49 protein-coding genes and 4 pseudogenes (2 of these 53 cut by a window edge) are annotated in these 57,671 nt (G+C 35.3%); 40 read left to right on the top strand and 13 right to left on the bottom strand.

The window, feature by feature from the left end:
• Together NST21_RS15780 and NST21_RS15775 are read left to right on the top strand one after the other, a co-directional pair.
• Nucleotides 1-53, top strand: partial view of an exodeoxyribonuclease III gene (locus NST21_RS15780; RefSeq protein ID WP_340890126.1) — the 3' portion only. The gene continues 703 nt to the left of window position 1, outside the view; 53 of the gene's 756 nt are visible here — the last part of the coding sequence; its start codon lies beyond the left edge, outside the window; its stop codon occupies nucleotides 51-53.
• A gap of 65 nt (nucleotides 54-118) precedes the next feature.
• Entirely contained in the window at nucleotides 119-520 is a 402-nt protein-coding gene (locus tag NST21_RS15775; RefSeq protein WP_252432866.1) for a cytosolic protein, read from the top strand.
• Between the two features lie 199 nt (nucleotides 521-719).
• Here NST21_RS15775 and NST21_RS15770 read toward each other — a convergent pair whose 3' ends face one another.
• Nucleotides 720-1,241 carry a DUF2179 domain-containing protein gene (locus tag NST21_RS15770; protein ID WP_056527290.1) on the bottom strand — a complete coding sequence of 174 codons (522 nt, stop codon included), beginning with the start codon at nucleotides 1,239-1,241 and terminating at the stop codon, nucleotides 720-722.
• 248 nt (nucleotides 1,242-1,489) lie between these two features.
• Between NST21_RS15770 and NST21_RS15765 the strand changes: the two genes are divergently transcribed.
• The 7 genes from NST21_RS15765 (at nucleotide 1,490) to NST21_RS15735 (ending at nucleotide 5,517) form a co-directional block, all read left to right on the top strand.
• Complete coding sequence (locus NST21_RS15765; RefSeq protein ID WP_340890125.1) at nucleotides 1,490-1,834, top strand: n-acetylglutamate synthase; 345 nt, start codon at nucleotides 1,490-1,492, stop codon at nucleotides 1,832-1,834.
• Between the two features lie 28 nt (nucleotides 1,835-1,862).
• Entirely contained in the window at nucleotides 1,863-2,432 is a 570-nt protein-coding gene (locus NST21_RS15760; protein ID WP_340892577.1) for a histidine phosphatase family protein, read from the top strand.
• Between the two features lie 92 nt (nucleotides 2,433-2,524).
• The gene (locus NST21_RS15755) at nucleotides 2,525-3,193 is read left to right on the top strand and encodes an NAD-dependent epimerase/dehydratase family protein (RefSeq protein ID WP_056527284.1); all 669 of its coding nucleotides are present in this window, start codon (nucleotides 2,525-2,527) and stop codon (nucleotides 3,191-3,193) included.
• 157 nt (nucleotides 3,194-3,350) lie between these two features.
• Nucleotides 3,351-3,545: a hypothetical protein gene (locus tag NST21_RS15750; protein WP_340890122.1), complete on the top strand. Its 195-nt coding sequence runs from the start codon at nucleotides 3,351-3,353 to the stop codon at nucleotides 3,543-3,545.
• Between the two features lie 202 nt (nucleotides 3,546-3,747).
• Nucleotides 3,748-4,164, top strand: a complete 417-nt coding sequence (locus tag NST21_RS15745; protein ID WP_340890121.1) for a BlaI/MecI/CopY family transcriptional regulator — start codon at nucleotides 3,748-3,750, stop codon at nucleotides 4,162-4,164.
• Entirely contained in the window at nucleotides 4,164-5,018 is an 855-nt protein-coding gene (locus NST21_RS15740) for a M56 family metallopeptidase (RefSeq protein WP_340890119.1), read from the top strand. The genes NST21_RS15745 and NST21_RS15740 overlap by 1 nt, the downstream gene beginning before the upstream one ends.
• A gap of 70 nt (nucleotides 5,019-5,088) precedes the next feature.
• Nucleotides 5,089-5,517: a DoxX family protein gene (locus NST21_RS15735; protein ID WP_340890117.1), complete on the top strand. Its 429-nt coding sequence runs from the start codon at nucleotides 5,089-5,091 to the stop codon at nucleotides 5,515-5,517.
• Nucleotides 5,518-5,640: 123 nt separating this feature from the next.
• On the opposite strand, the pseudogene NST21_RS15730 reads toward NST21_RS15735, so the two are convergent.
• Nucleotides 5,641-5,757: pseudogene (locus tag NST21_RS15730) on the bottom strand (IS3 family transposase); the annotation flags it as partial.
• Nucleotides 5,758-5,925: 168 nt separating this feature from the next.
• On the opposite strand from NST21_RS15730, the pseudogene NST21_RS15725 reads away from it, so the two are divergent.
• The 7 genes and pseudogenes from NST21_RS15725 (at nucleotide 5,926) to speD (ending at nucleotide 13,396) form a co-directional block, all read left to right on the top strand.
• Nucleotides 5,926-6,350, top strand: a pseudogene (locus tag NST21_RS15725) (VOC family protein).
• Between the two features lie 1,246 nt (nucleotides 6,351-7,596).
• Nucleotides 7,597-8,772 (top strand): acyl-CoA dehydrogenase family protein, encoded by a 1,176-nt coding sequence (locus NST21_RS15720; RefSeq protein ID WP_340890115.1) that lies wholly within the window; start codon nucleotides 7,597-7,599, stop codon nucleotides 8,770-8,772.
• A 208-nt stretch (nucleotides 8,773-8,980) separates the two neighbouring features.
• A complete protein-coding gene (locus NST21_RS15715) occupies nucleotides 8,981-10,135 on the top strand; it encodes a betaine/proline/choline family ABC transporter ATP-binding protein (RefSeq protein WP_340890114.1) in 1,155 nt (384 codons plus the stop codon).
• A gap of 12 nt (nucleotides 10,136-10,147) precedes the next feature.
• Nucleotides 10,148-10,801 (top strand): ABC transporter permease, encoded by a 654-nt coding sequence (locus tag NST21_RS15710; protein WP_340890112.1) that lies wholly within the window; start codon nucleotides 10,148-10,150, stop codon nucleotides 10,799-10,801.
• 11 nt (nucleotides 10,802-10,812) lie between these two features.
• Nucleotides 10,813-11,730 carry an osmoprotectant ABC transporter substrate-binding protein gene (locus NST21_RS15705; RefSeq protein WP_340890109.1) on the top strand — a complete coding sequence of 306 codons (918 nt, stop codon included), beginning with the start codon at nucleotides 10,813-10,815 and terminating at the stop codon, nucleotides 11,728-11,730.
• A 17-nt stretch (nucleotides 11,731-11,747) separates the two neighbouring features.
• Nucleotides 11,748-12,419 (top strand): ABC transporter permease, encoded by a 672-nt coding sequence (locus tag NST21_RS15700; protein WP_053346307.1) that lies wholly within the window; start codon nucleotides 11,748-11,750, stop codon nucleotides 12,417-12,419.
• A 140-nt stretch (nucleotides 12,420-12,559) separates the two neighbouring features.
• Nucleotides 12,560-13,396 (top strand): adenosylmethionine decarboxylase, encoded by an 837-nt coding sequence (gene speD, locus NST21_RS15695; protein WP_057218614.1) that lies wholly within the window; start codon nucleotides 12,560-12,562, stop codon nucleotides 13,394-13,396.
• A 22-nt stretch (nucleotides 13,397-13,418) separates the two neighbouring features.
• On the opposite strand, the gene NST21_RS15690 is transcribed toward speD, so the two are convergent.
• Nucleotides 13,419-14,444 (bottom strand): YeiH family protein, encoded by a 1,026-nt coding sequence (locus NST21_RS15690; protein WP_340890105.1) that lies wholly within the window; start codon nucleotides 14,442-14,444, stop codon nucleotides 13,419-13,421.
• Between the two features lie 126 nt (nucleotides 14,445-14,570).
• Here NST21_RS15690 and NST21_RS15685 point away from each other — a divergent pair, with 126 nt between their 5' ends.
• The 4 genes from NST21_RS15685 to NST21_RS15670 all read left to right on the top strand — a co-directional run bounded on the left by NST21_RS15685 (nucleotide 14,571) and on the right by NST21_RS15670 (nucleotide 19,873).
• Entirely contained in the window at nucleotides 14,571-15,464 is an 894-nt protein-coding gene (locus tag NST21_RS15685) for a selenium metabolism-associated LysR family transcriptional regulator (RefSeq protein WP_340890104.1), read from the top strand.
• Nucleotides 15,465-15,940: 476 nt separating this feature from the next.
• On the top strand, nucleotides 15,941-16,858 hold the full coding sequence (locus NST21_RS15680; RefSeq protein ID WP_053346303.1) for a hypothetical protein: 918 nt from the start codon (nucleotides 15,941-15,943) through the stop codon (nucleotides 16,856-16,858).
• 841 nt (nucleotides 16,859-17,699) lie between these two features.
• Nucleotides 17,700-18,326, top strand: a complete 627-nt coding sequence (locus NST21_RS15675; RefSeq protein WP_201185093.1) for a metal-dependent hydrolase — start codon at nucleotides 17,700-17,702, stop codon at nucleotides 18,324-18,326.
• A gap of 623 nt (nucleotides 18,327-18,949) precedes the next feature.
• Nucleotides 18,950-19,873 (top strand): Gfo/Idh/MocA family protein, encoded by a 924-nt coding sequence (locus tag NST21_RS15670; RefSeq protein ID WP_057216885.1) that lies wholly within the window; start codon nucleotides 18,950-18,952, stop codon nucleotides 19,871-19,873.
• A 563-nt stretch (nucleotides 19,874-20,436) separates the two neighbouring features.
• Here NST21_RS15670 and NST21_RS15665 read toward each other — a convergent pair.
• The 3 genes from NST21_RS15665 to NST21_RS15655 all read right to left on the bottom strand — a co-directional run bounded on the left by NST21_RS15665 (nucleotide 20,437) and on the right by NST21_RS15655 (nucleotide 23,465).
• A complete protein-coding gene (locus tag NST21_RS15665; RefSeq protein ID WP_057216887.1) occupies nucleotides 20,437-20,628 on the bottom strand; it encodes a DUF3934 family protein in 192 nt (63 codons plus the stop codon).
• A 543-nt stretch (nucleotides 20,629-21,171) separates the two neighbouring features.
• Nucleotides 21,172-22,503 carry an oligosaccharide flippase family protein gene (locus tag NST21_RS15660; protein ID WP_340890098.1) on the bottom strand — a complete coding sequence of 444 codons (1,332 nt, stop codon included), beginning with the start codon at nucleotides 22,501-22,503 and terminating at the stop codon, nucleotides 21,172-21,174.
• A gap of 497 nt (nucleotides 22,504-23,000) precedes the next feature.
• Nucleotides 23,001-23,465: a GNAT family N-acetyltransferase gene (locus tag NST21_RS15655; protein WP_056523612.1), complete on the bottom strand. Its 465-nt coding sequence runs from the start codon at nucleotides 23,463-23,465 to the stop codon at nucleotides 23,001-23,003.
• A 449-nt stretch (nucleotides 23,466-23,914) separates the two neighbouring features.
• Here NST21_RS15655 and NST21_RS15650 point away from each other — a divergent pair, with 449 nt between their 5' ends.
• Nucleotides 23,915-24,181: a hypothetical protein gene (locus NST21_RS15650; protein WP_057216891.1), complete on the top strand. Its 267-nt coding sequence runs from the start codon at nucleotides 23,915-23,917 to the stop codon at nucleotides 24,179-24,181.
• A 391-nt stretch (nucleotides 24,182-24,572) separates the two neighbouring features.
• Here NST21_RS15650 and NST21_RS15645 read toward each other — a convergent pair whose 3' ends face one another.
• From NST21_RS15645 to rocF, 3 genes are all read right to left on the bottom strand, one after another.
• Nucleotides 24,573-25,937 (bottom strand): C40 family peptidase, encoded by a 1,365-nt coding sequence (locus NST21_RS15645; RefSeq protein ID WP_340890092.1) that lies wholly within the window; start codon nucleotides 25,935-25,937, stop codon nucleotides 24,573-24,575.
• Between the two features lie 966 nt (nucleotides 25,938-26,903).
• Complete coding sequence (locus tag NST21_RS15640) at nucleotides 26,904-28,340, bottom strand: amino acid permease (RefSeq protein WP_057216893.1); 1,437 nt, start codon at nucleotides 28,338-28,340, stop codon at nucleotides 26,904-26,906.
• A gap of 396 nt (nucleotides 28,341-28,736) precedes the next feature.
• Entirely contained in the window at nucleotides 28,737-29,690 is a 954-nt protein-coding gene (gene rocF / locus NST21_RS15635) for an arginase (RefSeq protein ID WP_340454886.1), read from the bottom strand.
• A gap of 557 nt (nucleotides 29,691-30,247) precedes the next feature.
• Here rocF and NST21_RS15630 point away from each other — a divergent pair.
• From NST21_RS15630 to NST21_RS15585, 10 genes are all read left to right on the top strand, one after another.
• Nucleotides 30,248-32,326 carry a helix-turn-helix domain-containing protein gene (locus NST21_RS15630; protein WP_340890088.1) on the top strand — a complete coding sequence of 693 codons (2,079 nt, stop codon included), beginning with the start codon at nucleotides 30,248-30,250 and terminating at the stop codon, nucleotides 32,324-32,326.
• Between the two features lie 410 nt (nucleotides 32,327-32,736).
• Nucleotides 32,737-34,920, top strand: a complete 2,184-nt coding sequence (locus tag NST21_RS15625; protein WP_340890086.1) for an acetate--CoA ligase family protein — start codon at nucleotides 32,737-32,739, stop codon at nucleotides 34,918-34,920.
• A gap of 7 nt (nucleotides 34,921-34,927) precedes the next feature.
• On the top strand, nucleotides 34,928-35,386 hold the full coding sequence (locus NST21_RS15620; RefSeq protein ID WP_056523592.1) for a MaoC family dehydratase N-terminal domain-containing protein: 459 nt from the start codon (nucleotides 34,928-34,930) through the stop codon (nucleotides 35,384-35,386).
• Between the two features lie 95 nt (nucleotides 35,387-35,481).
• Complete coding sequence (locus NST21_RS15615) at nucleotides 35,482-35,898, top strand: MaoC/PaaZ C-terminal domain-containing protein (RefSeq protein WP_340890082.1); 417 nt, start codon at nucleotides 35,482-35,484, stop codon at nucleotides 35,896-35,898.
• A gap of 35 nt (nucleotides 35,899-35,933) precedes the next feature.
• Complete coding sequence (locus NST21_RS15610; protein WP_340890081.1) at nucleotides 35,934-37,097, top strand: thiolase C-terminal domain-containing protein; 1,164 nt, start codon at nucleotides 35,934-35,936, stop codon at nucleotides 37,095-37,097.
• 11 nt (nucleotides 37,098-37,108) lie between these two features.
• Complete coding sequence (locus tag NST21_RS15605) at nucleotides 37,109-37,525, top strand: Zn-ribbon domain-containing OB-fold protein (protein WP_340890078.1); 417 nt, start codon at nucleotides 37,109-37,111, stop codon at nucleotides 37,523-37,525.
• Between the two features lie 40 nt (nucleotides 37,526-37,565).
• Nucleotides 37,566-38,762, top strand: a complete 1,197-nt coding sequence (locus NST21_RS15600; RefSeq protein WP_340890076.1) for an acyl-CoA dehydrogenase family protein — start codon at nucleotides 37,566-37,568, stop codon at nucleotides 38,760-38,762.
• Between the two features lie 22 nt (nucleotides 38,763-38,784).
• The gene (locus tag NST21_RS15595; protein ID WP_340890074.1) at nucleotides 38,785-39,951 is read left to right on the top strand and encodes an acyl-CoA dehydrogenase family protein; all 1,167 of its coding nucleotides are present in this window, start codon (nucleotides 38,785-38,787) and stop codon (nucleotides 39,949-39,951) included.
• 35 nt (nucleotides 39,952-39,986) lie between these two features.
• Nucleotides 39,987-41,462, top strand: a complete 1,476-nt coding sequence (locus NST21_RS15590) for an aldehyde dehydrogenase family protein (RefSeq protein ID WP_340890073.1) — start codon at nucleotides 39,987-39,989, stop codon at nucleotides 41,460-41,462.
• Between the two features lie 66 nt (nucleotides 41,463-41,528).
• Complete coding sequence (locus NST21_RS15585) at nucleotides 41,529-42,803, top strand: MFS transporter (RefSeq protein WP_056523576.1); 1,275 nt, start codon at nucleotides 41,529-41,531, stop codon at nucleotides 42,801-42,803.
• A gap of 934 nt (nucleotides 42,804-43,737) precedes the next feature.
• On the opposite strand, the gene NST21_RS15580 is transcribed toward NST21_RS15585, so the two are convergent.
• Nucleotides 43,738-44,829 (bottom strand): carbohydrate kinase, encoded by a 1,092-nt coding sequence (locus NST21_RS15580; RefSeq protein ID WP_056523554.1) that lies wholly within the window; start codon nucleotides 44,827-44,829, stop codon nucleotides 43,738-43,740.
• A gap of 410 nt (nucleotides 44,830-45,239) precedes the next feature.
• On the opposite strand from NST21_RS15580, the gene NST21_RS15575 reads away from it, so the two are divergent.
• The 8 genes from NST21_RS15575 to NST21_RS15540 all read left to right on the top strand — a co-directional run bounded on the left by NST21_RS15575 (nucleotide 45,240) and on the right by NST21_RS15540 (nucleotide 54,116).
• A complete protein-coding gene (locus NST21_RS15575) occupies nucleotides 45,240-46,139 on the top strand; it encodes an EamA family transporter (protein WP_340892576.1) in 900 nt (299 codons plus the stop codon).
• Between the two features lie 153 nt (nucleotides 46,140-46,292).
• Entirely contained in the window at nucleotides 46,293-47,387 is a 1,095-nt protein-coding gene (locus NST21_RS15570) for a carbohydrate kinase (protein WP_056523632.1), read from the top strand.
• On the top strand, nucleotides 47,388-48,317 hold the full coding sequence (locus tag NST21_RS15565; RefSeq protein ID WP_053346274.1) for a pseudouridine-5'-phosphate glycosidase: 930 nt from the start codon (nucleotides 47,388-47,390) through the stop codon (nucleotides 48,315-48,317). It abuts the gene before it with no gap.
• A 128-nt stretch (nucleotides 48,318-48,445) separates the two neighbouring features.
• Nucleotides 48,446-49,627 (top strand): NupC/NupG family nucleoside CNT transporter, encoded by a 1,182-nt coding sequence (locus NST21_RS15560; protein ID WP_056523552.1) that lies wholly within the window; start codon nucleotides 48,446-48,448, stop codon nucleotides 49,625-49,627.
• A gap of 23 nt (nucleotides 49,628-49,650) precedes the next feature.
• Nucleotides 49,651-50,580, top strand: coding sequence for a nucleoside hydrolase (locus NST21_RS15555; RefSeq protein ID WP_053346272.1), 930 nt, complete (start codon nucleotides 49,651-49,653; stop codon nucleotides 50,578-50,580).
• A gap of 487 nt (nucleotides 50,581-51,067) precedes the next feature.
• Nucleotides 51,068-52,618: a class I adenylate-forming enzyme family protein gene (locus NST21_RS15550; protein WP_340892574.1), complete on the top strand. Its 1,551-nt coding sequence runs from the start codon at nucleotides 51,068-51,070 to the stop codon at nucleotides 52,616-52,618.
• A gap of 536 nt (nucleotides 52,619-53,154) precedes the next feature.
• A complete protein-coding gene (locus NST21_RS15545; protein ID WP_340890069.1) occupies nucleotides 53,155-53,511 on the top strand; it encodes a cytochrome P450 in 357 nt (118 codons plus the stop codon).
• Nucleotides 53,512-53,546: 35 nt separating this feature from the next.
• Entirely contained in the window at nucleotides 53,547-54,116 is a 570-nt protein-coding gene (locus NST21_RS15540) for a hypothetical protein (protein WP_340890068.1), read from the top strand.
• 1,122 nt (nucleotides 54,117-55,238) lie between these two features.
• Here the strand turns inward: NST21_RS15540 and NST21_RS15535 are convergent.
• Nucleotides 55,239-55,889, bottom strand: a complete 651-nt coding sequence (locus NST21_RS15535; RefSeq protein ID WP_340890067.1) for a 2OG-Fe(II) oxygenase — start codon at nucleotides 55,887-55,889, stop codon at nucleotides 55,239-55,241.
• An 818-nt stretch (nucleotides 55,890-56,707) separates the two neighbouring features.
• Between NST21_RS15535 and NST21_RS15530 the strand changes: the two genes are divergently transcribed.
• Nucleotides 56,708-56,947 carry a helix-turn-helix domain-containing protein gene (locus NST21_RS15530; RefSeq protein ID WP_340890066.1) on the top strand — a complete coding sequence of 80 codons (240 nt, stop codon included), beginning with the start codon at nucleotides 56,708-56,710 and terminating at the stop codon, nucleotides 56,945-56,947.
• A gap of 26 nt (nucleotides 56,948-56,973) precedes the next feature.
• Here NST21_RS15530 and NST21_RS15525 read toward each other — a convergent pair.
• Both NST21_RS15525 and NST21_RS15520 read right to left on the bottom strand, forming a co-directional pair.
• Nucleotides 56,974-57,189 (bottom strand): annotated as a pseudogene (locus tag NST21_RS15525) (NAD-dependent epimerase/dehydratase family protein); the annotation flags it as partial.
• A 313-nt stretch (nucleotides 57,190-57,502) separates the two neighbouring features.
• Nucleotides 57,503-57,671, bottom strand: a pseudogene (locus NST21_RS15520) (tyrosine-type recombinase/integrase) (it continues 671 nt past the right edge of the window).

Here is a 57,671-nt window from a genome sequence, read left to right as displayed (position 1 = left end):
GCGATATTATGGGCAGTGATCATTGTCCGGTTGTTTTGGAAACAGCTCTTTAACTCGGATAAATTCGGTAAAATGGGGATACTATGGGTTATCCATACTCAACAGGAGGTAAAACGTAATGAACACATTTATTGTGAGTTTCCATCAAGAAGATAATGTTGACAGCATGCAGGTACAAAAATTGACGACCGCAGAATTTGAAAAATCAGCATCACGTGGATTCCGCAGGTTATTTGAACTGGATACAAATATGGGATCTTTCGTCTTTTTTGATGCAGAGGATGATGAAGGAGATTTATCACATCTTGTTCTACAATATGAAGAAGATAGTCAGGATCCTAGTGATTGTTACTCGTTCTCCAAAAATGATTTTTATGAATTCATGGCCCTTTATTTACAAGGCATGGATGAAATGGAGGAGGAAGAGGATGAAGAAGACAACGAAGACTATGGACCAATCCATCATCTTGCACACTTGATGTTTCATGTAGTTGAAGAAGGAAAGTCTGTTAAACCGTAACCGATTTTAGATTATGGGTTGTGAGGTACTTGTGAACTTGATCAACTATCAATTAACACCTAGGAAGATCTTGTTCTTCTCTATAAATCGTGTCATAAACAAATTCACGTCTTGTATTCAAATCGTGAGATAGCCAAGAGATTATAGAACGTAAGGAAAAGCCCATCTTGAAAAAGATGGGCTTTTGCAGTCTTTTTATTCAGCTTGCTTTATTTTTCAACCGATCCAGTAAAAACCCACCTTTAAAATACCTTGGTTCATAAGAAATAATGAAGGCTTTTGGTTCAAACTTTTCAACTGTTGCAATTAATTCTTGCTCTCGGTTTCGTTTTGTTAAAATTTCCATCCGATAACGGTTGCTGTCCCTTCCTTCACCGGTATAAAGAGTGACACCGAATCCAATGTTTCTTAAAGTATCAATCAAATATTCATTTTTTGCTTGAGTATTAACGGTTACATTTATATAACCGATGGCGAGTTTTTGCTCAATTTTCGTTCCAAAAATAATCCCGATACCAAAACCAACTGCATATACAACCATGGCGATTATGCTTTGGTCACCGCCAAATACAAGAGATAAACCAAAAACGTATACTAACATTTCTGCAATGCCTAATATAGATGCCAGTACGGTTATATTTTTCACTAAAAATATAGTCCGTAGTGTATAAATTGGAACATAAATAAGTTGCAATAATAAAATGAGCAGAATTTCTTTCAATTGAGCACCTCACCAATTTTTTTATAATTTCTTTGATATTTCATATAGAATCGCCCTCCCATATGAAACATCTTCCATAATCTAATCATAAGACAATGGATGAATTCAATGGAAATATTATGTATTTATTCTCAGTATTTCTAATCATAGAAAATCCTATAATTTAATGTGTTTGAGAATTTCATAATACTCTTTTTTGCTTTAATTTGGTATCATTATCCTAAATAATTTATCTGGAAGGATTGTCTATGCTTAATTATAACGGAAGAACATTTATAGCAAAAGATAATTCGGAAAATGGAGAAGTATCGGCAAATACATTCTTTTACTATTCACAAGAAGGAAATATTCTTACAGCAAGTTATGAAGGGGGAGAGATTATTAAAGGGACTTTAATAGGTGTTGTTAATATGGATGGGTCACTGGAATTTAGGTACAATCATATTAAAGAAAAAGGTGAAATTAGAGGAGGTAGCTGTCTTTCCACACCGGAAATGTTGCCTGATGGACGAATCCGATTGCATGAAAAGTGGAAATGGTTAGATCTCGAGCAGAGTGAAGGTCATTCCATCATTGAAGAAGTGAAAAAATAAAGATTTTACATAGAGAGGTTTGGGGACAATTACTACTATTTGTCTAGTACGTCATGGTCAAACTGATTGGAATGCACTGGGAAAACTGCAGGGACAGACTGACATCCCACTAAATGAACAAGGAAAGATACAAGCACAGAAGTGTGGTGAATTTTTGTCTAAAGCAGATTGGGATGTAATTATTACAAGCCCTCTAACAAGGGCTAAAGAAACTGCCGAAATCATTAGCTCCTATATTGATAGGCCAGTGATTGAAAAATTAGAATTCATAGAAAAGAATTTTGGCTCTGCTGAAGGAATGACAGCGCATGAAAGAGAGTCTGCATTCAGTGATAAAGTCTATCCTAATCAGGAGAGTCAGGAGTCTTTACGTGATAGGCTGGTAAAAGGACTTCAAGAGATTCAGCAGGGGTATCCTGAGAAGAAAGTGATCCTTGTTGCACATGGCGCAGTGATTCATTTTATTTTACGATTGATGTCAAATGAGACAATCGTATCAAAACAAATGAGGTTATTTAATGCTTGTTTAAGTACGATTAGATTTGAGATGGATTCCTGGATTATTGAGGATTTTAATCAAGTAAATCATCTATCCTAATACTCTACGATTTTCAAAAAGTTCTTTAGGAAGAAAAAATGAAATAAAAGTATAGCTGCCATTTAGTAGCTTATAAAGGAAAGAAGGAAATCATGACTATAAAAACTGCATTGATTTTAGGTGCAACTGGAGTCGTTGGTACCCATTTAGTTAAAGAGTTAAGTAACAGCAATAATTATAAGGAAATCCACTTGCTAACTAGAAGGGAAATAGAATCTAAAGAACCTAATTGCGAAGTCCATGTTGTGGAGTTTGATAATTTAGTCAGATATGCAGATTTATTCAATGTCACTGATGTTTTTATTTGTTTAGGTACAACTATTAAGAAAGCCAAATCGAAAGAAGCTTTTCGTAAAGTTGATTATGAATTTGTTATTGAAGCGGCGAAAATGGCGAAAGCCTCTAATGTTGAGAAATTTCTCGTCATAACAGCCATGGGAGCCAATTCCAAATCCAAGTTTTTCTACAGTCGTGTTAAAGGCGATGTGGAAGGAACACTACAACAACTAGAATTGAATTCTGTACATATATTTCGCCCGTCCTTACTTCTTGGTGAACGAAAGGAATTTAGGGCAGGTGAAAAGATTTCTGGTATGATTGGTTCTTTTGCTAAATTTCTCTTTGTTGGCCCTTTACGTCCATATCGTGCCATAGAAGCAAACAAAGTAGCTGCTGCAATGTATGCTGCGGCCCAAAAGCCGACACAAGGGTATCATTTCTATAATTCTGATGAAATAGAAAAACTTACAACAAGGAGTTAATAATTGATTAGTGAAACGAGCCTTCTTTAGGCTCGTTTCTTTAAAATTCGAAGCAAAAACTGAGATTTAATGTAAAAGCAAATTTTTATGGAGATTCCTTCTGCTTATCAGGAAAAAAGGATCCGGGTTTTGGATGTACCTGTTAGCAGGGGAACATTTGGAGCTGAAAGGAATTTTGACTGTAATAGCAGGTGGAAATCTAGAAGTACTGGAAAAAGCCAAACTAGTGTTGGAGGTAATGAATGGCAAAATAATCATTTGGTATCCCCTATTAGTGCTGGAAAAGCTATTAAAGCAATTAATCAAATGTTGTCAGGTACTGAAAAACATTTCGATGGTCGGCATCATGTAATTAACACGCTATTTCCAACCATACTTCAATCTTGTATGCATTACTCGACTCAATTAAGCTTAACAATTGATAATCCAAGAAGGGTTACAAATTCGATTGTGCCGCCCATAAAGAAATTTGGATATACATCAGATCTAATCTTCCTGATGAAACTTGATTCTAACAGGAATTTCCACTACAATTCGTAGTGGGAGGGTAAAAGATGAATATTAAAAATTTTAAATATGATGAAGTTGGACTGAATCGTTTCTTTGGTCCCTTGGAAGCTAGTATCATGGAATATTTATGGGGTAAAAATGAACAGAGTATTAAAGCGGTGCAGCAATCATTGGAGCTTGAAAAGCCTATCAACTTTAATACTGTAATGACAGTCATGAATCGTCTAGTCGAAAAAGGCATTCTTGAAAAGAGGTCTGAAGGAAGGCTTTCATTATTTCGCCCTGTGCAATCTAAAGCGGAGTTTTTAGAAGAGCAGTCAAAGAAACTGACTGAGAATTTGCTAGATGAATTTGGTGGTGCTGTCATTAGCCATATGCTTGATGCCATGAAAGACGCTGACCAAGCTTTAATTGAAAAATTGGAAAAAAAAATCCAATCGTTAAAAAAGGATAAATTATAATGTGGAAGAAAAAGTCTTATTTTGTGATAAGCCTTAGTCTTTTAATTGCCGGTGTAGTATGGAGCCAATTGGGAGCGTTTTTGGTACACATCTTTTTTGGAGTAAATATTAAAGCCAACTTTTTTAAATTTTGCTTTAGTCTATTCAAGGAAGGTTCAGTATACTACTTTGTGGTCATCACACTGCTCATTATAGTAATATCCTATAGTATATTGATCACCCTATTCAAAATTGCAGAGCAATATCTCCTTTCCAGAAGGTTTAAACAAAAGCTTTTTAACTACAAAAACGTTGAAAAGACAAGGTCTATAAACGAAACATTCAAACGGGCCAATAAAGATATCTTAGTTGTGAATGCTGATCAACCTCTTGCGTTTACGCTTGGTTTCAGGCGACCTTTCATTGTGTTTAGTACTGGTTTAATTCAATTATTGGACTTTGATGAGCTAGAAGCAGTAGTAGAGCATGAAGCCTTTCACCAAAAAAAATATGATCCATTGGTAATCTTTATTTTACAGTTGATCTCACAGGCTTTATGGTTTGTCCCACTGACAAAATGGTGTTATGAAAATTACAAAATAATTAGTGAATTATTAGCCGATGAATATGCGATTAATAAAATGGGGACTGAATTAGGCATAAGCGCTGCTTTGTTGAAGTTAATTAAACATTCTTGCTCTGATAAATCCTCTCCCGTCCTTGTCCACTTCTCGAATGAATCAGTTAACTATAGACTTCAGGAATTAGTTGATCCTAAAAGTACAATTCCTTTAAGGGCTGATAGTACCACGATTTTTGTCTCTATTTATGTTTTGATTATACTATTGGGAATGACTATAGTGATTGTCGGATGACTTTCACTTGATTTTTTTATACCTTTACACTACACTTTGTAGTGTTAAATATAATAAAAGGAGATGTGTCATGAAAAAACAAGAAATCGGTACCTTTTTATTAAGAGTAATGTTGGGAATTACATTTTTGATGCATGGTTTGTCAAAATTCCAAAGTGGATTGGATAACATTTCTGGATGGTTTCAAAGTATAGGCATTCCGGGATTTATGGCCTATGTAGTTGGTACAATTGAATTGGTTGGAGGAATTGCTTTAATTTTAGGTCTTGGAACAAGAATAATTTCTGCCCTCCTTATATTCATTATGGCTGGTGCAATTGTTTATGTGAAATTTCCAGCAGGCTTTATGGGGAATGGAGAAGGTGCAGGATTCGAAATAGACCTAATTCTTATGTTTATTGCACTTCACCTAGTATTAAATGGAAGCCGATTCCTATCGATAGATTCTAAGTTACCAAACCATAAAAAAGGACAAGATTCAGAAATAATAGCGAGTTAATAAGGATATACAATATCAAAGTGTTAAGTTTTATGCTCACCAAATTGAAACGCATAGACTAAAGTCAAAAAAGAGCTTATCAATTAAAGAGAACCCAAAAAATTAGACAATTTTTTTAGTTAGTTAGGCAGCTTTGAGGGCATGAACCGAGTAATCTACTGGGCTCATGCCTTTTAATTTCACCTTGATTCGTTGGTGGTTGTAGTATTGGATATAATCTTCTAGTTCTTGTTTGAAATGCTCAAAAAATTGTTAGTCTTCAAGTAATACATATTGACGAACATACGTTCTTTGTTATAAAATACAATCATGGGTAATAATGGTTATTATCACTGACAAGTTCAAAAGGAAGCTTGGAAGTTACTCAAGATTTGTAAAAAAAATTAGAACCAAAGGAGCTATTTAATTATGACAATGCGATTATCTCCCTATTTAATGATGAACGGAAATGCGAAGGAAGCGATCCAATTTTACGAAAAAGCATTGGGTGCAAAAGTCCTTTTTAGTCAAACTTTTGGAGAATGCCAGAAAACCCGGAATTTCCTATACCAGAAGAAGCAAAGGAACTTGTGTCACACGCAATGTTAAAGGTTGGAGAAACGGACCTCATGTTTTCAGATATGTTTCCAGGTCAAACTAGTCAAACTGGAGATCAAGTTACGATCTGTATTTCAACTAACGATATCGAAAAATCAAAACAAATTTTTGAATACTTGTCGCAAGATGGACAAGTGAAAATGCCGCTGCAGGAAGCTTTTTTTAGCCCTGCTTATGGGATTGTATCGGACAAATTCGGTGTAACTTTTCAAATTTACACAGAGGGTCAACAATAATTTTTTTCTAGTATAAAAATAGCCCCATGTATGAAGCCAAAAGCAGCTGATTTGGTGACTTTTAGTTGGAAAATTACCTATTTTCCGTTCCAACATAAAACCAATAGTTGAGCTTGTATAAATCCAGATTGGAACATCATATATTGAAAATTCGCACGAAATAGCGGTTATTTTGAATGAAATCAATAAGAAACAATCAATGCGAAAAAAATTTATTTAATGATTGAATATGATTGGGAAAAAGATTATAACTGAATTTTTTACTAATAAGGAAATGATTAGTTAAAATCGTTTCCAAGGTAACCAACTTAAGGCGCAATTGGTGAAGAATAATTAAATCTCAATTTCTCATTTATATCACTGAGAGATTGGGATTTTTTTTATTCTGGAATATTCTTAACGTTGTAAATCTGCGTTTTGCTTGAGGTACTCCTTATGGAATGATAGATGCGATTCTTCTTTAAGAAGGATCGCCTTTTCTTATGCAGCTAAAGTAATCATATCATGTATCAGAGGAAGAGAAGACCACGTTTGTGCAATATGTAGGCATTTGGAAAGAGAGGATTATTATTTAATCCCAAAATACCCCTTACTGCACGTATTCTTCACACTGTCCCTGGAGGCTTTCCTTTTGAATGGAGTCGTTGTTAATCTGAATAATAATCTAGGAACCCTACCATAAGTTATATTTTCTAATGAGACTGCCTTGTCATTGGCTTCAACACCCAACACCAAAATAGCCAATGCGATAATGATAATCAAAAAAATGATTCGGAAAAATCATAAAAAAATTGGAAATAAAGAAAAAATACTTGTAAAAAGTAAGGTGGCACGAATTTGGGATTTACTTCTACTTCCAATACGGGTTTCCCATTATTAGATTGATTTTTTCAGTCAAATCTTAAATTAAGGCAAGTAATATTACAAAAATAACCTCGTCAGAATACAAGATTAACCCATATTTAAGCAGTTAAGTATCAATCATCATTTTCTTAAATCGGGTAGCTTTTCAAATAATATAATCAAAAAATGAATTTAAAATGGTAAAAAATAGATTTTTAAAAGGGAATTCAATACTTTTGTTGAACATGAATATTATGGGCCATTTTGACAGTTTGATGATTTTTATTATTGTAACCGTTTACATCTATATATTTAACCTATTTATCTTGATCATGGTTGTGGATTACAAGATATTTCACATTGATGTATCTCAACAAAATCATTAGCGAATGGAGGTTAACCCATGGTTAACACGATGGCGTTCAATAAGAATGATTCACGTTCCTTCCTCACAGAAGAACACTTATTATTTAAACAATCAATTCGTGAATTTCTCGACAAGGAAGCTATCCCCTTTTATGATCAGTGGGAAAAAGAGGGGGAAGTACCTCGCTCATTTTGGAAAAAGATTGGGGATAACGGATTTTTATGTCCATGGCTTGATGTGGAATTCGGTGGGGTAGGAGCAGATTTTGGATATTCAGTTGTTCTGGCAGAGGAATTGGAAATGGTTGGATCAGCCTTAGTAGGAATTTCAATTCATTCTGATGTTGTAGCCCCATATATTGCTTCATTCGGAACAATAGATCAAAAACAAAGGTATTTACCCAAGTTCATTTCAGGAGAATTGATTTCTGCCTTTGCAATGACAGAGCCAGGAATGGGTTCAGAATTAGCGAATATCCAAACCACAGCCATCAAGAAAGATGGGTATTATATTGTCAATGGAGCCAAAACGTTTATCACAAATGGCTTTAAAGCTGACTTATTGATTGTAGCATGTAAAACTGATCTTGATGCTGTTCCTTCCAATGATGGAATCAGTTTGTTGCTCATTGATAAAGATACGCCAGGGCTTACACGGGGCAGAAAGCTTGAAAAAGCCGGCCAGAATAGCTCAGAAACAGCCGAACTATTTTTCGATGATGCTTCCGTTCCTGTTGGGAACCTACTTGGGGAGGAAGGGAAGGGACTTTCATATATCATGCAAAAATTGCAGCAGGAAAGACTTATGTGTGCGATTGGGTCTTTAATGGCAGCTAAGGACATGCTCCACTTAACGATGAATTTTATAAAAGAACGAAAAGCATTTGGTAAGAAAATAAGTAAATTTAATAAGGCACAGTTTACCATTGCTGAAATAGCGACCGATATTCAGCTGGGTAGAACGTTTGTTGATGGTTTGATCTGTAAACATATGAATGGGGAGAATATCATAACTGAAGTATCGATGGCTAAATATTGGATTACGGAGATGTCAAAGCGAATATCTGAAAAGTGCATGCAGTTACATGATGGATACGGAAATATGGGTGATTATAAAATTGCCCGGCGTCATCGAGACATTCCTGTGACAACATTCTATACAGGGTCAGATGAAATAGTAAAAACCCTCATCGCTAAAAATATCGGGTTTTAATTCAATTTTAATAACTTATATCTATTAACTACCTTTATTAAAATGAGGTAGTTTTTTTCATTCCATTTCTTCAATGTAATTACATTGAACTAGTTTATTTTAATAAAAGGTTTAATATTTTATCGTATGGGTATAAGAGACTGTGCATATGAAAACGAAATGAATTTGTAAAATTTGTAATTGTATGCGAATGATGGAGGTGCTTGTCGTGTTAAAAATTGAAAATGTATCGAAAGTCTATAAGGGAGGGAAGAAAGCTGTAAAGAATATAACACTTGATATAAAAAAAGGGGAGTTCATCTGTTTCATTGGTCCGAGTGGCTGTGGGAAAACAACGACAATGAAAATGATTAATCGCCTGATTGAACCGTCCGAAGGTAAGATACTCATAAATGGAGAAAATATAATGGAAAAGGATCCGGTCGAGCTTAGAAGACAGATCGGGTATGTAATTCAACAAATTGGTCTTTTCCCTCATATGACGATTCTTGAAAATATCACCCTCGTTCCAAAACTACTTAAATGGAGTGATCAAGAGAAAAAAGAACGTGCGCTAGAATTGCTGCAGCTCGTTGATATGGGTCCCGAATATTTAGAACGGTATCCCTACGAACTGAGCGGCGGGCAGCAACAGCGAATTGGCGTTCTCAGGGCTCTAGCTTCTAATCCACCACTCATATTAATGGATGAACCTTTTGGTGCTCTAGATCCGATCACCCGCGATGCTCTTCAGGAGGAATTTAAAAATCTGCAGCGCACACTTAATAAGACAATTGTTTTTGTTACCCATGATATGGATGAAGCGATTAAACTTGCTGATCGTATTGTGATTTTAAAGGCTGGGGAAATCGTTCAAGTGGGAACCCCGGATGAAATTCTCAGAAACCCAGCCAATGAATTTGTTGAAGAATTTATCGGTAAAGAACGATTGCTTCAAACAAGACCGAACGTGCAATTGGTCGAACAAATCATGAGTCGTAATCCCATTTCAATTACTGAGGAAAAGTCTCTTACTAACGCTATCACTATTATGAGAGAAAAACGAGTGGATTCTCTGCTCGTGGTAGATGAAGAGAATGTATTAAAAGGATTTGTAGATGTTGAAACGATTAGTGAATATCGTAAAAAAGCTACATTTATTAGTGAAGTAATCAATACTGAAGTCTATTCTGTGAAACAAGACTCATTAATCCGTGATTCAGTTCAGAAGATTTTAAAACACGGATTTAAATATGTGCCGGTCGTTGACCAAAAAAAACATTTGGTCGGTATTGTTACTAGAGCTACATTGGTTGACATCGTGTACGACAGCATCTGGGGGGAAGAAGATAATCTAGTGGCTGAAATGGCTGAGATGTTTTAGGAGGTGAATGAGATGGAAACATTGCTCGATTTTTTACAAACGAATTGGCTAGAGTTGCTTTACAAGGCGTGGGAGCATTTATATATATCTATGATTGCTGTATTCCTTGGAATACTAGTTGCTGTACCGCTTGGCATTTTGTTGACCCGTATGAAAAAAAGCGCATCTATAATTATTGGAATTGCAAACATCATGCAGACGTTGCCAAGCTTGGCAGTACTAGCATTTTTCATTCCATTCCTCGGTGTTGGGAAGATACCCGCTATTATTGCGTTATTTTTCTATTCTGTTTTACCTATTCTCAGGAATACGTATACAGGCATTAAAGGTGTAAATAAAAATTTACTTGAATCTGGTAGAGGCATCGGGATGACGAGTTGTGAGAGAATTCGTCTAGTTGAATTTCCACTTGCACTTTCCGTCATTATGGCTGGGATTCGCACTGCTTCCGTTTATTTAATTGGCTGGGCAACATTGGCTTCCTTTATTGGAGGCGGAGGACTTGGAGATTACATATTTATTGGTTTGAATTTATACCAAACAGAATATATCATCGCAGGTGCTGTACCGGTAATCATCATGGCTATCCTGGTGGATTATGTTTTCTCGATCATTGAACGAAAAGTCGTACCAAAAGGATTAAAAGGTATGAAGGAAGTTGCTTGAGGAGGAATACCATGTATAAAAAGATAAGAAAAATAAGTTTTACTACCCTTTTATTGTTTTCATTATTCATCAGCGGCTGCTCGTTGCCTGGGTTGGGGTCATCTTCTGAAAAAACGGTTAAAATTGGTGCGCAGAGTATGACCGAATCCGAAATCTTGGCTAACATGATAGCACAACTACTTGAACGAAATACAGACCTTGATACGAAGATTATTAAAAATTTAGGTTCGAATTTCGTACAGCAACAAGCAATGGAAAGTGGGGATATTGATGTAGCCGCAACTCGTTATACGGGGACGGATTTAACGAGTGTTTTAGCTCAGGATATTGAAAAAGATCCAGTAAAGGCAATGGAAATTGTTCAAAAGGAATTTAAAAAACAATTTGGATTCAAATTTTACGATTCTTATGGATTTGATAATACTTATGCATTTACGATATCAAATGAATTGGCAGAGGAAAAAGGCTATAAAAAAATATCGGATTTGGAAAAAGATGCAGGGAATTTGAGATTAGGTGTCGATAGTGCTTGGCTGAAAAGAAAAGAGGACGGCTATAAGGGATTCGTAGACACGTATGGATTAGAATTCGGAAAAACCTATCCGATGCAAATTGGACTAGTTTACGACGCTGTCAAAAATGGTCAGATGGATATTGTCCTCGCATACTCTTCAGATGGACGAATTAAGGTGAATAATTTGCAGCTTTTAGAAGATGACAAACAATATTTCCCTCCTTATGATTGTTCACCTGTTGTCACGAAAGATGCGTTAGAACGATATCCGGAAATAGAAAATCAACTAACTAAGTTAATTGGAGAAATCACAACCGAAACGATGCAGGAACTGAACTATGAAGTTGATGGAAACTTGAAAGAACCATCGATTGTAGCAACGGAGTTCCTTGAAGCACATAATTATTTTGAATAAATGGGAGGTGCAATCTAATGGAAACCTTGGAACAACTGGGAACGTATTACTCCCAGAATTGGATGTACGTACTAACTGAATTTTATCGCCACTTTTTAATGTCTGCTTACGGAGTTCTATTTGCAGCAATCATTGCTATCCCGCTAGGTATATTCATCGCAAAGCATAAAAAGTTGAGTAATTGGGTGTTTTCGATAACTAATGTCATACAAACCACACCAGCCTTAGCAATGCTTGCTCTCCTTATGTTAGTAATGGGGCTGGGGACAAACACAGTTATTTTGTCATTGTTTTTATATTCTTTACTACCAATTCTAAGAAATACGTATGTAGGAATTACAAACATTGATCATGCCTATTTAGAATCGGGTAAGGCTATGGGGATGACGAAGTTCCAATTACTAGGAATGGTCGAACTGCCATTATCCCTGTCTGTCATCATGGCTGGTCTACGAACGGCACTTGTCGTTGCGATTGGTGTAACTGCAGTCGGCACATTCGTCGGCGCAGGTGGACTGGGTGATATCATTGTCAGGGGAACTAATGCTTCGAATGGTACCGCAATTATTCTCGCAGGAGCTATACCAACAGCATTAATGGCTATTCTGGCTGACATTTTATTAGGGTGGTTAGAACGTGCACTTTCACCGATTAAAAGAAAGAAATTAATACAATCCGAAGCAAAATAGGGAAAAAGAGCAGTTACATATTTTTTGCAACTGCTCTTTTTTTATTAAGGTTATTAGCCATAAATTCTTCCCTTTAGTTTTTTATTTCTAATAAAGGGTAACTATAAGAACAGTTGTAAAAAAAATAAGGGGAATCGATCATGAAACTTACACCAGAACAACGAATTGAACTCCATGGTTTTAATAATCTTACGAAATCATTAAGTTTTAATATGTATGATATTTGTTATACAAAAACAAAGAAAGAACGCGAAGCCTACCTAGAATATATCGATGAACAGTATAATGCAGATAGGCTTTCGAAGATTTTGCAAAACGTTTCGGATTTAATTGGAGCACACGTTTTGAATACGGCGAAACAGGACTATATTCCACAGGGGGCAAGTGTAACGATGCTTGTTTCCGAAGGACCTGTGGTCGAAGTTCCGACTGGTACCTATGAGGAATCCCCCGGCCCTTTACCCAATAATGTTGTCATGCAACTGGATAAAAGCCACATTACTGTTCATACATACCCTGAATATCATCCGAATGAAGGTATTAGTACATTCAGGGCTGATATCGATGTATCTACTTGTGGAGAAATCTCTCCTCTAAAAGCACTTAACTATCTTATACATTCCTTTGACACTGACATAATTACAATTGATTACCGTGTCCGAGGATTTACACGAGATAAATATGGACGGAAATTATTCATTGATCATGATATAAATTCCATTCAAAATTATATCCCTGATGAAGTAAAGAGTTTATATGATATGATAGACGTCAATGTGTATCAGGAAAATATATTTCATACGAAATGTAAGTTGAAAAGATTTGATATTAATAATTATTTATTCGGCTTTACAGAAGAAAAATTAAATTCAGAGGAACGACAGGAAATTATAGAAAGGCTACAAACAGAGATGGATGAAATCTTTTATGGAGCTAACGTTCCGCATCTTTTAAAGAAAAACAAGCATTCCAATTAAGGAATGCTTGTTTTTGTGAATTTTAATTTAATTGTAAAACACGGACTAAAACATAACCAAGAATTGATAATAAGATTGAACCGATTAGACCAGCAACGAATGGTTTCCCACCATATTTCTTGAATATTACAAGATCAATATTTAATCCGAGTCCCGCCATAGACATTGCCATGAGGATATAAGAAAGCGAAACAATGGATTCAGCTATAGCTTCAGGTACTACTCCTGTAGAATAAATAGCACTAGTTGCTAAAAATCCTAAAATAAACCAAGGAACCTGTATTGATTTCCATGAAAATTTCTTCCCAGGATTAGCTGTTCGCTCTTTCAAATTCATTATGAATCCAATTAATATTGCAACAGGAATGAGTAAGGCAACCCTAGTTAACTTGACCATGACTGCCATATCAACTGCCTCATTTCCACCTGGTGCTGCAGCGGCAATTACATGAGCAATTTCATGCAGTGTAGCTCCCGAGAAAATTCCGTATCCCTGATCTGATAAACCTAGGAATGGGTAAAGAATGGTGTAACCAAATGTAAAGGTTGTTCCCAATACAGCAACCGTTGCCACGGCAATCGCTGTATCTTTTTCTTTTGCTTTAATTTGTGTGGAAATCGCAAGGACAGCCGCAGCTCCACAAATTCCTGTTCCACAGGCTGTCAAAATAGCCAGCTTTTTTTCGACCTTAAAAAGACGGGTCAATCCATAAACTACTAATATAGCAAATACAAGACTAATAGCTCCGACAGCAAAAGTTTTTGGTCCAGCATTAAAAATATCCTTTAAGTTCAAACGCATCCCTAACAAAATAATACCAAATCGCAAAAGAACCTTACTAGAATAATTGGTCCCCGTAACGACATAATCAGGCAAGCCGACTATGGATTTCCAAAACACCCCTATTAATATCGCTATGACGAGCTGCCCCATTATATGAAGGAAGGGGAGCTCTGCCAAGAATTTTGCTGCAATAGCAATTAGTAGGGTTAAAACTATCCCTTTAATAAAGCCAAGCTTTTTTGTTTCTCTCGCTGTTTTTCCCAAGTTGAACACTCCATCTATATTGTTTCCTTTACTTTAAGGGTAAATTAAAAATAAGTGAAATATATATTTGCTATTGTAATAATCACTTTTACTTATGATAAAATAAATTATAAAGAGGAGGTAACTATGGATCCTTTAAAGGTTTTTGTAACCGTAATCGAACAGAAAAATTTCTCAAGAGCAGGTGATATTCTTAATCTGTCACAGCCGGGAGTTAGCCTTCATATAAGGAATCTGGAAAATGAATTGGGGACGAAACTGATTTACCGTTCTCCGAAACAGGTTCAAATAACAGAGCCTGGAAAAATCTTATATAGGCATGCAAAGCAAATGCTGAATCACTATGAGACAGCAATAAGAGAAATTAATGATTTTAATAACGTGGTAAGTGGGACTCTAAAAATTGGGGCTAGTTTTACAATAGGAGAATATTATCTTCCGAAAGTTTTGGCGGAATATTCTGTCCTATATCCTCTAGTTGATATTCAAATTATTATTTCAAATTCTAATGAAGTTATTCAAGGAGTACGTTCTAACCAGATTGATATAGGTCTGATTGAAGGGGAAACGGATTATAAAGATATTGATGTTAACTCATTCATGAATGATGAAATGATTGTCGTCGTTCCGCCTGATCATCCACTTTCACAAATGGAAATCATAGATGGTGCCATGCTTCAGGATCAAACATGGGTACTTAGGGAGCAAGGGTCGGGAACTCGTACGTATTCAGATAAACTTATAAACAAACTAGATCTAAACATAAAACGAAGCTTTATTTTTACCAGTATTCAAGGAGTGAAAGAAGCAGTTATGGCTGGTCTTGGCATTGCACTGTTATCCCGATTAACCGTGCAAAAAGAACTGAAAACCGGTGAATTGAGGACCTTTCATTTGAAAAATGAAGCCTTTATTAGACCTTTTTCAGTGGTGAAAAAGAAAGATTTCGAAGCATCAAAAGCTTTGGAGTTGTTTTTAAATAAAGTGAGAGAATTTGCGATAAAAGGACAACTAAAATGATACGGAATTCTATGTATAAAAGCTGACCTCCTCATTTACACAATTGAGGAGCCTGGCATTTTTGATTTAATCGAAAGCGCTTTCGAATTATTCCTTTTCTTTAAGAACCCGTAATAGCCTTAATTTCAAGTATAAGGGAAGTTCACGAATTTCGGGGTGCAATCGTCGTGACACTAGGTACATAGATCCTGTTACATTTAGGACATATGATAATACCCACGTCATAATGTTGGTGTGGATAAAACTAGAAATTGAAACTTCATAGATGACATAGAAATGGCTGTAAATATCAAGCCAAACGGGAAGGTAACTGTTTCAGAATGGATTAAAAAAGGAAATCAGTTACCCTCAACCAACATTTACGTATGTTCGCTTGATTACAAACATATTATTAAATAGGAAAAGACTAGAATGCTTTTTTGGTCCCTTTATTGACTTTTTCTATTTTATATTAATTTGTAAAAGGAGCGTCCACATTGGCTATAGAGGAGCAGAAAAATAAGCGAATTTCTGTTTTCGACAGAATTATAGGATTCATGCCAAAATTATATGTGATTGGGACTATTTTGATTTTTGTTTATACACTGGTTGCGATGGCCCTATTAGGAATCCAAACGTGGAAGGAGCCTGATAAAGTCGTCAATCCCGTAAATACACAGAATCCAGCTATTTCTGAAGGCTTTGAACATACATTGATAACGTTAATCATAGAACCGATTGTAACATCTGAGTTTTATCAAATAATCTTCAACACATTATTTCTTTACCTAGTGTGGATACTACTTTTTCTTTTAGCACCGATTGCTTTTTACCGGCTAAAACACTTTAAGTTTTTTAATATAGAAATTGAGATTGAAAAACAAGATGCAGCTGTTTTTGAGGTGTTTAGCGTGAGCAGTTCAAAAATGAAATTTGCAGCATATTTAACATCTGAGGAATTTCAGCTGGAGATATCAGAGGAGATTGCAAATAGTAAGGATTTTAAAGCTCCCTTAATTTATACATTGGATAGTACTATCGAGTTTTATTCCAATCAATTAGGACTTGACTTTACTTATGAAATTTATAACTTAAATCAATTCAAAAAAGCTAAGCTACCTAAATCCATCAAATCGATGCTTGATAAGTCCATCCAAACTGGTGATCCATGTATAACGAATAAAAGCAACAGTGACAGTGAATATTATAAGAATTTTCTCTTGCATTATTATGAAAACCTAGACGGCAAATTTGTCACGGTTTTAAGCAGTTATCAAACGGAATTCGATACCTTCGATAAATCACTAATAAAAATTCTACACAATGTCATATACGATTATTATCTACAATATAACTATATATATGATGTAACGTTGACGATGGTGAAGAATGAAGAAATTTCATACGATAAATAAAAACCACCCTACAAGTGGTTATTTTTTTTTGTAAGGTGATTGTTAATTATATTTTGGACGATTACATTATTACCAATAAGCTCAGAAGATTTCTTTACGTGTTGCTCTCTAAAATCCATGTTTTTTATTTTCTTAGACTTTTTCCCTTTTTTAAAATTATTGAAGGCGTTTAGAAAGGCTATTTGGATCACTCCCCTTATAGATTAGTATATTCATATTATTGATAAAGTTTCTAATAAAAAAGTCTCGTTAGAAAAAAATTTTTAAAGGTTTTGTATATAAATACGAGCCTTTAATAAGGTTAATTTCAATATAGTATTTTTATAGATTTTTATAGTGTAAGTCAAGACGAAGTCTACTTGGCTCTAACATTTCTGGTTAGCTTTGTGTAGCTATATTTACTTAAGCATTATGAGCTTCTTTCTCACAAAGAGAAATCTCCCTTATTGCATCGAGCTTAGCGACACCAGGATGAGCTTCCATATTCTTTATTTCAATTCCTCTTTGTGTACTTTGTAATAATGTTCATGATTTATTTTGAATTTTAGCACTTATTGCCTCTTCGTTTTTCATGATTTTCACGAGTAGGATAGCCCAATAACTATTTAACCTGAAAATGGTGATACGACTAGAAGTGAGTGAACAAAAATCAAAGGATTCTAAGAACATTACAAAGAGGGAATAAGGTTCTTCTTATTTTGAAATCAAGGAATAATCCCACTTTTTTAAAAGAAATAAAGAAATTCATTAAAAAATATTGTATAGTTAAAAAGCAAGGTGTTCGAACAAACATTCGATTGTGATATGTAAGATAACTTCTTAGAAGAACAGGAGAGAGACAGTGAACGGGACAGCGCATATGGCATTAGGAGCAGCAGTGGGATTTTTAACAGCAAACACACTTCAAACCGATCCAACTACTACTTTATTCTTAGTTGGGGTTGGGGGTGTTTCAGGTCTAATGCCCGACATGGATATTGACGGGAAGTTAAGCAATAGAATTACCTTTTCACATAAGTTCATCCGAACGTTAGCACAAACCATCGGGATTCTCATGATTATTTATAGCGTTTTGGAAGGTTCTGAAACGGAAAAGTGGGTTGGTGTAGGAGCAGGAATTGGCATTATTATAATATCTACATTTATAACGCAAAGGCATATGCTGACCCTGACAGGATTAGGGGTATTAGGAGGCGGCCTATCTTTACAGGAAAACTGGTTATGGCTGTTAGGTATCTATATAATTCTAGCATCTTTCACACCTCATAGAAGTTATACGCATTCGATTGCTGGCATCGTTTTCTTTGGCGTCATTGCTCATCAATTCGAATCATCTTTGGGGATAGAGGGGATTTTCACTACTTGTATATTAGGCTACATAAGTCATTTAATTGCGGATATGAAATTTTTACCTTTTAATAGACGAGGAGTAAAGTTATTCTTGCCATTTTTCTCAAAGGAATTTTAAGTAAAAGAAACAGTGGTTCTGTCAGAACCACTGTTTCTTTTACTATTAATCATGAGATATGGTATTTTTGATATTTTGATAAAGTAAAAAAATATTAAGTATAAAATAATAGGAAATAGTAACTATTATAGGGTAAATTTAACTTATCTTCCTCATTTTCAGATGATACGACTCTTGATCAGTTAGAGTTTTTGGACAGACGCTTAGATAGACTAGTGGAGATTGCATGAATTCGTACTAATGTATGCAATCAAACAAAGTGAAAAAGTATAAAAGTGGAAGAATAAAAATTGACGGATTGTATGAAAGAATAATTGTTGGAGTTTTTGACGAAGGAAGAAGGAGAAAAAATAGAGAAAATTATTCGCGTTCTCGAAGATTTTGAAAAAGAGAGTTTTGATGTTAATACCATACATGAAAAGGTTGTACGCCCCATGTTCGTGATTAAATAGTAGTATTGAATCTGAACTACAAAATAACAAAGGGATTTGACAGACTCGAGTATGTTCACTTGATACTCCTATCACGACCACATGCAAAAATAATCTGTTCATTTGGCTTTACAACTGAAACAGTGTAAACTAATTTTGTTATTAACAATATCAATGCAAAGGATGTCAAACATGAAAAAACCTCGTATTGGCATGGTAGGTTTAGGAAGTATAGCTCAAAAAGCATATTTACCAATCCTTACTAAAGAAACGGATTGGTCTTTTGTAGGTGCTTTTTCACCAAGTAAAGATAAACGAAAAATGATTTGCAATCAGTATCGTATTCAAGATTTTAATAGCTTACAAACACTCGCTGCAGAGTGTGATGCTGTTTTCGTACATAGTTCCACTAGCTCACATTTTGAAGTCGTATCTTCTCTATTAACTAAAGGAATAGATGTTTATGTCGATAAACCATTAGCTGCAACTGTTGCTGAAGCTGAAAAATTAGTAGAGTTAAGTGAAAAATCAGGAAGAAAGCTTATGGTTGGATTTAATCGTCGCTTTGCTCCTATGTATGTACAAGCAAAACAACAAGCTCAAAACATAGCATCAGTTCGTATAGAAAAACATAGAACAGATAGTATGGGACCTTATTCTTATGATTTTAGAATGTTAGATGATTATTTACATGTAGTTGATACTGCAAGATGGTTAGCTAATGGTGATTTAGATGTGCTGCATGGAACAGTAAATATCAGTAGTGAGAATTACCTTGTTTATGCAGGACATGTTTATAAATCCAAGGAGGGTATACCTTTCTTTACAGACATGCATCGAAAAGCAGGTACTAACCTTGAGAGGCTTGAACTATTAACAGATGGAGCAATTTTAAGTGTTAGGAACATGAATACTTTAGAAATTGCTTCTAATAACAGCCACTCAACTTCATTTTCTCCATCTTGGGATACAACGTTAAAGCAAAGAGGATTTGAAGATGCTGTACAACATTTTATTAATTGTATTCAAAATGATGAGAAACCACTGATTGATGGACTAGAAGGTCTGAAATCTCAATTATTAGTCAATCAATTATTAAAAGCAGTAGCCAAATAAATAATATCAATTTAATGATATTGGAGCGCTTTCTAACTTTTTACAAAGAGTCTAGCAAAAAGAGACAAAATTTCTTAGAGTAGAAAATTCGTTCCTTCTTATGTCGAAAATCACTTAGCTTATGAATAAAACTGAACAGATAGTACATTTTTATAATGTTGACCCTTTGCTTGAATCTGCTCAAGATGTTGGTGAAGCCATACATTCAGAAACAAACTCTGTTAAAAAGGCTACAACGGTTTTAACACAAAGTTATCATCGAAAAAAGTTAACCCAACAAACATTAAAGTCAGATGAGATAAACATTTCGTGATTGTAGCTGCATAAATTTAAAAAAACCTCAAATGAACACGAAAGACACTACCGGTTTGGGAGTGTCTTTTTCTTTATTATATATAAATGCTCTTGTTTAATTCAATAGCTATAGAATGAAGAAAGTTAGAGTTATTAATCTATTTGACCCAATTCTCTCATACAGATTTTTCAAAGTGCCTAAATACCCTGTATGAGAATATGGAACATAAATTTAACCTTTAATTTAACTCATAGGAGTTACATAATGATTATTTTTCAGACTTATCACCAGTATTATTGGTAGTTGCCTTTGAATCGTTCGCGTGTTTAACGCCTTTACTTACATAAGGTTTTGCGCTCTTTTTCTTGTTGGCACTAGTTTTCCAACGATTCCAACCCTTCTTACCCGTTCCCGTACCTGTACCTTTACCTGTTCCAGTTTTAGCCTTAGCTTTACTCATGAAATCACTCCATTAATATTGTATGGTTAGTTTAAACCATTTTACTTGATTATTATCCAAGTATGTTGAAATATACATCAACTAAGGAGATAAGTACAGAGAAAGGCTCAATATTTTTTAATTTTATTTATAAATTGTTTGGCATACAATTTATCTGATTTATATTTAAACACTATTCATTCAGTAACAAGCACGCTTAAAAAAGTGCCTAATGGCTTTTATACGGATATAATGACAACGAAAATCAATCTTATCAAACGTAAAAGCCTGCTTAGATAAAAAAATTATCCCAAAGTTGAAATCTACATTAATTCACCCTCATAAAAATAGAAAAGACACAGCCTGATTGAGGAGTGTCATTTTTCTTACAATTTATTTGAATATTTTAAAAAGGTTTTGAGTTTTGTCACCGTTATTTTTGCTGACATTTTGAATCATTCGAGTGTTTAACGTCTAACTACATATGTTATATTGATCGTTCGGTTTTTTTACCCTTCTTGCCTGTACCTTTATCCGGTCTTAGCCTTAGCTTTATTTATGAAATCACTTCATTATTATAGATCTCGATTTTGTTAACCAGATGCTTATCCCTATTTTTTTACATATAGTTAAGTAATGCATAAGGGTTAATAATACAGCACCTGTATTCATGCCTAAGATGATGCCTCCCATGTTAAGAGAGGCTTGGGAGCCGAGAATATACATCATCACAAAGGCGACGATATGTGACCACACAGTATGGAAAAAAGCCTCTTTAACTAAGCCTAAGCCAATAAGATAGGCTTGCATCGGAATAACAAAAAAGTGAAAAAGAAAATAAGGACATAATAATTTTAAATAATAAGCAGCTGAAGTGGAGGAAAAAAAGAGTGAGGTCAAAGGTTCCGCAAAGAGATAAATAAAGACCACTGCAGGAACCCCATACAAGATAGTAAAAGACATCGATTTTTGTAATAAGACTCTCAATTTTTCCTCATCCTGTCTCTTGTAAGCATTCGATACATTAGGGATAAGCATTATCATTAGTGAATGAGCAATAAAAGCAGGGAAGAAGCCGATAGTCATCGCAACCCCTGTGAGCATCCCAAAATGTTCAGTAGCCATTACCGCGCCGAATCCTGCTGAGAGAAGGGCAGCATGAATCAGAAAAGGTTGAATCGCATTTGTTATTGCGTGAAAGATTCTTAGTCCCATAGTAGGTAGTGAAACCTCCAGCAACTTTTGACGTGCATATCTACCAGGGGTACGCGAGTTTGTACCACGCTTCATAATACGCATTTGAAGAATCAACAGGCTAATCAGGTATAAAAAGACGAGGAACTCACTGCCTATTAAAACAAAGAAGGCCATCAGCAGGGACTTTTCCTGGTTAAAATTAAATAAGGTAAAGATGATGAACAGCAATCCAAATTGAATAATATCTTTTAAAAAGTTGGAAAATGCAATCTTTCCCATCTGCTGAACGCCCATAAAATATCCTCTTGCAATCGACGAAAATGCGACTATAGGGATTAAGGTAATAAGCAGCCATTTTATATATGGGTGGTATCTGTCCATTATGGATGAAAAGGTAAGAATAAAAGGCATGACGGCACACATAACCAGCACTACAACCATAGCCATTTTAAGTGCATGTATCACAAGATTATAATGCAATGTGTGTTTATTTTCTGCCACGAATTTTGAAATGGAAATATGTAATTCAAGACTGGCAATCACATATATCAAAAAGAAAATCGGCAATATAGACATATAGAGCCCCATGCCTTCTTCTTGTAATTCCCTGGCTAGGATCATGTTCACTAAAAATTCGATACATTCACCAAAAAACGCTGCGACAATCAAAATGAGCGTTCCTTTATAGAAAGATTTCATGTTGGCACACTCCTAACAAAGGTGTTTGTATAAGATATGAGACATGCCATGGAATATTCATAAGGAAGGACATAAAGCGGAGGTACTTATTGACTTATCACGGTTTTACTAAAAAAATTTAGATTAAGAATGTAAGTTTTTTTAAGAACTCCTTAATGGAAAGTGAGCATAGTTTAACCTTCACATTAATCTTTTCATACTAATATTTTTCCCCTTAAATCGTTCGGAAAAAAGTACGGAAATAAAAATAACAAAACCCTGTTGGATTTTGCTAAGAATTTTCATTTTTATCGTTGATAATCATCTTTGTTTTATTTGGGGCACATTGATTTAATCCATAGATTTTTCTAGGACTTCAGCTAATGGCACATTATCGTATGGTGAGCGTATAGATAGATGTTACTTTAGAATAAAGTTTGATCATTTTCAAGGTTTAAGTACGAAGAATACTCTAAGTTATATAGGAAGTTACCTTTATGCACGATGCGATAGTTTATTTAAATTGATTTTGTCATCGTGATATTCGTAATTTCATAGCCCGACTTTTCATATAATCCACGTGCAATTTTGTTATGGCCAAAAACGTGAAGTGAAATTTTCTTCATTCCTAATTCTTTAGCGATAATTTCAATTTCTTTCATTGCATTCTTACCATATCCCAGCCCTTGATATTGCTCAAAGATAATAAAATCATAAATAAAGCCTTCGTCATTATTTGTAGGTGATTTTTGTGCAATCCAAATCGTTCCGACTATGTGTTGGTCGTGAAAGATAGAGAATATATAATTAAACTCGGATTTTTCACCTTTTGGTAAAAGTTGAGTAAATTCTTTCCTAGAAAGATCCATTGCTTCATCTTCACTCCAATTTCCAGAAGCAACTTTGTCTTTTGCATAGTCATCAATTGCATGAATAATATATTGCTTGAAATCCTCTTGTTTAATAGGTTTTAATGTAACCATTTAATTCCCTCCTAATATATTGATAATTCTTCTATTAAACATAATATATTTTAAAAAACTATCGCATACCTGTTAGCTCAATAATGTTAATTCATCTTTTTTTATAAATAATGAGACTTTATCCAAAAGCCACAATAGACGCTTAGAGAACAAAGTTTGTTTAAAATTTATTCTAATTCAAGTCATCGCATATTTTGCGGAAAAACCACAGCTTTTTCTAATCACTGATTATTTCATTCTCATGATGGCCACTCTTAAAGTGACCTTTGTTTTATTATTAAAAGTTTTGGCTAAACCAGATGAACTTAGTTAAAAAAATTTAGTGATTTTTCAATTTTCCCCTAGATTAGAAATGCCGGATAAATAGTAAAGGCCTTCTACTAGAGGATATATTCACTTTGTAATTCAGCCTATATTTTGCTATTCTGTATTCAGAGGAGATGATCAAAATGAAATTTACATCTATTAGTAAGTCAGACATTGATGAATTATGCATTGCGTTTGAAAGTTGTTTAACACAACATGATATTACATTCAAATATGTAGATATGACAGAAGATAACGGAATAATCTCGTTTATTTTTTGCAATGATCCGGAAAAGGCTAGATCAGTCGATTTAGAAGGCAAACAGTTTATTGGATTAGATACAGATTACATAGCCAAGGAAATTTTGGAACCAATCCTGCCTCGGTTAAAAGAATATGCAAAAAAATAAAATCATCGTTTAAGATGATTTTATTTTTTTGCTTAATTACATATTTGTTATCCTAAATTAAAAGCTGCTGTTATTTTTGAGGGTGAAATGGTAAAGGGATTCCGTTTAAATGCAAAGTCTACAATCGCTGGAAGCAAACGAAATTCAACTTTTAGTAAACGAGTTAAACCTTTAGCTACTGATTTGAAGATTTTTCATCTGATACTATGAGTTTGTTTCTTTTGGACAATACTACTAGCCTTGTTGCTTTACTGACTCGATAAGGCTAGCTGTTTCCGAACATCCATTGACTCTTACAAATTAAGTTGGAATTTTACACTAAGTCCCCATTTAAAATCAAAATGGGGACTTAGTGTAGTTAACAATTATTATTTGTTATATATGAATTTAGTTAAAGAACACGAACTGCTTTTACAAAGCGAGGTTCCCAGTAAGAACTGTTAATGTTTGCATAAGATACACCTTTAGATGTTGAAGCATTAAGCATTTGACCGTTACCGGCATAAATTCCTACGTGATTAATTACTCCATCATTATTGGTATCAAAAAATACTAAATCTCCTTTTTGCAAGGTGTTCGAAGATACAAGTTTCCCAACCTGGGATTGAGCCGATGAAGTTCGTGGTAAGGAAATACCTACAGATTGGAATGCTTTCAATGTGAATGAAGAGCAATCAAATATGTCAGTACGTGATGTGCTTGCACCATAAACATACCTAGCCCCTAAATATTTCGCACCAGCAGCTAATATTTTATCAGCTTGTGCTGAATTAGTTGATATGGACTCTTTTTTAGCTACAGATGATGTAGCTTTTCCAGAAAGTTTAATAGACTGACCAGTATGAATAGTATTTGCATTTGAAATGCTTGGATTTAAAGAAAGTAAAGAATTTACCGTTGTATTATGTGCTTTAGCAATTTTGTCTAGGGTGTCACCTGATTTGACTGTATAGGTTTTACTTGAACTACTTTTGCTAGCCGTTGAACTAGATGTAGAGGCTTGTCCAGATACACGGATAGATTGGCCAATACGAATACGATCTGAATTAGAAATATTAGGGTTTAATTTAATTAATGCACTAAGAGATAGATTATATCTTTTAGCAATTGTAGATAAAGAATCCCCAAGTTTAACCACATATTTTTCTGTTGTATTAGTACTGTTATTCGTAGATTTGTTGAATTCATTAATCTTTAAAACTTGACCTGGCAAAATAAGATTACTAGTCAAATTGTTTTTAGATTTTAATTTTTGGACAGTCGTATTATGTGTTTTAGCAATTTTGTCTAAGGTGTCACCTGATTTGACTGTATAGGTATCACTTGAACTACCTTTTTTAGCTGTTGAACTAGATGTAGGGGCTTGTCCAGATACACGGATAGATTGGCCAATATGTATACGATCTGAATTAGAAATCTCAGGGTTTAATTTAATCAATGAACTAAGAGAAAGATTATATCTTTTAGCAATTGTAGATAAAGAATCCCCAAGTTTAACTACATATTTTTCCTTTGTATCTGTACTTTTATTATAGTTGAATTCATTAATCTTTAAAACTTGACCTGGCAAAATAAGATTACTAGTCAAATTGTTTTCAGATTTTAATTTTTGGACAGTTGTATTATGTGCTTTAGAAATTTCGTCTAGGGTGTCACCCGATTTAACTTGATAAGAACTAGCATAAGCAGAAGTGCTGGCAAATAGGGTACCTATAATAGTTCCCGCGAGAATAAAAGAGTTTTTCGAATTCTTCATATAGGAAAGTTCCTCCTGATGTGGTAAAAAAATATTTAACCTTTATATTATAGGGCTATGAAATATATAAAAACCATGACAAATAGAATAAAAAAGTGTTTCGAATAATACAAAATAATTTCTAATGTTACAGTTTTGTTACTAGATGTCGTGTTTCAGGACAATTGGTGTGTATCAATAATAGTTATCTATAGGTTTCTTCTATTGATAATATAGTAATTTTCGGTAGAGATAGATCCTGTTGAAGGGTTTTAGAAAGAAAGTTGATAATAATACCTTTTTAAAAAGAGGTATAGAGCATAGAGAATATAAAATCTGAGGGGAACTAGTAAGGTGGTTTGGATGCTCAAAAATTGAGGGAGATGGAACAATGAAGAAATTACTTACTGGTTTGGTAGTATTCACAATGGCCCTGGGGATAACTTTTTCAACCACCTCTGCATTTGATGGGATTTCACTATCCGCAAAGCTGGGATAAAAACTCTATTTTGCGGAAGGACACTCATGGAGTGAAAGTCTCTTGTTATTCGAGGGAGGAAAAGATCTGCAGATTTAATCTTGCATGGACAGTCATGTTATACGCAGTAGTTATGTATTTCGTTTATCGATATAAAGAATTTGGCGAAGAAAATTTATAGTCGCTCAGTAATGACTGCAGCAAAGGACAATCTTTCAGACACCTGGGTTAACATAGTAAAGGTAGTATGAATTAAATTATCGGTTCACATTTTAACCACAAATTGTAGCTTCCAAAGTTCCTGCTTTTAAAGCAGGTAAGGAAAAAAGAAGCTGTTTAATAGTTGTTTAGTGTAAAAATACTCTGGAAATGAGATATCTCCAGAGTATTTTTTCTTTATGTAAATACTCTTGCATTGATTTTATGTAATGCCCAGTATGAAAAGCAATCTAATTTAACTAAGATTGCTTTTCATTACTTTACTTTCTTCTCTAGATAATCCGACAAGATTAGATGACCATTTTTTTACCGGAATTTAATTGCACTTCCTGTTGAGGTGTATTTACTTTCTTGTTTTTCTTCACCTTAAAGTGATAAACAGCATAACAACCAAGGAAGAACGATCCGCCGCAATAAAGGGCCATCCGCTGTTCAGGAACAAATGCTAGACTAATCATGACGATGCAGTTTGCTATTAAGGCAAGAATGGGAATAAATGGATAAAGTGGTACTTTGAATTTTAAATTTTCTACTTTTCCACCCTTACGGATATATGATCTTCTAAAAGCAAGAAGAGAAGCGGCAATGGCAATCCAGCCAATTTGTGCTCCTAATCCAGCAAGGGAGAGAAGAAAAACAAACACTGTTTTTGCAGCTACTACACTTGAAAGTAAAGACAACCCGGCTATTGCAAGGGTGATAAGTAATGCATTTAGTGGAATCCCTCTCTTATTTACCATACCGAGCTTTGGACTTGCCATTCCTTCTCTAGAAAGCGAGTACAGCATTCTTGTCGCCGCATAAAGGCCGGAGTTTGCAACTGACAATAGAGCCGTGAGAATGATAAAGTTCATAATGTCCGCCGCATAAGGCACTCCTATGCTATCTAGTACAACAACGAATGGACTTTCAGCGATTCCTGCTTTTTCCCTTGGAATCAATGCTGAGAGTACAGAGACTGAAAGCACAAAGAAGAAAAGAGTTCGCCAAACTGTTTGTTTGATAGATTTAGGTATGACCTTTTCTGGGTTTTCACTTTCTCCTGCTGCAATTCCGATTAACTCTGTGCCCTGGAATGAAAAGTTCACTGTAATCATTGTAATAAGTAGGGCCGATATCCCATTCGGAAAGAGGCCTTCATTGAAAAAGTTGGAGAAAAACGGTGCCTCCTGTCCGCCTTTCATATCAATAATACCAAACATTGCAGCACCGCCAACTACGATAAACAGTATAATGGCCAATACTTTAATGCTTGAAAACACAAACTCCGATTCGCCAAATGCCTTTGCTGATAAAGCATTTAATAAAAAGATGAGAAAAGCAAAGATTGCACACCACATCCAAACGGGTGATTCAGGAAACCATCTTTGCATAAGTTGTCCTGCTGCCAAAAACTCTAAGGCAACTGTAACTGCCCAACCTAACCAGTATAGCCATCCAATGGCAAAGCCGGTTCCAGGACCAATGAATTTTGTCGCATATGTCTGAAACGAACCGGAAACAGGCATGGCAACCGATAGTTCACCGAGACAAAGCATTGTTAAATACATGATAAAACCGCCAACTATGTAAGAGAGAATAGCACCGATGGCCCCTGCTTCATGAATGGTGTAGCCTGAACCAATGAAAAAGCCTGTACCAATACATCCCCCTATTGAAATCATAAATAAATGTCTTGCTTTCATGCTCCGTTTTAATTCATTTGGTTGATTTTCTACTGTTTTCATTGAAAAACTCCTTTACCTGATGGGTGCAAACGGTTTCATTTATGTTAGGACGTTTTTAGGGAATTAATGTTTCTCCATTCACAAGTTTTATGCTTTGATTTCAATCTTAGGTGATATTATCCCTCGAATAAGAGATTGCTTCTGCATGTAGAGAAACAGGAGTTAACATAGGTACCAATGCAAAAATAATTTCGATGACGTCGCTTAAGAAAGAAAAAGAAGCCAAACGTCTGGAAAATATGGATATAAATTGATTCATGTGGGCCATCCGTCAATGGGGAAGAAGCCCGCAGATGACAATATGGGCTTTTTTCAATGGACCATCTTTTTAAAAATTTGAGATTAATAAAATCGCTCTATATTCCTATCAATAACAGTTATCTCGAAAAAGTTCGACTATTTAACATCAGCCAGTAAATTAGGAGTGATAAGGTGATCGTCCGCTCCATAAAGTAATTTTTCTCCAAGCAAAGAGCCCATTAATGCGACAGCAACTTCAGCTGTTTTATTATGCTCGTCCAATATTGGATTTATCTCTACAAACTCTGCGGATGTAATGATATTGGCTTCAGCTAGCATTTCCATGGCAAGATGGCTCTCACGGTAACTAATACCTCCCATGACAGGCGTTCCTACTCCCGGCGCATCGTCTGGATCAAGACCATCAAGGTCAAGGGATAAATGAACAAGATCTGTACGTTCTTTAAGATAGGCAATCGATTCATCCATTACTCTTGTCATTCCCAATCTATCAATCTCATGCATTGTATATACTTTAATACCCTTTTCTCTAATTAACTCTTTCTCACCTTGGTCCAAGGAACGGGCACCAATAATGACAATATTCTCTGGTTTGATTTTTGGTGTATATCCACCAATGTTAGTCAGTGCAGGGTGGCCAAGTCCTAAACTTACCGCTAGAGACATACCATGTATATTTCCTGAAGGAGAAGTTTCGGCTGTGTTTAAATCGCCATGCGCATCATACCAGATTACCCCTAAGTTCTCAGAATGCTGTGCTAAACCTGATAATGTCCCGATAGCTATACTATGATCTCCACCTAAAACTAAAGGAAATCGATTTAATTGAGTGACTTCAGCAACTTTTTGACTTAATTTTTCATTGCCTTCTGCTACATCCTGTAAATTCTTTAAATTAGTATCTGTATCACTTTGTGCTCTCTCTCGAATCTCTACTTTAATATCACCTTCATCATGGACAGTATAGCCAATGTTTTCAAGTCTTTCACTCAATCCTGCATATCTGATAGCACTTGGCCCCATATCCACTCCTCTTCTAGTTTGACCAAGATCCATTGGAACACCAATAATTGAAATTTCTTTCTTCATGTATAATTCTCCCCCTTCAATTTTTCTTCCCTAGTATAAGGGTAAAAGGATAGATGACTCAACTCGACATTTTTTTGAATATTTATACGATTGAGAATAGAGAGAAAGTCATGGTAAAAAACACCTATTGACAATCCGTGATTTATGCAAAACCTTCCTCACGAGGTTATATGTTATGTTTAAATACAGTGTTTTAAATTAGTACATAATCACAATGCTTAAAGAGCTGCAAACCTCATTAATGAGAGGGGGCAGTTCTTTCAAATTAGACTTCCTAGTGAAGAGATGATTGATTTCAGGAGTTATAAATACCTTGAGCAAATCAATATACAAGCAGGAATTAGAGCAGTTACTAATATAAACCAAGGAAGGATTTTATATCTTCATATTGAATATATTAGGTAGACAGTTTTTTTCAGCATAAGAAAAATTTCTAATAGTATATTATTCTAATTTTTATTTCACATAGTTAAAATAATCATATTTCACTACATATATCTTATCTAAAACATTGAGTGTTTTTGTATATCGATTTAGGTATTGTCTAGGAGGTATTTATGCAGAAAAGTAATAATAAACAAAGTGAAACAATGGATCGTAGCGAAACGAATGATAGTATTCAGCATCTATCGAATCGTTGGTCAAGTAAGATTAATAATTTTTTGGTACTCTGCATTTATGAACAAAACAATCAATATCATGATTTCAATAAGGTATTCAAATCACATAAGCTGGAGGGTTCGACAGGTTTTCTAACGTTTAAAGATGGATTAAATAATAAAAGCTTTGTTATTTGGGAGAATGCATATAAAGAAAATGAAGAACTGTTTGCCAAGTTGAGGCTAACGGCGAGAAACGAAACGATATCACAAATAGCTCAAAATGTTGTGTTTTACCTTTTATGTGAATATGAAAGAATTTCTTCTAAAAGTCATGCTATTTTAAAAGAAAAACAGTTAATAGAAGATGCAATATATCAAATGGAGAAAATTTTGAAAAATGATACATTTTTGGCTGAAAAACCTGTTTGGGATGAATTCAATAGCTGGTTTAGACTTCAAATAAAAGAATGTATCCTTGAAGAAATAGCCATATCAATTGGCTTTAATGAAATGGAAAGACTCGATGTTCAAGAATTGAATAAATTATTTTATCATTTTCTCACTAAAAATTTTGCTGAAAACAAAGAATTTGTTTCGAAAATAACATATATAGTAAATGGGTATACCCAAGAGTGGGTTGATAAAATTATTTTTGAATTTAATTTAGAAACCAGTACGATTGAAAAAATAGAAAATCTTCTTTGTTTTAAAAAAGATTCTTTTCAAACATCAGATTTATTATTATCCACAATAAGAGATTTTTCTTTCAACTTTACTATTCAAGACCATTTGCTTGTGATGAATAGTGCCCCGTACCAATCAGTTAGAGACGCCATCTATAAAAAAAATTTCGGAAATGATGGGGATATCCCTTGGCCTGCAACACCTATTCAAAAAGGTAATACAGAAGGTTTTATACAAATTATCCCTATAGAGTACAATCACACATCAATTATTGAGCATGCAATTGTTAAAGAAGCATGGAACCGAGTACAATTATTGTCTGATGTGGATGTAGATGTATTTGATGCACTTTGCAGCCTTTTTTTATCCAAGGCAAGGCATAATGAAGAAATAGTAGAAATCTATTTGAATGACCTACTATCAATTAGAGGGTTAAAGCCTAAACTTGGAGGAGACGGGCGTCGAGGTGGATATGAAGCAAGACAACGCGAACAAATTTTGAAATCACTTACAAATATTCAAAGCATATGGATTAATATTAACAAAGCTGTCATCTATGAAAAAGGTAAACCTGTTCAGACAACACTCCAGGGGCGGACGTTCATTTTTAAAGATTATACGGGAGAAGAATATGTTATTTCAGAAGAAACATGTAGAAAAAAGATAACGTTTACAATTGATAAAGTGTTTGCTAAGTATCTAAATGGTTCTGCAAGGCAAGTTGCTCTTCTTTCGATTAAGGCATTGCAATATAATCCTTATAGACAAATTTGGGAGAAAAGACTTACAAGGTATTTAAGCTGGCGTTGGAGGACCCAAGCTAGAAAAGGAGACTTTTTACAGCCAAATAAAACAAGTACACTATTGGAATCAATCGGCGAAAAAATGAATAATCGCACACCTTCTCGTACTAGAGAGCGGTTTGAAAAAGCTATGGATACATTACTAGAAGATGGTGTCATCGCGTCATGGCATTATGAAAAATGGGATGAATCTATTGCGGATTATAAAGGATGGGCTAGTATTTGGTTGAATTCTATGATTTTAATAGAGCCACCGGAGATTATTAAGGACCAATATCGTTCAATTGAAAAAAAACAAAAAGTTCGAAGTGACATTCGGCCTTCACAACAGGATTCTAATAGTCAAAAGAGAAGTGAAAATATTGGTGAGCAAATAAGAATCACTAGAAAAATTCTTAATCTTTCTTTATATCAATTAGCAGAAGAACTAGAAATATCTGCTCCTTACGTGAGTAACATTGAGAGAGGGATCAAAAGGCCATCACATAAAATTCGAACGAAAATGATAAAATGGCTGGAAAAACAGGAACATAAAAATAATTCATAGCATTATACTAAACCTCTTCATCTATATGGAAGAGGTTTTTTCGTTATTAAATGTGAATGTTCTTCTAGATTCATGAACTCTTGATAAGGAAAAATCCTGAATGTATTCTTCATATTTTGTTATACTTTTTAATTTTAAGAAATTTCCCATATATGGTCTTCTAAAAAAAGTTTGGCGCTTATCTTGTTCCAATGTCGGGGTTATCGGTGCGTAAAGTCGGGGTAATCGAGAACATTTATTTTTAATAGGATTCTCGAAAACCTTGCTGCATATAGTTTTTTGCAGCCTTTTTTTATTATTAACACCCTAATGTTTAAATGAATTTAACAAATGTGATTTTTAAGAATTTTATTGCCTTCCATGTAAGATTACAACAAAGATATTTTCTGTATATGTGGGGGGGAAGATTTTTGACAAAAGATAATAAGTTAAATAATTCTTATGAAACTCTTGAGCCATTATTTAATCCTAAATCTGTCGCAATCCTAGGTGCTTCTGAGAGTAAATACAAAATCGGATATTTACAAGTTAAAGCTCTTTTAGATGGCCAGTTTAGTGGAGAGATATATCCAATCAATCGTAAAGCAAAAGAAATCGAAGGTTTAAAATGTTACCCATCTTTATCAGATATCCCAAACGATATTGATTTAGCTATTTTTTGCCTAGGTGCTGAACAGGTACAGCAAGCTTTAGAGGACTGTGCGCAAAAGAAAGTAAAAGCAGCGATCATTTTTGCTGCAGGTTTTTCTGAAACTGGGGAAGAAGGTGTCAAACAACAGGAGACACTTACTGAACTTGCTAGAAAGAATGGCATACGGATAGTGGGACCTAACTGCGTTGGTTTAGTAAATTTGTCTAATGGTTTAATAGGTACTTTTTCACCTGCTATTCTATCTGTACCTTTAAATGATCAAAGAGGTGTGGGGTATGTTTCACAAAGTGGAGCGTTTGGTGTATTAACTTATATGGCAGCAGCGCAGAATGGGCTAAGCTTTAATTACTTCGTGAGTGTAGGAAATGAAATGGAAACTGAATTCTCAGATATTATTGAATATATGATTCATGATCCAAAAACAAGTGTAATAAGTGGCTACTTAGAAGGAGCTAAAAATCCAGATAAATTAAGAAGCTTAGCTAAAGAAGCGTTGGATAGAAATAAACCAATTGTTGTCATGAAAACAGGACGAAGTATAGCCGGTAGCAGAGCTGCTGTATCTCATACAGGATCTCTTGCCGGATCAGATAAGGTATATGATGCCTTTTTTAAACAATCAGGCATGGTTAGAGCCGACGATTATGAAGATATCATATCTTTTTCAAAGCTTTTCCTTTCCAAGAAACTTCCAAATGGAAGGAATACGGTAATAATCACTAGTTCTGGTGGCAGGGGTATAAATGAAGCAGATCGTTGTGAGGCCTATGGTCTTAATATCATACCACTAAGTTCGAAGACAACAACAGAGATTAAGCGCTTTTTACCTAACTTTGCAAGCGCTTCCAACCCTGTTGATTTAACAGCTGCTGCATCAGTTTCAAATCCAGAATTATTTATAGCTCCATTACGAGCACTTATTGAAGATCCAGATGTCGATAACATCATTTTCACAGAATTTCCGTTCAGTTGGACCGCTGAAAATCCATTATTGCAAGAGTTTATAGATATTTGTAGCCGTTCAAATAAATTTGTATTTATTACAACATTCCCGTTAGATGGTATGTCCCTTCCTCCGGGAACTCCAGAGCTTGTGAAAAATGGTATTCCAGTTATACCAGGTAATCTAAATCCAATTAGAGGATTAGCTAAATTAGTGGAGTACAGTGAATACTATCGGAAAAATCATGAAGCAAACGTTTTCAATTCCTCAAAGAAAATAGAGAAACAAAGATTACAAAGCTTGTTGGAACCCGGTACTACATTAAGTGAATCTCAAGCAAGTGATATTTTAGAACGCTATCAGATTCCGACAACAAAGCGGGTAATAGCTGAAAATGCAGAAAAAGCTTCCCAACATGCAAACAAAATCGGTTACCCGGTTGTGCTAAAGGTTGATTCTCCAGATATTCCTCATAAAACGGAGGCAGATGCCATTCGATTGAATCTAAAAAATGATCAAGAAGTAAAGAAAGCATTTAATGAGATAAAACGTAATGCACTAAATTATAAACCAGATGCAAAAATCAATGGAATTTCTGTTCAGGAAATGTTACCTGATGGAGTTGAAGTTATTGTTGGTGCGAGTAACGATCCTGTATTTGGACCAGTTATTATGTTTGGTTTAGGCGGAATATTTGTTGAGATTTACAAAGATATTTCGTTTAGAATAGCCCCTCTAACGAGAAAAGATGCGCTTGAAATGATTGAAGATATTAAAGGAAAAGCCATTCTAAAAGGGACGCGCGGAAAATCTTCTATTGATATTGAAGCCATCATTGATGTGTTATTAAAGGTTTCTGCTCTGGTTACTGATTATAAAGACTCCATCGAAGAGTTGGATATTAATCCTTTAATAGTTTATGAAAATGGGATCAAAGCGGCAGATGCCATGATTGTAGTAGGAAACAAAGTCGATGATAAAGCAACGATTAGGGGGTAGAAAGCAAATGGATTTGGAAAATTTAAACGGTTTAACGGGATCAGAATTTATATTTGAAGTCGAAAAAAGGCATATACGTCAATTCGCAGAAGCGATAGGCGACCTTAATCCTTTATACGTGGATGAAGAGTATGCTGCAAAAACGTCATATGGCGGCATTATTGCACCACCAACCTTCCCTATAGCAATTGGACAAGATAGTGGAGAAAGCCTTGACTTAGGTCTCGATCAAAAAAGAATGCTGCATGGGGAACAGGAGTTTATTTATAATCGTCCAATTCGACCCGGGGATATCTTATATTGCCAGATGAAAGTATCTGATGTGTACGAACGTGAAGGAAGAAAAGGACCTATGCAGTTTTTGGTACTTGATACAGAAATGAAAGATGAATCTGGAGAGTTGGTTGTTATTAGCAGAACGAATATTATTTACCGTCCTTTAAGGGGCAGTCATTCTCCTGTTTGAAAACATCATCAATTATAAGTGAGAAGCAAATTAATAAGAGAGGAATAATCATCCAAGACAGAAGGATAATTTGCCACTGAAAGGAGGAATTGAAAATGTTGATTTATGAAGGTTTATATGAAGGTCAAAAGCTTAAGTCCCTCATCAAGCCGGCAGTAACAAAGGTGCAACTAGTCAAATATGCAGGTGCTTCAGGAGATTTTAACCCGCTACATACAGATGATGCCTTCGCAAAGGAAATCGGAATGCAAGGTGTGATTGCTCATGGAATGCTGGTAATGGGATTTTTAGGTGAATATGTAATGAAACTGGCTGGTGATACAGCGGTGCCGTCTAACTTTAGAATGAGATTTGGCGCTGTAACTCTACCAGGAGACCAAATTACTTGTTCTGCGTTTGTAAATAATGTTTATGAAGAAAAAGGTCAGCGGTTTGTCAGACTTGACCTTATTGCTGAAAAGGAACCAGAGCAGGTAGTAGGTTCAGGCCAAGTAGTTTTACAGTTTCAGTAAGTAGTTTTTAAGCAATCAAAGGGGAGGTATTTTTTATGGGAAGCATAAAAGATCGCTATGCCATAGTTGGTGTAGGAGAAAGCGAGCGTTCCAAGAATTCGGGCACAACTCCGTTACATTTGGCATTGGATGCAGCACGAGCTGCATTGAATGATGCTGGTCTTCAAGCGAAAGATATTGATGGTTTTATGAGTTATTCAGAAAATGATTCTTGTACATCACATCAGTTAGCAACATATTTAGGGGTCCGTCCGAAATATGTAAAAGATATTATGGGTGGAGGAAGCAGTACGGAAATGTTGATTGCTGATGCCGTTGGACTTATTGAAACAGGCCAATTAAATACAGTATTGATTTATCGTTCTATGAATGGTCGTTCTGGTGTGCGCATGGGCGGAGGCGGATGGGATGTAAATATGCTTCAATCAGCCATTGAAGGAGGAAGCTTTATCATTCCTTACGGAGCGGGTAGTCCATCTCAATGGTTCGGACTTTTTGCAACTCGTCATATGCATGAAACTGGGCTTACCCAGGAGCATCTTGGACATGTTTGCTTAAGTTTTTATGAACATGCTCAACGGAATCCTAAAGCTTACTTTTACGGTAAACCTTTAACGATGGAGGAATATCAGAAAACACCATATTTAAGTTATCCGTTTAAAAAACATGACTTCTGTCTGGAATCTGATGAAGCAAATGCGATTATTGTTACATCAGCAGACCGAGCTAAAGATTGCAAATCCAAACCAGTATACATCATGGGTTTATCAGCTAGACAGTGTGTGTCACATGCACATTATTGGAATGATTTATCTGAAGTAGCAGCAGACTATGTTGCCCCTGAAGTATATAAAATGGCTGATGTACAACCTGAAGATATTAATGTTGCTTCTATTTATGACTGTTATAGCTGGGTTGTCCTTCGTCAGTTAGAGGCATATGGATTTGCTCCACGAGGTGAAGTAGGGAATTTCGTAGCCGAAGGAAACTTGCGTATGGGTGGAAAATTACCTTCAAATACAGCAGGAGGAATGCTGTCAGAAGGCTATACACATGGGATGAATAACGTATTGGAAATTGTTAGGCAAGTTCGGCACGAATATAAAGGATCAGATCGTCAAGTAGAAAATTGCGAAATAGGCATATGTACTGGCTGGGCTGGTCCTGATATGGCTGGAGCTATGATTCTTAGAAATTAGGAGGGGACAAAATGGAATTCCAAAAACCAATTCCGCTGAAAACACAAGATAATAGTCCGTATTGGGATGGAGCAGACCGTCATGAACTGATTCTACAAAAATGTAAAAGTTGTAATGAATATTCACATCCTCCAGGTCCGAGTTGTGCAAAATGCGGCAGTACTGAACTAAGCTGGGAAAGCCAAGGCAGTGATATAAATGGAAAAGTCTATTCGTATATTGTTTCTTATCGTCCTTTTCTTCCGGGGTTTCAAGATGATTTACCGCTCATTATTGCGATTGTTGAATTAAATAAGTTGCCACAGGTCAAATTAATCGGAAATATTCTTCAATGTTCACCTGATGATATTGAAATAGGAATGCCTGTTAAGATGATTTGGAAAGAAATTACGGAAGACCGCTCACTTCCGCAATGGACTCAAGTGTAGAAAAATAATTTTGTTTAGCTAAAAAGGAGGAAAGAAAACTATGGATTTTTCATTTACAACAAAAGAAGAAGAATTCCGACATGAATTGAGAACCTGGCTTGAAGAAAATTTACCTGAAGGTTGGTTAGATGGAACTAACAAAGTATCTAAAAATGAAGATGAGTATGCTATTTTCTTGAGAAACTGGCAAAGAAAATTATATGAAGGTGGTTGGGCAGCGGTTGCTTGGCCTGAAAAATATGGAGGTCGAGAAGCAACGTTGATGGAGGAAATTGTTTATCAACAGGAAATGGTTCGTGTAAAGGCGCCTGCACTTGTGAATTATGTAGGCATTCATATGGTAGCACCGACTCTAATGCAAATTGGGACAGAAGAACAAAAATCAAAGTATATCCAAAAGATTCTCACAGGTGAAGAGGTATGGTGTCAAGGATATTCCGAACCAAACGCAGGATCCGATTTATCAGCTATTCAAACAAGCGCAGTGAAAGATGGAGATCGTTGGATAATAAATGGTCAAAAGGTATGGACCAGTTTTGGTCATTTAGCGGATCGATGCTTTTTACTAGCTCGAACTAATCGTTTCGATAAGAAGCATAAAGGAATAACTGTGTTTCTTTTAGATATGAATCAACCAGGAGTAGAAACTAGACCTATCATTCAAATGGATGGTCAGCATGATTTTAATGAAGTGTATTTAAATGATGCGATTGCGTATGATGCTGAAATTGTTGGTGAAGTGGATGAAGGTTGGAAGGTTACAATCGCCCTGCTTATGCACGAGAGAACAGGAATCGGCGGACAGGTTTTTACACTAGAGCAGCAGTTTAATGAACTTGTGTCTTTGACTAAAGAGTTAAAAGAGGATGATCAGCCATTAATGGCTAACCCGCTTGTTCGTAAAGAAATGATAGATTTATATACTCGTACCCGTGGTTCGCTATTAAATTATTATCGGAATTTAACGAAAACATTAAAAAACGGTCATCCGGGAGCGGAAGGCTCAATGGATAAATTGATGGTAAGTGAACTCACCAAAGAGCTTCTTTCTCAATCGATATCTCTACAGGGTCATCAAGGCGTTTTATGGAAAGAAGATGCAATCACTGCCAATTCATACTGGCAAGATAATTATCTTTATTCCTTCGGCCAGACAATTGGCGGAGGAACGAGCGAAATACAAAAAAACACAATTGGAGAAAGAATTCTAGGTTTGCCGAAAGATATGGGACGTTAAGACTAAAAAGGGGTGATTAAAGATGGATTTTTCTTTAAATCAAGAGCAAGAGATGTTTAGAGGATATGTCCGAAAGTATTTAGATGATGCCGGGCAAACAAAAACGGCCCGTGAATTTATAAAAGGTGAAACAGAATCATTACAATCAATATTAACTGGTATGGCCGAATTAGGTTGTACAAGTATTAATATTTCGGAAAATTACGGAGGAATGGGTTTAGGTCCTCTAGATTTAATACCTGTTCTTGAAGAAACTGGTCGTTCTTTATTGCCAGGCTTATATTTAGAAACGAATGCACTTGCAGTTCCATTACTAGAGAAATTCGGTACGGAAGAACAAAAAGAAAGATATTTGTCTGAAATTTCGAATGGGACAAAATCATTTTCTCTAGCTTGGTTGGAACCAGGTGGAAGTTATAACCCATCTGGTATTAATCTAGCAGTAAAAGAAGAAAATAACCATTTGGTATTAAATGGTGTGAAATCATTAGTTCCCGATGCGGAGTTAGCTGATCATTATATCGTACTAGGTCGCACCAGTACAGGTAATGGTAAAGAAGGGATTTCATTAATTATTATTGATCGAACATCAACAAACATGACTATCCAAAGCCAAAAAAACATTGATGAAACGCGACGATTAGCAGAACTAACATTCAATAATGTTGAAATTCCAATGAATCAAATACTTGGACCTCTCCATCATGGCTGGGAAACTCTTCAAGAAGGGTTACTCTCTTTCAATGCGGCTCTTTCCGCAGTAATTGTCGGTAGTATGGAGAAAGTGGTAGAGATGGCTGCAGAGTATGCAAAAATTCGGGAACAGTTTGGTCAGCCTATCGGAAGATTTCAAGCTATTAAACATAGAATAGTAGATATGAAAATGGATCTTGAGACAGCTCGGTCCTTAGCTTATTACGCAAACTGGGCTTTGGAAAGTAATGCAGAAGATCGTGTTCAGGCTATTTCTTGCGCTCGATTATTTGCAACTGACGCATTTACCCGTATTTCTTCCGATAATATTCAGATTCATGGTGGCATTGGATTTACAGAAGAAATTGATTGCCATCTTTTTGTCAAGCGTGCTAGGCTCTATGAAAATTATTTAGGCAGTACAGAGCATTATTATAATCAAGCGGCTACAGCATTAGGTTGGTCTAACAAAGATGAAGCTATTATTTCTGTTTAAAAGGCTTACTTATTTTGAAAGGGCGGAGATTCTCATTGAAAACTGCAAATGAAATAAGAGAGTTTCATAATATCATAAATGGAAACCTGATTTCTTCTTCTTCGGGAACCCGAATAGAGAGTATTGATCCTTCAACAGGAAAGGTCTGGGCTACATTTCCTTGTAGCACCAGCCAAGATGCTGAATCGGCAGTAGAAGCAGCTCGAGCTGCTTTTGAGGAGTGGTCGTCTCGACCGGCTATGGAACGTGCTGCTTTTTTAAGACAAATAGGTGACTTAATCATTCAACATGGTGAAGAGTTAGCTGAACTAGAAACAAGAGATAATGGATGGGTAATTAAAGAAACGAGCTATGGTCTAATCCCTAGTTTAGCAAGTCTTTGGTATGATGCAGCAGGAGCAACGGCTGTTGGAAGTAAGGGGAAAACTGTTCAATTGGGTCCAACAAGCGTTGGATATACATTGAGGGAACCATTAGGGATCGTAGTAGGCGTTCTTCCATGGAACTCCCCACTTTTTACTTTTTCTATTAAAGCAGCCTATGCGCTTGCTGCTGGAAATACGGTGATTATCAAACCATCAGAAATGGCATCTATTGCTTCATTACGATTTGGTGAACTAATTAATAAGATCCTTCCACCTGGAATTCTAAATGTTGTATCAGGAAATGGAGTGGAAGTAGGAGATACATTAGTCAGTCATCCTGGAGTAAACAAGATTAGTCTAACTGGATCTGGAGGTACGGCTAGGGCGATTGCGCAATCAATAGCTCGGAAACCAAAGCCGATGATTTTAGAACTGGGTGGGAAGTCACCAAACATAGTCTTTGCAGATGCTGATCTTGATAAAGCTGCACAAGGAGTTACAATTTATGGAATCTTTAGTGGTAACGCAGGTCAACTCTGTGTAGGTGGATCACGGATTCTTATTCAAAGGCCGATTTTTGATGAGATGATTATCAAAATGAAAGAAGTAATAGCTCAGCAAATTCAACTAGGAGATCCAATGAATCCAAAAAGCTCAATGGGACCAATTGCTAACTTCTCACAATATGACAAGGTATGCTCGTATATAGAATTAGGAAAAAAAGAGGGGGGAGAAGTTATCATAGGCGGTCGTCATGGAGGTGCCGCTCTATTACCTGACGATCCCCAATTAGCGGATGGTTATTGGGTTGAGCCTACGTTAATTAAGGTCAATAGTAATTCTCTTCGAATCTGCCAAGAGGAAATCTTTGGTCCTGTAGCAACCGTGATACCATTCGATACGGAAGAGGAAGCAATAGCCATTGCAAATGATAGTGCATTTGGTTTAGGAGCTGGCGTTTGGACATCGAATTTGGATCGAGCTCACCGGATGATTCGTCAATTAGAATCAGGAAATGTCTGGGTGAACTTGTTCCGTAGAGTTGGACCAGAGCTTCCATTTGGAGGACAAAAAGACAGTGGATTTGGAACGGATTCCATCCTTGAATATACCCGTGAGAAGACCTGTTATATTGAAATCGGATGAACCTCACATTATGTAATCTAGCTAGTAAAGAACTTGTTGTAAATAGAGAAACTGGAGGTTCAATAAATGGCACAAGGGTCTAAAGGTGTTTTTTATGGATGGTATGTTGTGTTGTGTGGCTTCTTTATTATGTTCGCCGGCTTCTCTATAATAAATTCTTTACACAGTTTATTCATGGTCCCTGTTACAGATGATTTAGGGATAAGCAGAACCGCTTTTTCAATCGCACTTTCGATTGCCGGCCTTGGAGTGGCTGTTGCTTCTCCATTCATGGGTAAACTGCTAGCAAAAGGAAATATGAAATTGATTATGTCAATTTGCGTAATTATGGCCGGAGTAGGATTTATGTCATATTCGCTAGCAAACTCAGCGCTATATTTTAGCATTGTAGGATTTATGATTGGTATCTGCGTGGCAGGTTTCTCCAATATCCCGATTTCAATTATGGTAACCAACTGGTTTTATGAAAAAAAAGGGAAAGCAATGGGTTTAGCCTTTGCGGGTTCAGGTATTGGAGCTGCAGTGTTAAGTCCAATTTTAACTACATTAATCTCAAACTACGGTTGGAGAACAGCCTACGTTATTGCTGGTGCACTTATCATTGTTTTAACGTTGCCTTTAGTACTACTATTTGCCAAGAAAAGTCCTGCTGAAAAAGGACTAGTTCCACTGGGAGCAGACGAGATGGAATCTGCAGAGAATTTAGAGTCTGAACAGAGTGGCCTAACCATGGGAGAAGCAAAGAAGACAGCTATGTTTTGGATTTTTGTCCTAGGAATCGTTTGCTTTGCATTAGTTGCAGGCGGCGTTCAAATGCATATTCCAGCCTATCTAATGGATATCGGACATCCAGCCATCTTTGCCGGCACAATTTTTGGTATTCTTTCCCTTGCAAATACGGTAGGGAAGTTGATTTTAGGTGCAGTATTTGATAAGTTCGGTACTGCAGGTGGTGCAATTTATGTTGGATTTTGTATGACGACTGCTATGGTAGCGCTTCTGTTAGCTAAGACACAAGCATTCGCTTTCTTATTTGCAATTGCATTTGGCTTTAGTATTGTCATTTCCACATTAGGTCCGCCTTTTATGACTAATGATATCTTTGGAAAGAAAGATTTTGGATCTATTTTTGGTATAGTGCAAGTTTTCTTTGTAGCTGCAGGTTCCTTTGGGGTAATAGTTTCTGGTTTAATCTATGATGTAACTCAAAGCTACCGTGTAGCTTGGATTTTCTTCCTTTGCTTATTCATCTTCAGTATGGTCTGTGTGTTAGTAGCAAACAGTATGAAAAAAACAACGAAAGAAAAATTCAAAAACACTTCCAATCAAAAAATTATATAAAGTAGTTGAATCATGTTAATAAATCCTAAGGAATATCACTGCTACGACATTTCAACTTAAAATGTACCATTCCTATTAAATGAATGTTTTCTAAAAAAAGACACTAACTTTACGAGTAGTGTCTTTTTTCTTATTCAACTTTTCATAACCAAGGTGAGCTATTCTCTATTTTGTCAATTAGTAATCAAATTCATCATTTATGAGAATATCCAAGAAATATTAAGAATATTCATGTGTCTGTTTAGGGTTATTTGTGAAGGGGATTTTTGTCCCTTAATATCGAAACCAATTACAGGGCATGGATCCAGAGAGTATCACAGTGGCAGGTGACAGCGATTATCTTGATGTCCAAAGAGCATGGAGGTCCGACTATCCGCCAACAATTGTGAAAAAAGTATCAGATCGTTCGTCTTTATCATCCAACTTTAGGTGGAAGTAGTAAAAGAGAATCTGTATGGGAAATACATACACAAATGGATTTGTGAACAATACCATAAGCATGCCGGGCTGCCTTTTCTATGTAAACGTTGATTATCCTTGTAACGATGGATAATACCTCCTAATTTATTTTAGTATAGCTAATGACTAAGGTTGAATAGGCATATCGAACACAAAAATCGTCTTCGCAGTATCAATATCTATATTAATATCCGTAATCGAACTCAAAATCAGTTGATTGTTGGAAAACAGGAGGGTTGAATAACTTAAAGCGATGGGAGAATTAGACGTTAAAAAGCTGACATATTATAAGTTGGTATAAGAATACGAAAGAGATGTAAAAAGGATTATTATATATAGAAGAAACACGTCAAAGAAGAGCATCTGCCTAGGGAAAGGCAGATGCTTTTTCAACAAAATGTTTTTTGGATAGGGCATTCCCAACGAAATTAATCATATCTAAATAACGAGAAGGAGATATTTAGATATGATTTCATCACGAAAAATTCTTTACTATTTCATGAATTTTTTCAGGTTTCAAAAATGATGATATGGATTCTTCAGTTTGAATGGTAAGAGCAGCACCAGCAAGACCTAATTTGCAAGCACTAAATAGCGATTCTTCGTTCAGGATTCCGTAGATTGCACATGAAGAAAATGCTTCACCAGCCCCTGTGACATCAACCACGTCAGTTTTGAAAGGAGGCAAGTGTCCAGATTCCTCTGTAGAAAAATAATAAACCCCCTGATCACCAAGTGTGATAATAACTTTTTGAACGCCACGCTGTCTAATTTTTTCACAGGCTAATTGGCAATCCTTGATTGATTCGATTTTTATTTCAGCAAGTATCTCTGCTTCTTCTCGGTTAGGCATCAGCAGTTCTACACCGTCAAGACGAAATGGAAGTTTTCGTGCTTTGGCTGTAGATACAGGGTCAATGTACATAGGAATGTTTTCATCGCGGCAGCGGTTAATTAAATAACTGAGACATTCCTTAGGAATATTCGTATCCAAAAAAACAGCTTGGGAGGAAATGATATAGGACCATTTTTCCTCAAACATAGATGTTGTTATTTTTTCGTATATATTCATATCAGCCATGGAGACAATGCTTTCACCATTAATATCTAATAAGGTGGTAAAAGTCCCTGTTCGCTCTGTTGGTAAAACCCATACTTGACTAACATCCACTCCTTGTCTTTTCGTTTCATTCAGTATCCAGTTACCTTCTTTGTCGTCCCCTACACAAGCCATAAGAGTAGTGCTACAGCCGAGTCGACTTAAATTTTCGGCAAAGTTGCGTGCTATTCCGCCACAAGCTTCAGTAATTTTTACTGGATTAGATGAATATAAACGCACCTCCTGATTTGATCGGGCTTTCCGGTCTGTGTTTGCCCCTCCAATACAGAGGATCGACGATTCTTCTCGGAGAATATAGGCGCGTCCTTTTATTTCACCACGTTTCGTCAAGTTAGCAATATAATTGGCAACTGCAGGTCGTGATAAACCAACTTTACTTGCTAATTCTTGCTGTGATATGAAAGGATTTATTTTTATGTAATCTAAAATTTGTTTCTCTTTATCCATGAAGTATCCTCACTTCTCATTAAACGATAGTTTATTATATAAACAAAAGTTTGTAAACGTTTAATTGTAAATAGATTAATCATAATAACTTTATCTTCTGTTTGTTTACAAGATAGCCGAAATTTCTTAGTATACAAAATACCCTTTTTTTTGAACCTGAGTAAAACAATAGGATTAATTACTTTTTTTGAAAGAAATTTTTTAGTATTCTCATTTCTAGCGACAAATAAATTATACGCTATCTAAATTTTACAGACAAATGATTGGCCAATCAATAATAAAAAAATAGATTGTAAAAATGTTTATCTTTGATTTATATTGAAGATTATGATTTTTTGTTGGATTTTCAAAAATCATATTTAAAACTCAATGAATTATAAAAAATGATAGGAGGAATTAGAATAATGAAGATTTATCTGTACCCCTTGTTGGTAGTTATAGCAGCTAGTAGTTATGGTTTAGTTTCAACTATTATAAAACTAGCAATGCGTAGTGGTTTTTCGGCATCTGAAGCTGTTACAAGTCAATTTTTTTTCGGTTTTTGTATCGCAGTGTGTATTTTCATTCTTACAAACCGAACAAAATTAAGCTTTAATGGAGTTAAAATTCTTATCTTAGCTGGAGTATTTACAGGGTTGACAAATATTTTTTATGGTCTTTCTTTGAACTATTTACCTGCATCCTTGGCCGTTGTACTATTGTTTCAATTTACATGGATAGGCATGTTGATTTCTTGTATAACAAAACGAAAATTTCCCAGTCGAATTGAATTGATATCTCTAATAATATTGGTTGCAGGGACCATACCAGCAGCGGGTTTGATAGATGTTGATTTATCTCAAATACCTTTTCAAGGTTGGTTATGGGGTTTAGCAGCTGCTCTTTGTTATTCCCTATTTTTATTTGTTAACGGTAGAGCAACTACAAATATGAATACCACTAATCGCTTAGTATTGGTTTCATTCTTTGCTTTTATGATTTCGGTTGTTTTTCAGTCTCCAGAAGTTATTTGGAATGGAACCTTGTTTAGCGAAGGACTTTGGATTTATGGTTTGATATTGGGGTTATTTGGGATGATTATTCCGGTTTTCTTATTCACTATTGCAGTTCCTAAAGTTGGATTGAGTATGTCATCAATATTGGGTGCTATTGAATTGCCAATCGCAGTGATGGTGTCAGTCATATTGTTAAGTGAGAATGTTACTTCACTGCAAATAGTAGGTATTGTAACCATTCTTCTAGGCATGAGCTTACCAACAATGCTTAATAGAAATATATTGTTAATTAAAAAGAAAGTAGTACAACATTAGGCGCAAAATAAAATTTTCAATAACATGGTGTCATTTGTAATTAAATAAGTATTTAAAATATTATTGACAATTAAAAATGTAAGCGTATACTAAACGTATGTTCATGGAATAAACATTTGTTTAAAGAAGTGAGGTGTAAAAATGGCTAATGATATTAATGAAAAAGAAGAGTTGATTTTAGATATGATTCGAGAAAATCCCTTTATTTCTCAACAGGAGTTATCGGAAATTGTGGGTATATCAAAGTCGTCTATTGCTAATATTATTTCTGGATTAATCAAGAAAGAGTATGTCTTTGGCAAGGCTTATGTTTTAAATGAAATAGCTCCTATTGTTTGCATAGGAGGTGCTAACGTAGATAAGAAATTTTATACAAAATATAAAATTACTAATGAAACATCTAATCCAGTAAGGTCCTCTAGATCGGTTGGAGGAGTAGCAAGAAATATTGCTGAAAATTTAGGTAGATTAGGTGAGGATGTTACATTAATTTCAGCAAGTGGTCTCGATTCAGAGTGGAAAGAGATTTATGATTTATCGTCACCTTTTATGAATTTAGAACATGTCTCTCAAAATGAAAATTTGACAACAGGATCTTATACAGCAGTTTTAGATATGAATGGGGATTTATCAATTGCATTAGCAGACATGGACGTTTTTGAGAATATTACACCTGAGTTGTTGATTAAAAACAGTAATATTCTTAGAAGAGCTAAATGTATCGTAGTGGATTTAAATTGTCCAAGTGAAACAATTGATTTTCTTTGTTTTTTCACATCTAAACATAATATTCCATTAGTCATTATTCCTGTTTCGTCTCCCAAAATGAATAGACTTCCAAAAACTTTGAATGCAGTTAGTTGGCTCATCGTAAATAAAGATGAAACAGAAACTTTTATGAATATTAAAATCAATGATGAAGAAGATTGGGGAAATTCAGTTAAAGAGTGGTTAGATTTAGGAGTCAAAAATGTTATTGTAACGAATGGTTCAAAAGGTGTAATGACAGGTAGTGAAAATGGTGAGATTCATTATTTTCCTGCCATAGAAACACCAATTGTTGTTGATGTTACAGGTGCTGGAGATTCATTTTGTTCAGGCGTTATTTATTCCTGGTTACAAAAAAAAGAAATTGATTACATCATAAAAGCTGGCTTGGTCAATTCCCATAAAACAATTATGTCGAAGTATACAGTTAGACAAGAATTATCAAAAAAACAATTAATGTTAGATATGGAGGCAATTTAAATGAAAAAATATATTGAATTATCTGCAGAGGTACAACAAGCAAAAGAGGAAGGAAAAGCAATCGTTGCATTAGAATCTACTATTATTTCACATGGTATGCCTTATCCTCAAAATGTCAAAATGGCTCGTGAAGTTGAACAAATTGTTCGTGATAACGGTGCTGTTCCAGCGACAATTGCTATCATTGATGGAAAAATTAAAATTGGTTTAACAGAAGATGAATTAGAATTATTTGGTAAAAGTTCAGATGTTGCTAAAGTATCAAGACGTGATTTAGCTCAAATTATTGCTACAAAACAACTAGGAGCAACGACTGTTGCTACAACGATGATTTGCGCTGATTTGGCAGAAATCAAAATCTTTGTAACAGGTGGTATTGGTGGGGTTCATAAAGGTGCAGAAACTACTATGGATATCTCAGCTGACCTTGAAGAATTAGCCCAAACTAATGTAGCCGTAATTTGTGCTGGTGCTAAATCAATCCTAGATTTATCACTTACACTAGAATACCTTGAAACAAAAGGGGTGCCTGTAATTGGATATGAAACGGAGTGCCTACCAGCATTCTACACAAGAAATAGTGAATATCTATTAAACTTCTCCACTGATTCAATCGATGAAATTGCTGAAACATTAAAAACGAAATGGGAATTAAATCTTAATGGTGGAGCAGTTATCGCTAATCCTATTCCTGAAAGATTTGCTATGGATGAAGATTATATCAATGAAATTATCGGTCAAGCAATTAAGCAAGCTGAAGAAAATCATATTATTGGTAAGGATAGTACACCATTCCTGCTCGGAAAAATAAAAGAATTAACTGGCGGTAAAAGCCTTGATGCCAATATAGAATTAGTAAAACATAATGCTAAAGTAGGAGCCGAAATAGCAGTTAGTTTCAACAACAAAACTAAACTAATACTAAACTGAGTTCGTAATTAGCATAAACTCAACTTCTATAAAGTTAAATGTCTCAGATTATTGTTAACAACTAGACTTTATAGAAGTTGTTTTTTAAAACGAATGTAAACGTTTCCATTTAAAAGGAGAGCCTGAAAATGAATTTTATCTTCTTAATAACAGGAATTTTACTTGTTTTTGTTGTTGCTTTTTTAGTAAGTAACAATAGAAAACAAATACGATATAAACGTATTCTGATTATGTTAGTTGTGCAAATCATTTTAGTTTACTTCATGATGAATACTAGTATAGGTCTAATTGCGATTACCAAAATAGGAGTGTTTTTTGAAAAATTAATGGCGATTGCTGATTCAGGAATTCAATTTGTATTCGGTGGAATGGTGAATGAAGGTGCAATAACGTTTTTCTTTGTAGCGTTATTACCTCTGGTTTTTATGTCAGTTTTAATAGGAATACTTAATTATATAAAAGTATTACCATTCGTAATCAAATATATCGGTTTAGTTTTAAGTAAAATAACAGGAATGGGTAAACTAGAAAGCTATTTTGCTGTATCTACAGCTGCGCTGGGACAACCAGAAGTGTTCTTAACCATTATCAAGCAAATACCACTCTTATCTCCAAAAAGACTTTACACAATTTGTACATCAGCAATGAGTGCAGTAAGTATGGCGATGGTTGGGGCTTATATGACAATGTTAGAGCCAAAATATGTTGTAACTGCTGTTGTATTGAATATTTTTAGTGCACTCATAGTTGCTAATATTATTAACCCATATGATTTAGACGATAATGAGGATCTAATTCAAATTGAAGAAAATGAAAGAGTTCCTTTCTTCCAAATGGTTGGAGAAAGTGTAATGGATGGATTTAAAATTGTTATTATCGTTGCTGCTATGCTATTAGGGTTTATTTCCTTGATGGAATTGATCAATGTGATTTTTCTAGGTGTATTTCATGTTTCTTTCCAAACGGTTATTGGTTATATTTTTGCACCAATTGCTTTTTTAATAGGTGTTCCTTGGGCAGAAGCTGTACAAGCAGGTGGAATAATGGCGACAAAACTAGTTACAAATGAATTTGTTGCAATGTTGAATTTTGGTGAGATTTCAAACCATCTTTCCGATAAAACAGTTGCTATTGTTTCAGTTTATTTAGTTAGTTTTGCAAATTTTGGAACTGTGGGTATTGTTTCAGGTTCAATCAAATCAATCAGTGAAAAACAAGGGAGTTATGTTGCAAAATTTTCATTGAAATTATTGTTAGGTGCGACATTAGCATCTGTAATTTCAGCCACAATTATGGGTATTGTCATGTAATTTTTATATAGAGGTGAAATATGATGATTAAAAGAAGAATTATTATGGATTGTGATCCAGGACATGATGACGCAATTGCAATTATTTTAGCTGCTGCACAACTAGAATTGGAGATTTTAGGGATTACAACAGTTTCCGGGAATGCTGAAATTGAAAAAACAACTATGAATGCATTAAAAATTTGTGATTTAGTTTCACTAACGGATGTTGTTGTTTCAAAAGGGGCAAGCGAGCCATTGATTCGATTACGAGAAACTGCACCTGGTATTCATGGAGATTCAGGTCTGGATGGTCCAGAATTGCCCGAACCTTCTCGTAGCTGGAGTGAGGAGCATGGAGCTGACACAATCATAAGACTGTTAAAAGAGTCAAAAGAGCCTGTTACAATTCTTCCAACAGGACCATTAACAAATATTGCTTTAGCTTTATCAAAAGCACCAGAAATTAAGGACAATATTGAAGAAATTGTTCTTATGGGTGGTGGAACATTTGGTAACTGGACTCCAACTGCTGAATTTAATATTTGGGTTGATCCAGAAGCTGCAAAAAAAGTATTTGATAGTGGTATTCCAATAGTAGTTATGGGATTAGATATAACACATCAAGCCATAGCAACACGAGAAGTTATCGATCAAGTGAATAAAATTGATAACAATGTTGCTAAAATAGTTGGTGAATTATTAGTGTTTTTTGCATCAACATATAAGGAGATGTTCGACTTTGATGGGGCACCAGTACACGATGTATTAACTGTGGCATATTGTGTTGCACCAGAATTGTTTAAGACGAAAGATGTAAATATTACAGTGGAAACTAAAGGAGAGTTTACTGCAGGAACAACGTTAATTGATCTACATGGGGTCACTGGTAGAAAAGTTAATGCTAAGTTTGGATTAGAACTTGATGTAGAAGGTTTTTGGAAGCTAATGATTGAAGCACTTAAAAAATACTAGATTTGAGTGTTGTCCTTGAAACATTAACGGAAGTATCTCATGATAAAATCCTAGATAGATTATAAGAGTCAAAAGAAAAACCCCGGTGACTATGCCGGGTAGAACTATCTTAGAAATACACCCAAGCCTCAACAGATAGTCTTTGCAAATGAAATTGTACCAGTAACATCATTGAAAAAAATTCATAAGGAACAAAAACAACTCAAAGTAAAGTATGAGCAGCTAAAATTGTTTTGAAATAATAAGAAATTAATATTCAAAAGAAGAAGTAGACAATTATCCAGTAGAAAAGCCTATAAATTAGGCTTTTTTTATCTGTTTTTAAATTAAAGCAAGGTCTCAGTAAATAATGGTTGGCATTAGATGCTCGATAATATATATGAGGTAAAATTAATTTTTACCAAAAAAATATTTTTTTACCATCTTGTTTAAAAATGATATAATTTTCTTAAAATTATATTTATTTAAGAGAGGACTGGTGAAGAGTATGCTGACATTTGGTACAGTTATAAAGCAAAATGCAAGTAAGTACAAAAATAAGCCGGCTGTTATTTTTCAAAATACGATCAAGACATATGAAGAGTTAAACATTCGCGCGAACAAAATTGGAAACGCTTTCTTGGATCGTGGCTTTCAAAAAGGCGATAAAGTAGCTGTCATGCTAAAGAACCATGCTGCTTATGTCGAGATCATTGCCGGGCTCTCCAAAATCGGAGTCATCATTGTACCGATAAACTATCGCCTGGTTGGACAGGAAGTAGAATATATACTAAGAAACTCTGAAAGCCGGGGATTCATTATTTCAGAAGAATATGAAGGTATTGCACAAGAGTTGCTCCCAAGAAACTCTCAATTAGACACCGTACTGGTAGTGGGCGGTGCGTCCAATGAAATTATGGAAGGGTATGTAGATTTTCTTGCTTCAGGCTGTGATGCGGAGCCGAACATTGAGGTTCATGAGAAAGATACTTTCTATTTGGGCTACACTTCCGGTACGACCGGAAAGCCAAAAGGAGTGGTCATTTCCCATCGGTCCCGAATACTGACAGGAATGGCGGCAGCTTATGAATACAAGATTGGCGAATCAGATATTCACCTTGTTGCAGGGCCAATTTATCATGCAGCCCCTTGGATTTTTCTTGTCATGCAGCTGCTCGTGGGTGGCACCCTTGTCATTCATGAATCATTTAATGCAGAACAAGTGCTTGAAGACATTGAGCGATACCAGATAACAAACACGTTCCTTGCACCAACGATGTACAATTTCTTGATCAACACGAAGGAAGAAATAAAAGCAAAGCATGACATCTCCTCTATGCGTGTGTTGGTTTCAGCAGGCTCGCCGCTGCCGACACAAACAAAACTGGATATTCTGGACTTTTTCAAAAATGCCGATTTGAACGAATTTTACGGTTCGACTGAAAGTGCGATTACACTGAACATTAAACCAGGTGACATTCGCCGGAAGGAACGTTCAGTGGGACATCCTTTCCCTCTTGTGGAATGTTTAATTTTGGATGACGAGAAGAACCCGATTTCGAACGGTGAAGTAGGGGAGCTATATTTTAAATCACCGTACAACTTAGACGGTTATTATAAAAATCCGGATGCTGACGCCGCTTCGTTTTATCATGGTTTTTTTACAGTGGGAGATATGGCGCTACAGGATGAGGATGGATTTTACTATATTGTGGACCGAAAGAAAGACATGCTGATCAGCGGCGGCGTTAATATTTATCCGCGTGAAATTGAGGAAGTCCTTTATTCACATCCCGGGATTCTCGATGTTGCGGTGATTGGTGTACCTGATGCCGTGTGGGGGGAATCGGTTAAAGCCATTGTTGTACAAAGGGAAGGGGCTAATCTCATAGTAGAAGATATCATTGGTTACTGCGAAGGAAAATTAGCCGGCTATAAGAAACCAAAATCAGTAGACTTTGTACATGAACTCCCACGAAACCCATCGGGGAAAATATTAAAAACAACATTGCGGGATTCCTTTGCAAACGATAGAAATGGAATCTTTCATATTAATTAATTTTTTCTATTACCGAAACAAGATGAAAAGCAACTGCGTTGATTAGGCAGTTGCTTTTTTTTATTAAATAGACTATCGCTAATAGGTTTAAAATAACAGCCTTTGCTCCTTGTGAGTAAAAGGCTGTTTTAGAGGATAAGGGGAGTATTCTGTTAAATAAGTTTATAAACACCTATTAAAAAAAGCTATAGTGTTGAATTTTTTTAGTCAATAACTCTAGTTTTTCTCACCTACAGTACAAGCCATTTTATATAAAAGTCATATCATGTATAGAAGGCAGGATATGATCGATATTACGGCCCTTCTTCGCCTGGGGATTTCATGAAATTTACCTATACTCAAAAAATTATCTAGGAATCGATGCTTTTTTTCCTCCTGTCTTTGTCACTGGATGTGAAGTGGAAGAGGAGGTGGAGATAAATAAGTATCAATTAAAAAAAGGAATGTGTTCCTGGTAAGCAGTATGTAATGCACCGAAAGCCCGAGTATTTCTATAATATATAGTCTTTTAAGCTTGAACGATTGAAAAAAATTTTGTGAAAACCATCCGGATATATGCCTACTTTTCATTTGGCGGAGGTCCGAGAGATTGTATTGGTAATCATTTTGCATTGATGGAAGGAGTGCTTGTGCTTGCGACTATTGCAAAGCGGTACAAGCTAAGGGTAGCTTCGAATCATCATGAAGTAAAGCCCCATCCATCTATTACCCTCAGGCCAAAGCGAGGATTGCGCATGATCGTAGGAAAAAGAAATGAATTCGGTCGGCTATCAACCAGTAGCAAAATAAATAATTTCTCAACGTTCCAATATGAACAGCTAGAATACAATCTTTTACTTAGTGACTCTTCAAAGTATATGTTTTTCAATATCCCTAGGAATATCATTCTATAGTTACAAATTTTTTAAAAAAAGGAGACGTTTAGGGGATGTGCCCAATTAACAATGGTAATGAAAGAATACAGTCTAATGAAAGTTCTATGTTGTCCCGTGAAGAGATAAAATCCATTGAATCCTGGATATCTAAAATGGGAAAATACCAATTTTTTAAAACGGCAAAACAAAAAATGGTTACTGCTAAAAAAGCTCTAAAATTCAAGTATAAAATGATTGGATATGGTTATAACAGAATTGTCTATGATCTCAATAATGGCTATATCTTAAAAATTGCACTGTGTGAAGTAGGATTAATAGGCAACGCAAATGAAGCATACATTTATAATAACTGCAATGAGGAAGCCCAAAAGTACCTATGTCCGGTTAAGGAGTTTGGGTCTGGCTGGATTATTATGAAGAAGATGGGCACAAAAGTGCCACTTGCAATCATGGAATATACGAAACTAATTGAGTTGGAATTAAAATTCCTAAGATACGGCATTATTCCAATAGATTTGCGGGTAGATAATGTCGCATTTTCCGAGGATAATGAAATGGTTGTCATTGATTACGGCCTATTCACCATGGATCTCAAAAGCCCTGTGTTGCGTTGGTTCGATTGACGATGGGGGGAATGACCCAATCAAATTGTGCTGCTGACAGCATAAGATTTTTTATCGGTTCATTAGCAAATGAAGCATAGATGACAGCCATTGAGCCTCCAAGACAGAATCCCAGAATAGGAATCTCTTCCGCTCTAGAATGCCTTAACGACTTCTGTAGCCCTTTTGAATGTAATCCACAATATAGTTATTAATGCTGGTATATCCATCTTCATACCCATAAAGGTCGGCACCAATAAGAAATGAAACCTCGGTTACTGTTTTCTTGGTACTAAAAGTAGGTATGGAAAATGTTCTTGATCTATTCACCCGGTATGGGAATCATCCAGCTGGAAACACATGACTTAGGGATGGCTTCACAGGTGTTTTCGTTGTTTTGTCCTATTTAAAAGAAATGGATGTTGGACAAGTAAGGGAATATTAACTAGATCATTAACTTTTTTTTCATCTAGAGGGACTAGCCGTTACAAGTAAAGACAAGCATTAATAAAATAAAGAAAAGATGAAAGGAGTGTTATTTATGAGAAACAGAAGAATCCGCAGCAGAAGAACTTTTATTCGTTTATTAAAAGAGAGCCAGTTACTTCGCTCGAGTATTATTGATCAACATATAGAATTCTTACGTAATGTAAGAAACTCTATAAAGTAAAGAGTCAGTTCTAGCTGGGGATAACAAAGAAACTGAAGACTACAACCAGCCGCCCTAGAAGTTGGTTGTGGTTTTTAGATATAAGCCCAGTTATCTAGATGTATAGTCGCATTACTTCTCGATTGAGCTGTTTTGACTTAACCATAATTTCAAAGAAACGCTTTGTGAAGAATTTATGATTGAAATTTCAAAACCTAATTCAAACCATATTGAAATCTCCAAGTTACTAATAAACATGGTGTAGGAAACTAGTGTTATGTAATTTCGTTCAATGAAAATATTGATGGTAAAGAGTTACCTTTACTTACTTCTCTAGGACACGCCGTAGGTTATGGCTTTCCTTCCATCGTTTCGTGTATACCCAACAAACTTGGAGTTAATATTGTTTCATGGACACATTTTAGTTAGTCCTTACAATGATTTTTGTAAGGATGTGTCTGTCTTGGAACGAAAGAATACAGGTAAAAAATATACTATTTTTGTCTTCTCATCCATTGTGTTGCAACCCATTTTTCGCCAGTTATAACTGGCGCTCCACCATGTAATGTTAGTTCGTTTACGTTTTTATCGGTATAGAAATATTCGAAATACACCGCCATTCCTTTTCGTGGGGATACTGAAAGATTTAGTTTAGGAAAAAAAGTTTCTCCTCCATGCTCCACATCATTTAAGTACATGATGATTGTGCTAATTCTATTATTTTTTGTTGCTTTACTTGAAGATGTAAAAAAATCAAAATGAGCTTTATACTCTTGACCAGGAGTATATTTAAGAATTTGAATACCATCCCCATGTTCAATTGGTATATTCATAATAGATGATACTCTTTTTTCAATTTTGGTAATGATGTCATTTTCATTATCTTGAAAATACATACTACTACTTGTTCTTATCTCATTTACTTCGTGTGTAACTCCAATTTTAGAACGATGCATTTTGTCTTTTGACAATCTAATTAGTTCGTCACATTCTTCGTCACTCAAAACATTTCCTAAAATTACTATTAGTGGTTCTTCTAATCTAGCAATTATATTAATTTCTCTATCTTCTGTTTTGATTTTATTTCCAATATGATTAAAAATAGTTTGTTCTTTACTAATTGATTTTTTACTATCAATTGTCAACTTTCATCGACTCCTTAAAAGATTTAATTTTCAGAATGATTAATTTGTTTTGTTTCTGTAAGAGATTATCTATGATAATTATATCATGAACCTCCTTATATAACTGTTTCTTATTCAACTAACGGGTGCGTCGTATTATAAGGTCGACCAGTAAAAAATTACTGGTTGACCTTTTTTTAATAGATTCTATGATATCAGTATCCAGGGGAGGACGTACGGGTTCGTGCGATGTTTACGAATTTGTGTGTGCTTTATTACAAAGAGGATTTTGAACCTCATGAAATTAGAGAAAATCACCTTTAGACCTTCGGAATTTGTCAAGACAACAGAAAATCGTAACGAATATATGTATGTGGAAGCTAAACTTCATTTTCGCACATTGATAATAAAGGAATATCCAACTTCAGAGGCCGGATTAACAGCCGGGCAAAGTAGACTAGCATAATGGACTCCACATCTCGAAATCCATTGTTTCGTAAATAATCTCATAAATCCTTTGTTTTTTAAGGAGAGTTGGTTAAGAAAAAAACCTTGTAATAACTCTAAATTGCTTTCCGAATATTATCTATTATTTTTGTTTGTGTAATCCGGCCAAGTGGTGAGGAACTCTAATTCTCTAAGGCATTATTTTGTTGAATTTATTGTATTTAAGACGCAGCAAACTTGAATAATATCAGTATACAGTACGGTACAACAAGTAGCAGGTGCAATCGGTACAGCTATTTTTGTTACATTAATGACAACGTATGCTGCAGATCGTACGACAGAACTAAGTCATACAATGGATGCTGCAATAGCAGGCAAACAAGCTTTACTGGATGCCATTAACTACATCATCATTGCCTGATTTTTTATGTGATTTAAATGCAAATATTCAACCTATTAAAAGAGAACAAGCTGTTTTAAAGGAATCAGAAAAAGATGTTATTATGCAAAAGCTAGCTCAATATGGTTATGATTATGTAGGGAAGATGCAAGCAGCTAAAGATTTAGGGCTTAGTGTTAGAACCTTATATCGAAAGATAGAAAAATTAGGAATAGCTATTCCTGCTAAATAATTCTGGCGAAAATTAGGATCTAAAAGCGGAGCAAATCCGCAGGTATCCATTACAACATCCCATTTCCGGTTTTCTAGAAGTGAAACATCACCGTCTCTATCACCAATTAGCTGCTCAACCTCAGGAAACATCTCTTTATTGGTACCGCGATTAAATAATGTAATTTCGTGACCTCTTTTCAATGCTTCTTTTACCAAAGCTTTCCCTAAAAAACGAGTACCTCCTAATATAAGGACCTTCATAGTTTTCCCCCATTCACTTTAATAGAGTGTAAAAATACCTTTCATTTTACATAACGGTTTTCCTTCTTAAAAAGATACGGAGAGTATAAAAAATTTATTCCCTTTTATTAAAGGAAGGCGTCCAATTGTTCAAGATTAAACAGACTACCCTATCTAATATTCGAAAGATATAACAGATACAAAAACTCCGATGATCTCCTTTTTTCTTCTTATTCAAGAATATGGCCTGATTGTTGATGTGTAAGAAAACTATTCTTCAACTAAACTGCCCCGATAGTTTATTAAGAACAAAATAAAAAGGACCCTTGGTCCCTTAAAAATACTTTCTATACAAGTCTCTCCGCATTGCACCACTTAGATATGCATAAATTTTTGTGGTTTCACTTTTTTCATGACCCATTAAATTTTGAATCACTTCTAGAGGCGCTCCATTATTCAATAAATTTGTGGCGTAACTATGTCTAAGCTAGTGGGGATGAATG

Origin of the sequence: Peribacillus sp. FSL K6-1552 (genome assembly GCF_038005205.1) — a bacterium.
Classification (GTDB): Bacteria; Bacillota; Bacilli; order Bacillales; family DSM-1321; genus Peribacillus; species Peribacillus butanolivorans.
The sequence above is the reverse complement of the archived record's forward strand: the minus strand, read 5'-3'. Positions and strand labels throughout refer to the sequence as shown.

What these genes read in the sequence shown, in the direction of transcription:
- NST21_RS15775 (WP_252432866.1), top strand. Translation starts at nt 119, where the DNA reads ATGAACACATTTATTGTGAGTTTCCATCAAGAAGATAATGTTGACAGC.
- NST21_RS15765 (WP_340890125.1), top strand. Translation starts at nt 1,490, where the DNA reads ATGCTTAATTATAACGGAAGAACATTTATAGCAAAAGATAATTCGGAA.
- NST21_RS15755 (WP_056527284.1), top strand. Translation starts at nt 2,525, where the DNA reads ATGACTATAAAAACTGCATTGATTTTAGGTGCAACTGGAGTCGTTGGT.
- NST21_RS15745 (WP_340890121.1), top strand. Translation starts at nt 3,748, where the DNA reads ATGAATATTAAAAATTTTAAATATGATGAAGTTGGACTGAATCGTTTC.
- NST21_RS15740 (WP_340890119.1), top strand. Translation starts at nt 4,164, where the DNA reads ATGTGGAAGAAAAAGTCTTATTTTGTGATAAGCCTTAGTCTTTTAATT.
- NST21_RS15735 (WP_340890117.1), top strand. Translation starts at nt 5,089, where the DNA reads ATGAAAAAACAAGAAATCGGTACCTTTTTATTAAGAGTAATGTTGGGA.
- NST21_RS15720 (WP_340890115.1), top strand. Translation starts at nt 7,597, where the DNA reads ATGGTTAACACGATGGCGTTCAATAAGAATGATTCACGTTCCTTCCTC.
- NST21_RS15710 (WP_340890112.1), top strand. Translation starts at nt 10,148, where the DNA reads ATGGAAACATTGCTCGATTTTTTACAAACGAATTGGCTAGAGTTGCTT.
- NST21_RS15705 (WP_340890109.1), top strand. Translation starts at nt 10,813, where the DNA reads ATGTATAAAAAGATAAGAAAAATAAGTTTTACTACCCTTTTATTGTTT.
- NST21_RS15700 (WP_053346307.1), top strand. Translation starts at nt 11,748, where the DNA reads ATGGAAACCTTGGAACAACTGGGAACGTATTACTCCCAGAATTGGATG.
- speD (WP_057218614.1), top strand. Translation starts at nt 12,560, where the DNA reads ATGAAACTTACACCAGAACAACGAATTGAACTCCATGGTTTTAATAAT.
- NST21_RS15685 (WP_340890104.1), top strand. Translation starts at nt 14,571, where the DNA reads ATGGATCCTTTAAAGGTTTTTGTAACCGTAATCGAACAGAAAAATTTC.
- NST21_RS15670 (WP_057216885.1), top strand. Translation starts at nt 18,950, where the DNA reads ATGAAAAAACCTCGTATTGGCATGGTAGGTTTAGGAAGTATAGCTCAA.
- NST21_RS15665 (WP_057216887.1), bottom strand. Translation starts at nt 20,628, where the DNA reads ATGAGTAAAGCTAAGGCTAAAACTGGAACAGGTAAAGGTACAGGTACG.
- NST21_RS15660 (WP_340890098.1), bottom strand. Translation starts at nt 22,503, where the DNA reads ATGAAATCTTTCTATAAAGGAACGCTCATTTTGATTGTCGCAGCGTTT.
- NST21_RS15655 (WP_056523612.1), bottom strand. Translation starts at nt 23,465, where the DNA reads ATGGTTACATTAAAACCTATTAAACAAGAGGATTTCAAGCAATATATT.
- NST21_RS15650 (WP_057216891.1), top strand. Translation starts at nt 23,915, where the DNA reads ATGAAATTTACATCTATTAGTAAGTCAGACATTGATGAATTATGCATT.
- NST21_RS15645 (WP_340890092.1), bottom strand. Translation starts at nt 25,937, where the DNA reads ATGAAGAATTCGAAAAACTCTTTTATTCTCGCGGGAACTATTATAGGT.
- NST21_RS15640 (WP_057216893.1), bottom strand. Translation starts at nt 28,340, where the DNA reads ATGAAAACAGTAGAAAATCAACCAAATGAATTAAAACGGAGCATGAAA.
- rocF (WP_340454886.1), bottom strand. Translation starts at nt 29,690, where the DNA reads ATGAAGAAAGAAATTTCAATTATTGGTGTTCCAATGGATCTTGGTCAA.
- NST21_RS15630 (WP_340890088.1), top strand. Translation starts at nt 30,248, where the DNA reads ATGCAGAAAAGTAATAATAAACAAAGTGAAACAATGGATCGTAGCGAA.
- NST21_RS15620 (WP_056523592.1), top strand. Translation starts at nt 34,928, where the DNA reads ATGGATTTGGAAAATTTAAACGGTTTAACGGGATCAGAATTTATATTT.
- NST21_RS15615 (WP_340890082.1), top strand. Translation starts at nt 35,482, where the DNA reads ATGTTGATTTATGAAGGTTTATATGAAGGTCAAAAGCTTAAGTCCCTC.
- NST21_RS15610 (WP_340890081.1), top strand. Translation starts at nt 35,934, where the DNA reads ATGGGAAGCATAAAAGATCGCTATGCCATAGTTGGTGTAGGAGAAAGC.
- NST21_RS15605 (WP_340890078.1), top strand. Translation starts at nt 37,109, where the DNA reads ATGGAATTCCAAAAACCAATTCCGCTGAAAACACAAGATAATAGTCCG.
- NST21_RS15600 (WP_340890076.1), top strand. Translation starts at nt 37,566, where the DNA reads ATGGATTTTTCATTTACAACAAAAGAAGAAGAATTCCGACATGAATTG.
- NST21_RS15595 (WP_340890074.1), top strand. Translation starts at nt 38,785, where the DNA reads ATGGATTTTTCTTTAAATCAAGAGCAAGAGATGTTTAGAGGATATGTC.
- NST21_RS15585 (WP_056523576.1), top strand. Translation starts at nt 41,529, where the DNA reads ATGGCACAAGGGTCTAAAGGTGTTTTTTATGGATGGTATGTTGTGTTG.
- NST21_RS15580 (WP_056523554.1), bottom strand. Translation starts at nt 44,829, where the DNA reads ATGGATAAAGAGAAACAAATTTTAGATTACATAAAAATAAATCCTTTC.
- NST21_RS15565 (WP_053346274.1), top strand. Translation starts at nt 47,388, where the DNA reads ATGAAAAAATATATTGAATTATCTGCAGAGGTACAACAAGCAAAAGAG.
- NST21_RS15560 (WP_056523552.1), top strand. Translation starts at nt 48,446, where the DNA reads ATGAATTTTATCTTCTTAATAACAGGAATTTTACTTGTTTTTGTTGTT.
- NST21_RS15555 (WP_053346272.1), top strand. Translation starts at nt 49,651, where the DNA reads ATGATTAAAAGAAGAATTATTATGGATTGTGATCCAGGACATGATGAC.
- NST21_RS15550 (WP_340892574.1), top strand. Translation starts at nt 51,068, where the DNA reads ATGCTGACATTTGGTACAGTTATAAAGCAAAATGCAAGTAAGTACAAA.
- NST21_RS15540 (WP_340890068.1), top strand. Translation starts at nt 53,547, where the DNA reads ATGTGCCCAATTAACAATGGTAATGAAAGAATACAGTCTAATGAAAGT.
- NST21_RS15530 (WP_340890066.1), top strand. Translation starts at nt 56,708, where the DNA reads ATGCCATTAACTACATCATCATTGCCTGATTTTTTATGTGATTTAAAT.